At 49.5% G+C, this 57,671-nt stretch carries 48 protein-coding genes and 2 tRNA genes (2 of these 50 cut by a window edge); 21 read left to right on the top strand and 29 right to left on the bottom strand.

The features are described 5' to 3' along the window. Positions 1 to 2,470, bottom strand: the 5' portion of a protein-coding gene (locus tag HF894_RS08320; protein ID WP_204971615.1) for a 4-alpha-glucanotransferase. The gene continues 221 nt to the left of window position 1, outside the view; 2,470 of the gene's 2,691 nt are visible here — the first part of the coding sequence; it begins with the start codon at positions 2,468 to 2,470; its stop codon lies off the left edge, out of view. 131 nt (positions 2,471 to 2,601) lie between these two features. Continuing rightward, positions 2,602 to 5,139, bottom strand: coding sequence for an adenosylcobalamin-dependent ribonucleoside-diphosphate reductase (locus tag HF894_RS08315; RefSeq protein WP_075317859.1), 2,538 nt, complete (start codon positions 5,137 to 5,139; stop codon positions 2,602 to 2,604). 345 nt (positions 5,140 to 5,484) lie between these two features. Between HF894_RS08315 and HF894_RS08310 the strand changes: the two genes are divergently transcribed. Further along, positions 5,485 to 6,219: an NADPH-dependent oxidoreductase gene (locus tag HF894_RS08310; protein ID WP_021848343.1), complete on the top strand. Its 735-nt coding sequence runs from the start codon at positions 5,485 to 5,487 to the stop codon at positions 6,217 to 6,219. 35 nt (positions 6,220 to 6,254) lie between these two features. Here the strand turns inward: HF894_RS08310 and dnaA are convergent, their stop codons facing one another. From dnaA to HF894_RS08295, 3 genes are all read right to left on the bottom strand, one after another. Further along, positions 6,255 to 7,652, bottom strand: coding sequence for a chromosomal replication initiator protein DnaA (dnaA, locus tag HF894_RS08305; RefSeq protein ID WP_021848344.1), 1,398 nt, complete (start codon positions 7,650 to 7,652; stop codon positions 6,255 to 6,257). A 347-nt stretch (positions 7,653 to 7,999) separates the two neighbouring features. Next, positions 8,000 to 8,893, bottom strand: coding sequence for an MlaD family protein (locus tag HF894_RS08300; protein WP_204969818.1), 894 nt, complete (start codon positions 8,891 to 8,893; stop codon positions 8,000 to 8,002). A 23-nt stretch (positions 8,894 to 8,916) separates the two neighbouring features. Next, positions 8,917 to 10,125, bottom strand: a complete 1,209-nt coding sequence (locus tag HF894_RS08295) for an N-acetylmuramoyl-L-alanine amidase family protein (RefSeq protein WP_021848346.1) — start codon at positions 10,123 to 10,125, stop codon at positions 8,917 to 8,919. 192 nt (positions 10,126 to 10,317) lie between these two features. Here HF894_RS08295 and HF894_RS08290 point away from each other — a divergent pair, with 192 nt between their 5' ends. From HF894_RS08290 to HF894_RS08265, 6 genes are all read left to right on the top strand, one after another. After that, the gene (locus HF894_RS08290) at positions 10,318 to 11,292 is read left to right on the top strand and encodes a transporter (RefSeq protein ID WP_204971614.1); all 975 of its coding nucleotides are present in this window, start codon (positions 10,318 to 10,320) and stop codon (positions 11,290 to 11,292) included. A gap of 129 nt (positions 11,293 to 11,421) precedes the next feature. Then, complete coding sequence (locus HF894_RS08285; protein ID WP_204971613.1) at positions 11,422 to 11,958, top strand: HD domain-containing protein; 537 nt, start codon at positions 11,422 to 11,424, stop codon at positions 11,956 to 11,958. Between the two features lie 91 nt (positions 11,959 to 12,049). Then, a complete protein-coding gene (locus tag HF894_RS08280) occupies positions 12,050 to 14,779 on the top strand; it encodes a putative LPS assembly protein LptD (protein ID WP_204971612.1) in 2,730 nt (909 codons plus the stop codon). Positions 14,780 to 15,537: 758 nt separating this feature from the next. Further along, the gene (locus tag HF894_RS08275) at positions 15,538 to 16,059 is read left to right on the top strand and encodes a hypothetical protein (protein WP_246593175.1); all 522 of its coding nucleotides are present in this window, start codon (positions 15,538 to 15,540) and stop codon (positions 16,057 to 16,059) included. Between the two features lie 12 nt (positions 16,060 to 16,071). Further along, positions 16,072 to 16,356 carry a winged helix-turn-helix domain-containing protein gene (locus tag HF894_RS08270; RefSeq protein ID WP_021848352.1) on the top strand — a complete coding sequence of 95 codons (285 nt, stop codon included), beginning with the start codon at positions 16,072 to 16,074 and terminating at the stop codon, positions 16,354 to 16,356. Between the two features lie 14 nt (positions 16,357 to 16,370). After that, a complete protein-coding gene (locus tag HF894_RS08265) occupies positions 16,371 to 16,952 on the top strand; it encodes a 5'-methylthioadenosine/S-adenosylhomocysteine nucleosidase family protein (RefSeq protein WP_204971611.1) in 582 nt (193 codons plus the stop codon). Positions 16,953 to 16,954: 2 nt separating this feature from the next. Here the strand turns inward: HF894_RS08265 and HF894_RS08260 are convergent, their stop codons facing one another. Continuing rightward, entirely contained in the window at positions 16,955 to 17,314 is a 360-nt protein-coding gene (locus HF894_RS08260; protein ID WP_204971610.1) for a YbaN family protein, read from the bottom strand. Positions 17,315 to 17,427: 113 nt separating this feature from the next. On the opposite strand from HF894_RS08260, the gene queD reads away from it, so the two are divergent. The 5 genes from queD to HF894_RS08235 are packed head-to-tail and all read left to right on the top strand — an operon-like array spanning position 17,428 to position 21,031. After that, positions 17,428 to 17,760 carry a 6-carboxytetrahydropterin synthase QueD gene (queD, locus tag HF894_RS08255; RefSeq protein ID WP_204971609.1) on the top strand — a complete coding sequence of 111 codons (333 nt, stop codon included), beginning with the start codon at positions 17,428 to 17,430 and terminating at the stop codon, positions 17,758 to 17,760. Beyond that, positions 17,747 to 18,292 carry a 7-carboxy-7-deazaguanine synthase QueE gene (locus tag HF894_RS08250; protein WP_204969811.1) on the top strand — a complete coding sequence of 182 codons (546 nt, stop codon included), beginning with the start codon at positions 17,747 to 17,749 and terminating at the stop codon, positions 18,290 to 18,292. Before queD ends, HF894_RS08250 begins: the two co-directional genes overlap by 14 nt. A 38-nt stretch (positions 18,293 to 18,330) precedes the next feature. Further along, positions 18,331 to 19,071 carry a (Fe-S)-binding protein gene (locus HF894_RS08245; RefSeq protein WP_204971608.1) on the top strand — a complete coding sequence of 247 codons (741 nt, stop codon included), beginning with the start codon at positions 18,331 to 18,333 and terminating at the stop codon, positions 19,069 to 19,071. Then, the gene (locus HF894_RS08240) at positions 19,068 to 20,456 is read left to right on the top strand and encodes a lactate utilization protein B (protein WP_204971607.1); all 1,389 of its coding nucleotides are present in this window, start codon (positions 19,068 to 19,070) and stop codon (positions 20,454 to 20,456) included. Before HF894_RS08245 ends, HF894_RS08240 begins: the two co-directional genes overlap by 4 nt. After that, positions 20,453 to 21,031, top strand: coding sequence for a LutC/YkgG family protein (locus HF894_RS08235; protein ID WP_204971606.1), 579 nt, complete (start codon positions 20,453 to 20,455; stop codon positions 21,029 to 21,031). Before HF894_RS08240 ends, HF894_RS08235 begins: the two co-directional genes overlap by 4 nt. Before the next feature lie 58 nt (positions 21,032 to 21,089). Here the strand turns inward: HF894_RS08235 and HF894_RS08230 are convergent. The 5 genes from HF894_RS08230 to HF894_RS08210 all read right to left on the bottom strand — a co-directional run bounded on the left by HF894_RS08230 (position 21,090) and on the right by HF894_RS08210 (position 24,627). Next, positions 21,090 to 21,162, bottom strand: a tRNA-Trp gene (locus HF894_RS08230). A gap of 88 nt (positions 21,163 to 21,250) precedes the next feature. Beyond that, on the bottom strand, positions 21,251 to 21,826 hold the full coding sequence (locus tag HF894_RS08225) for a uracil-DNA glycosylase family protein (RefSeq protein ID WP_204971605.1): 576 nt from the start codon (positions 21,824 to 21,826) through the stop codon (positions 21,251 to 21,253). A gap of 15 nt (positions 21,827 to 21,841) precedes the next feature. Further along, positions 21,842 to 22,471, bottom strand: a complete 630-nt coding sequence (locus tag HF894_RS08220) for a hypothetical protein (RefSeq protein ID WP_021848559.1) — start codon at positions 22,469 to 22,471, stop codon at positions 21,842 to 21,844. Between the two features lie 82 nt (positions 22,472 to 22,553). Continuing rightward, positions 22,554 to 23,951 carry an alanine/glycine:cation symporter family protein gene (locus HF894_RS08215; RefSeq protein WP_204971604.1) on the bottom strand — a complete coding sequence of 466 codons (1,398 nt, stop codon included), beginning with the start codon at positions 23,949 to 23,951 and terminating at the stop codon, positions 22,554 to 22,556. A gap of 31 nt (positions 23,952 to 23,982) precedes the next feature. Continuing rightward, a complete protein-coding gene (locus HF894_RS08210) occupies positions 23,983 to 24,627 on the bottom strand; it encodes an AlbA family DNA-binding domain-containing protein (protein WP_021848557.1) in 645 nt (214 codons plus the stop codon). A 151-nt stretch (positions 24,628 to 24,778) separates the two neighbouring features. On the opposite strand from HF894_RS08210, the gene HF894_RS08205 reads away from it, so the two are divergent. Continuing rightward, entirely contained in the window at positions 24,779 to 24,952 is a 174-nt protein-coding gene (locus HF894_RS08205; RefSeq protein WP_021848556.1) for a hypothetical protein, read from the top strand. 58 nt (positions 24,953 to 25,010) lie between these two features. Here HF894_RS08205 and HF894_RS08200 read toward each other — a convergent pair whose 3' ends face one another. The 11 genes from HF894_RS08200 to HF894_RS08150 all read right to left on the bottom strand — a co-directional run bounded on the left by HF894_RS08200 (position 25,011) and on the right by HF894_RS08150 (position 36,640). After that, the gene (locus tag HF894_RS08200; RefSeq protein WP_204971603.1) at positions 25,011 to 25,757 is read right to left on the bottom strand and encodes an HAD-IA family hydrolase; all 747 of its coding nucleotides are present in this window, start codon (positions 25,755 to 25,757) and stop codon (positions 25,011 to 25,013) included. Between the two features lie 5 nt (positions 25,758 to 25,762). Then, positions 25,763 to 27,100: a glucose-6-phosphate isomerase gene (locus HF894_RS08195; RefSeq protein ID WP_021848554.1), complete on the bottom strand. Its 1,338-nt coding sequence runs from the start codon at positions 27,098 to 27,100 to the stop codon at positions 25,763 to 25,765. Positions 27,101 to 27,122: 22 nt separating this feature from the next. Continuing rightward, positions 27,123 to 28,118: an NAD(P)H-dependent glycerol-3-phosphate dehydrogenase gene (locus HF894_RS08190; protein ID WP_021848553.1), complete on the bottom strand. Its 996-nt coding sequence runs from the start codon at positions 28,116 to 28,118 to the stop codon at positions 27,123 to 27,125. Positions 28,119 to 28,128: 10 nt separating this feature from the next. Continuing rightward, positions 28,129 to 29,859: a lysine--tRNA ligase gene (lysS, locus tag HF894_RS08185; RefSeq protein WP_204971602.1), complete on the bottom strand. Its 1,731-nt coding sequence runs from the start codon at positions 29,857 to 29,859 to the stop codon at positions 28,129 to 28,131. 109 nt (positions 29,860 to 29,968) lie between these two features. Then, positions 29,969 to 30,883 (bottom strand): glutaminase, encoded by a 915-nt coding sequence (locus tag HF894_RS08180; RefSeq protein ID WP_075317841.1) that lies wholly within the window; start codon positions 30,881 to 30,883, stop codon positions 29,969 to 29,971. Positions 30,884 to 30,909: 26 nt separating this feature from the next. Next, a complete protein-coding gene (locus HF894_RS08175; protein WP_246593179.1) occupies positions 30,910 to 31,932 on the bottom strand; it encodes a porin in 1,023 nt (340 codons plus the stop codon). A 106-nt stretch (positions 31,933 to 32,038) separates the two neighbouring features. Next, the gene (locus tag HF894_RS08170; RefSeq protein WP_111936066.1) at positions 32,039 to 33,298 is read right to left on the bottom strand and encodes a phosphoglycerate kinase; all 1,260 of its coding nucleotides are present in this window, start codon (positions 33,296 to 33,298) and stop codon (positions 32,039 to 32,041) included. A 139-nt stretch (positions 33,299 to 33,437) separates the two neighbouring features. After that, positions 33,438 to 34,100: an endonuclease III gene (gene nth, locus HF894_RS08165; protein WP_204971600.1), complete on the bottom strand. Its 663-nt coding sequence runs from the start codon at positions 34,098 to 34,100 to the stop codon at positions 33,438 to 33,440. Beyond that, the gene (locus HF894_RS08160; protein WP_204971599.1) at positions 34,097 to 35,293 is read right to left on the bottom strand and encodes an MFS transporter; all 1,197 of its coding nucleotides are present in this window, start codon (positions 35,291 to 35,293) and stop codon (positions 34,097 to 34,099) included. The genes nth and HF894_RS08160 overlap by 4 nt, the downstream gene beginning before the upstream one ends. A gap of 103 nt (positions 35,294 to 35,396) precedes the next feature. Next, positions 35,397 to 36,431 (bottom strand): phenylalanine--tRNA ligase subunit alpha, encoded by a 1,035-nt coding sequence (gene pheS, locus HF894_RS08155; protein WP_204971598.1) that lies wholly within the window; start codon positions 36,429 to 36,431, stop codon positions 35,397 to 35,399. Between the two features lie 135 nt (positions 36,432 to 36,566). Further along, positions 36,567 to 36,640 (bottom strand) — tRNA-Ala (locus tag HF894_RS08150). Between the two features lie 102 nt (positions 36,641 to 36,742). Here HF894_RS08150 and HF894_RS08145 point away from each other — a divergent pair. The 6 genes from HF894_RS08145 to HF894_RS08120 all read left to right on the top strand — a co-directional run bounded on the left by HF894_RS08145 (position 36,743) and on the right by HF894_RS08120 (position 43,426). Then, a complete protein-coding gene (locus HF894_RS08145; RefSeq protein ID WP_204971597.1) occupies positions 36,743 to 37,048 on the top strand; it encodes a DUF4286 family protein in 306 nt (101 codons plus the stop codon). Further along, positions 37,045 to 37,617 (top strand): crossover junction endodeoxyribonuclease RuvC, encoded by a 573-nt coding sequence (gene ruvC / locus HF894_RS08140; protein ID WP_021848544.1) that lies wholly within the window; start codon positions 37,045 to 37,047, stop codon positions 37,615 to 37,617. Before HF894_RS08145 ends, ruvC begins: the two co-directional genes overlap by 4 nt. Positions 37,618 to 37,666: 49 nt before the next feature. Next, a complete protein-coding gene (pulA, locus tag HF894_RS08135; RefSeq protein WP_204971623.1) occupies positions 37,667 to 39,664 on the top strand; it encodes a type I pullulanase in 1,998 nt (665 codons plus the stop codon). Between the two features lie 37 nt (positions 39,665 to 39,701). After that, positions 39,702 to 40,961: a peptidoglycan DD-metalloendopeptidase family protein gene (locus HF894_RS08130; protein WP_234984025.1), complete on the top strand. Its 1,260-nt coding sequence runs from the start codon at positions 39,702 to 39,704 to the stop codon at positions 40,959 to 40,961. A 250-nt stretch (positions 40,962 to 41,211) separates the two neighbouring features. Then, the gene (locus HF894_RS08125; RefSeq protein ID WP_204971596.1) at positions 41,212 to 42,684 is read left to right on the top strand and encodes an ATP-binding cassette domain-containing protein; all 1,473 of its coding nucleotides are present in this window, start codon (positions 41,212 to 41,214) and stop codon (positions 42,682 to 42,684) included. An 82-nt stretch (positions 42,685 to 42,766) separates the two neighbouring features. Further along, positions 42,767 to 43,426 (top strand): phosphatase PAP2 family protein, encoded by a 660-nt coding sequence (locus tag HF894_RS08120; RefSeq protein WP_204971595.1) that lies wholly within the window; start codon positions 42,767 to 42,769, stop codon positions 43,424 to 43,426. Between the two features lie 11 nt (positions 43,427 to 43,437). Here HF894_RS08120 and HF894_RS08115 read toward each other — a convergent pair whose 3' ends face one another. Continuing rightward, complete coding sequence (locus HF894_RS08115; RefSeq protein ID WP_204971622.1) at positions 43,438 to 45,975, bottom strand: TonB-dependent receptor; 2,538 nt, start codon at positions 45,973 to 45,975, stop codon at positions 43,438 to 43,440. Between the two features lie 228 nt (positions 45,976 to 46,203). Beyond that, positions 46,204 to 47,067, bottom strand: a complete 864-nt coding sequence (locus HF894_RS08110; protein ID WP_204971594.1) for a GLPGLI family protein — start codon at positions 47,065 to 47,067, stop codon at positions 46,204 to 46,206. A 182-nt stretch (positions 47,068 to 47,249) separates the two neighbouring features. On the opposite strand from HF894_RS08110, the gene HF894_RS08105 reads away from it, so the two are divergent. Together HF894_RS08105 and HF894_RS08100 are read left to right on the top strand one after the other, a co-directional pair. Next, positions 47,250 to 48,752 (top strand): sensor histidine kinase, encoded by a 1,503-nt coding sequence (locus HF894_RS08105; RefSeq protein WP_204971593.1) that lies wholly within the window; start codon positions 47,250 to 47,252, stop codon positions 48,750 to 48,752. Positions 48,753 to 48,762: 10 nt separating this feature from the next. After that, positions 48,763 to 49,443 carry a response regulator transcription factor gene (locus HF894_RS08100; RefSeq protein WP_021847495.1) on the top strand — a complete coding sequence of 227 codons (681 nt, stop codon included), beginning with the start codon at positions 48,763 to 48,765 and terminating at the stop codon, positions 49,441 to 49,443. Between the two features lie 71 nt (positions 49,444 to 49,514). On the opposite strand, the gene HF894_RS08095 is transcribed toward HF894_RS08100, so the two are convergent. From HF894_RS08095 to HF894_RS08075, 5 genes are all read right to left on the bottom strand, one after another. Next, entirely contained in the window at positions 49,515 to 51,806 is a 2,292-nt protein-coding gene (locus HF894_RS08095) for a beta-galactosidase (RefSeq protein ID WP_394369834.1), read from the bottom strand. 85 nt (positions 51,807 to 51,891) lie between these two features. Beyond that, positions 51,892 to 53,811 carry a family 43 glycosylhydrolase gene (locus tag HF894_RS08090; RefSeq protein ID WP_204971591.1) on the bottom strand — a complete coding sequence of 640 codons (1,920 nt, stop codon included), beginning with the start codon at positions 53,809 to 53,811 and terminating at the stop codon, positions 51,892 to 51,894. Between the two features lie 174 nt (positions 53,812 to 53,985). Further along, entirely contained in the window at positions 53,986 to 55,128 is a 1,143-nt protein-coding gene (locus HF894_RS08085) for a glycoside hydrolase family 43 protein (protein WP_204971590.1), read from the bottom strand. A gap of 83 nt (positions 55,129 to 55,211) precedes the next feature. Further along, positions 55,212 to 57,236, bottom strand: coding sequence for a RagB/SusD family nutrient uptake outer membrane protein (locus tag HF894_RS08080; protein WP_204971589.1), 2,025 nt, complete (start codon positions 57,234 to 57,236; stop codon positions 55,212 to 55,214). 16 nt (positions 57,237 to 57,252) lie between these two features. Continuing rightward, positions 57,253 to 57,671: the end of a SusC/RagA family TonB-linked outer membrane protein gene (locus HF894_RS08075; RefSeq protein ID WP_204971621.1), read on the bottom strand. 2,890 nt of this gene lie beyond the right edge of the window; 419 of the gene's 3,309 nt are visible here — the last part of the coding sequence; its start codon lies off the right edge, out of view; it ends in the stop codon at positions 57,253 to 57,255.

Genomic DNA, 57,671 nt, shown 5'->3' with positions numbered 1-57,671 from the left:
GGGCGCGCACCACCTGCTCGCACAGTTCGGGCGTGGCCACGGCAGGGGCAGTGCCGTAGTGGCCTAGAGCGTGGTTGTAGTAGCGCTGCGTCTGCTGGGCGTCTTCCTCCCACCAGCCACGCAGGGTGGACATGTCGTGGGTGGAGATGGTGCAGACGGAACGGTAGGGATACCATTCGGGGTGTCCGAACTCCTGGCTGGGGTCCTTAGGCATGCGCTGTATCTCGAGCGAGAGGATGCGTAGCTCGTTCATCACCCACGCCACGCAGGCGGGAATCATGCCGAGGTCTTCGCCGCAGACGAGCATGCGGGTGGACTGCGTCAGCTGCGGGAGCTTCTTCATGGCCTGCTGTCCCCAGAAATCGTTGTGGCGGTGGTAGTAGTAGTGGTCGTACAGGCGGTTGAAGGCGGCTTTCTCCCAGTCGTTCAGCGAGCGATAGATGTAGTCGTGCTGCACGCCAATGCGTGGATGGTATTTCGAGGGATCGTTGCGGTCGGGCACGAACAGAACGTCGCTGATAAGGGCGTAAAGGCCGTCGCGTATCCAGACGCTGTCGTCGTCGGTCTTGCCGTCGAAGTAGGCTTCCACCTTGCGCTGTGTGTCGAACTCGGGACGCATACGGTAGACTTCCCACGTGTCGGTGGGCTCGATGAAGGTCTGCTTCACGTAGTCGGTGTGCGGGCCGAACATCTGTCCGAGGAAGTACTCGTGGATATAGGGTTTCAGGAACTCGGGACGGAAGCCGAGGCCGTAGCTCTCGATTTCTTCACGCGTCATGGGCAGGGCAGGGACGAACTGTCCCAGCAGGCCGTGGACGGCGTCCATCGGAATCTCCCAGATGCGGAAGAAGCCCAGGATGTGGTCGATGCGGTAGGCGTCGAAGTATTCGGACATTTTGCGGAAACGCTTCATCCACCAGGCATAGCCGTCTTGCTCCATCACGTCCCAGTTGTAGGTGGGGAGGCCCCAGTTCTGTCCGTTGGCAGAGAAGTCGTCGGGCGGGGCACCTGCCTGTCCGTTCAGGTTGAAGTAATGGGGCTCCTTCCAGGCCTCGACACTGTTGCGGCTGATGCCGATGGGGATGTCGCCCTTGAGCACCACTCCGTTGGCACGGGCATGGCGGGTAGCAGCTAGCAGCTGGCGGTGGAGCTGGTACTGGATGTAGTAGTAGATGGCGATATGTGGATAGTCGGCCGACTGGGGATTGCACAAGGTGTCGATGTCTTCCTGGCGGTAATCGTTGTAGCGCGGCCACTCGCGGAAGTTAGGTGTCCGGTGGGCGTCGCGCAGATAGCTGAAGACGGCATAGGGTTGGAGCCATTCCTTGTTGGTCTCGAAGAAGGCGCGGAAGTCTTCGGATGCCAGCACAGCTTCGCCTTCCTGGGCGAAGATCAGGCGAAAATATTCCCACTTGGCTTCGTTGACGGCTTCGTAGTCGATGGCGGGCAGGGCATTCAGTTCCTGGCGTCGCTGTTCGAACTGCTCCATTTTCTCGCGGTCGTCCAAGGTACCCAGTTGTCGCAGGTCGGTGTACATGGGGTGGAAGGCGTAGATGGAGATGCTGCTGTAGGGATAAGAGTCGGTCCATGAGTGAGTCATGGTCGTGTCGTTGATCGGGAGAATCTGCACGGCCTTCTGGTGGGTTTTGACGGCCCAGTCGATCATCTTCATCAGGTCACCGAAGTCGCCCACGCCGAAGCTGCCTTCGGAGCGGAGGGAGAAGACGGGGATGGCCGTGCCGGCACCCTTCCAGGCGGGCAGACTGAAGTAGACGTAGCGGTCGCCTACAACCAGTGTCTCGGCGTCGCCCAGTTTCGGATCGGCCAAATAGCGGTTGGGATTGTTTTCCCAAGCCACGACGCGGCTTTCTTCTTTCTTATAGAGGACGAATTTGTATTCCAGCGGGAAGGTCAGGTCGGAGGCGTCGATTTCCACCTGCCATTCGGGGAAGTTGGCGTCGCTCATCAGGATGGCTTTGTCGGGATTCCATCCGCCCAGGGCGTCCACACTTCCACACACAGCCAGTGCATGTCCGCTGTCAATGCAGGGCGCGTAGGCTTTGAGGACCAGGCTGCGTTGGCATCCCCGTGGGGCTGCTTCGCGGTCGTGATGGGCCAGGAGCGACTCAGTGAAGGCCGAGGTGTAGAAATACTGCTGTTCCGGCAGGTTCTTCCAGCTGTCTTCCAGACGGTAGGTCTTGGCGGGATCGTCGGAGACGTACAAGACACGCGGCAGGCTGTTCCATTCGTTGCGGACGGCTTGTCCGTCGCGGTAGACATGGTAACTGTAATGGATTTCTTTCGTTTCGGGTAGTCCGATTTCGACTTCCGCTGTCCAGTGTATACCGTCCACTGTATGCATGGGAACGGCTTGTCCGGGCATGTTACTTCCTAATTCGGGGACGGAACCCAGGACTTTGATTTCCTCTCCCCAACTGGTACGATATTCGATGTTGAATGAAAGTATCATATTATTAGATTTATATGAACGACAATAGCTGCATTGACTATGCAAGTATAGAAAATATTCTTCATAGTCATGCAGCTATCGTTGTCCAAGTATTTTAAAATCCTATGCAAACGTTTGTGTTTGCAGCCCGTTTATCCGCAGCGGGAAGCACCGCAAGTCTTGCAGATGAGGCAGCCTTCCTGGTAGACGAGACTCTCATTGCCGCAGTTGGGACATTTCTGACCCTTGGCCTCTGTGCCGTCGAGCACATATTTTTTCAAGGCACGTTCTACACCGTTTTTCCAGGTGTTGATGTTTTCGCTGTCAAGCTGTAGGGATCCTACCAGCTTGATGACCTGCTCGATAGGCATGCGGTAGCGTAGTACGCCTGAGATAAGCTTGGCGTAGTTCCAGTATTCCTTATTGAACTTCTCGGACAAGCCTTCAATCGTGACTTTGTAGCCGCGCTTGTTCTCGAACTGGAAGTCGTAACGCTTGATACCGTTTTCGTCAACATTCTTGATGATGTGGCCTGAAACGACATTCTTGGGGAGTACGATACCTTCGTCATCGTCAAGCACACCGGTGAAAATTTCGTAGGGGTGTCCGTTGAGCAGGCCCACGAAAGCCACCCATTTTTCTTTATTGTTCTGGAAGCGTACCACTTCGGCGTCGAGCACTTTGGGGCGTGTTTCGACAATCGTAGGCGGTTTGCAGGGGGGCAATTCGTCTTTCTTGTCGCTTTTGGTAGAGATGAGCACGCCCGAGCGTGAACCGTCGCGGTAGACGGTACATCCCTTGCAACCCGAACGCCAGGCTTCTACATAGAGACGGTTGACCAGTTCTTCGTCGACATTGTTGGGCAGGTTGATGGTGACGCTGATGGAGTGGTCCACCCACTTCTGCACGCGTCCTTGCATTTTGACTTTCATCAGCCAGTCTACGTCGTTGGACGTGGCTTTATAATAGGGTGAGCGTGTCACCATTTCGTCGATTTCTTCTTGGGTATAACGCTTGGCAGGGTTAAGGCCCTGAGCTTCCATCCAAGTGACGAACTTCGGGTGGAACACTACATATTCTTCGAATGCGTCACCGGTTTCGTCTACAAAGTCGATACGGACGTTGGTGTCGTTGGGGTTTACTTTGCGACGGCGTTTGTATACCGGCAGGAACACAGGCTCAATACCCGAGGTGGTTTGCGTCATCAGGCTGGTGGTTCCGGTAGGAGCGATGGTTAGGCAGGCGATATTGCGTCGACCGTATTGGGCCATTTCTTCGTAGAGCTCAGGATCGGCTTCACGCAGGCGGTTGATGAACGGATTGTTCTTTTCGCGTTCGGTGTCGTAGATTTCGAATGCTCCGCGTTCTTTTGCCATTTCGACCGACGAGCGGTAAGCGCTCAGGGCGATGGTCTTGTGTACTTGTTCAGAGAAAGCTGTTGCTTCTTCCGTACCATAGCGCAGGTTTAGAGCAGCCAGCATATCGCCTTCGGCCGTGATACCTACCCCGGTACGGCGTCCTTGGCCACTCTTTTTGTAGATCTTTTGCCATAGAGTACGTTCTGTTTCCTTGACAGCATCGCTTTCCGGATCGGAGTCTATCTTTTCCATGATCCGTTCGATTTTTTCCAACTCCAGGTCGATAATGTCGTCCATGATTCGCTGTGCCAAGGCTACATGTTTCTTGAACAGCTCGAAGTCGAAATAAGCGTCGGGTTTGAATGGATTGACCACGTAAGAATAGAGGTTGATAGCCAGTAGACGGCATGAATCGTACGGGCAAAGGGGAATTTCACCGCAAGGATTGGTAGATACAGTGCGGTAGCCCAAGTCTGCATAACAGTCAGGGACAGATTCGCGGATGATAGTGTCCCAGAATAGTACGCCGGGTTCAGCAGACTTCCATGCGTTGTGGACAATTTTCTTCCACAGAGTACTTGCGTCTATGGTTTTCTTTACAAGCGGATTGGGGCTGTCGATTGGGTATTGTTGTACATAAGGAGTACCGCTGACGGCGGCTTCCATGAATGCGTCATCCAGTTTCACCGAAACATTAGCGCCTGTCACCTTGCCTTCAGTCATTTTGGCGTCGATGAAAGCTTCAGAATCGGGATGTTTGATGGAAACGCTGAGCATTAGGGCACCACGGCGTCCGTCTTGTGCTACCTCGCGGGTGGAGTTCGAATAGCGTTCCATAAAAGGAACCAAACCGGTGGAAGTGAGGGCCGAGTTCTTTACCGGAGATCCTTTGGGACGAATGTGTGAAAGATCGTGGCCTACGCCGCCGCGTCTTTTCATCAGCTGTACTTGCTCTTCGTCGATTTTGAAGATGGCGCCGTAAGAGTCGGCTTCACCGTCTACTCCAATTACGAAGCAGTTGGACAGAGAAGCAACCTGGTAATTGTTTCCGATGCCTGTCATGGGGCTTCCTTGTGGAACGATGTATTTGAAGTGATCCAACAGCTTGAACAACTCTTCGGCGCTCAAGGAATTGGGATACTTGGCCTCAATACGAGCCACTTCGTTTGCGATACGCCAATGCATATCTTCTGGTGACTTTTCGTAAATATTGCCGAAGGAGTCCTTGACGGCATATTTGTTCACCCATACCCTGGCAGCCAGTTCATCGCCTTGGAAGTATTGTAAAGATGCTTCAAAGGCTTCCTGATAAGTAAAAGTTCTCTTTTCCACGATGGTCTATTCTTTTAGATTTTATTGATTCAATTAGCAATATTGTAGAAGTTTTGCCATTGGCTAACAAATGTGTTTGCAAATCTATGAATGTTTTTCCATCCGACAAAATAAATAATCATGTTTTTATCAACAGATTGCAAGTTTCTTGTTTATAACAGTTATCTGTCTGTATTTTAGATGTTTACTATTTTGGAATATATGGGGAAGTTTTCAAAAAAGAAAAGCAGTGAGCATATGAGAAGATTTTTGAATTGTTTTTTAGGTATGGAGTGGGGAAGGATTATGCCTAGAAAGAAGGTAATTACTTAAATCTTTTATATATTTGCAGAAAAAAGAAGAAGTATGGGAAGCTTGAAACAGAGAAAAACAATCCGTAAATATCAGCAGAAGGACATTCCTGTTGATTTGTTAAATGATTTACTTGAAACGGCGTTTCGTGCATCGACCGTTGGAAACATGCAGACCTATAGCGTGGTGGTGACCCGCGATGCCGACCGGAAGGGTAAACTGGCTCCGGCACATTTCAATCAGCCAATGGTGACAGCTGCGCCGGTTGTACTCACTTTCTGTATAGATTTGAACCGGTTTAGCAAATGGTGTCGGCAGCGTCAGGCCGAGCCGGGGTATAATAACTTTGAATGGTTTGTAACGGGAGCTGTTGATGCCTTGCTGGCTGCTCAGACATTTTGCGTGGCCGCCGAGGAAAAAGGATTGGGTATTTGCTATTTGGGTACTACTACATACAATCCTCATTTGATTATTGAAGCACTGGAGTTGCCGGAGTTGGTGTTCCCCATCACGACCGTTACAGTGGGATGGCCGGCTGAAGATCCTGCTCAAGTTGATCGTTTGCCATTGGAAGCGGTAGTTCATGAAGAAGTTTATCACGACTATACGCCTGAGGACATTGACCGTTTGTATGCTTATAAAGAATCATTGCCCGAGAATAGACAGTATGTGACAGAAAATAGTAAAGCGACTTTAGCCCAAGTCTTTACGGATGTTCGCTATACGAAAAAAGATGCAGAAGCCATGTCTGAATTGCTATGGAATATAATGAAAAAGCAGGGATTTTGATCCCTGCTTTTTCATCGTTATGAGTTTACTTTATCCTATTGTTGTTTCAAGGCCGTCTGTATTTCTTCTAATTCGGCTTGGAAACTTTTACTTACTTCTTTCAGCTCACTGATCGTTTTGCAGGCATGTAGAACGGTTGCATGGTCTTTGTTGCCTATTAAAGAACCAATTTTGGCCGTTGAAAAGTCTGTGTGATTTTTAGCCAGATACATGGCAATCTGTCGTGCCTGTACCACTTCTCGCTTTCTGGATTTTGTATGGATAGCACTTGTATCCAAATCAAAGTGCTTGCATACCGTATTGATGATATTGTCTATCGTTATGGCTTTACTTTCGTTTTGGGTAACTTTACGTACAATCCGTTGAGCCAGTTCCAAATCTACATCTTTATTATAGATGGTTGAATGGGCCATGATGGAAATAATGATACCTTCCAGATCGCGTACGCTGTCACTTACGTTTTCTGCGATATAATTAATAACTTCTGGAGGAAATTGCAAACCGTCACGACGTATTTTGTTGCGTAAGATATCTTTGCGCAGTTCGACGGTCGGCTTTTCGAGCTCGGCAACCATACCCCACTTAAAACGAGTGACGAGGCGTTCTTCCATACCTTGTAGGAGTACAGGGGCACGATCCGAAGTTAGGATAAGCTGTTTCCCGTTCTGATGTAGATGGTTGAAGATGTGAAAGAACGTGTTTTGAGTTTTGGTAACTCCAGCAAATTCCTGGATATCATCGATGATCAGCACGTCAATTGTCTGGTAGAAGTTGATGAAGTCGTTAGTCGTATTGTTGCGTACGGAGTCCGTGTATTGCACCTGAAATAAGTGGGCCGAGACATACAACACCCGTTTTTCAGGGTAAAGTTCCTTAATTTTGGTTCCGATGGCATTGGCGAGGTGAGTTTTCCCTACGCCAGATGCTCCATAGAAGAATAGCGGATTGAAAATGGTTTTGGCCGGATTGAGTGCAACAGCTTCTGCCACACTACGTGAAAGTTTGTTGCTTTCTCCCTCTATGAATGTTTCGAAATTGTAATCTCTATTCAGGTGAGGGTCGAGTTCGGTTATTTGTGGTGTCTGCGGAATGTCTTTGGTTGTAGTCTTGCGTACAGCAGATACCGGAGTGGACGAACCGGAATGAGTAGGCAGAGGAACAGCTGTAGGTGGGTTTTTAACCACCATTACACTGTACATCAATTTGGTTCTTTCGCCAAAAACCTTATGAATTGTTTGGCGTAGCAAATCCAGGAATTTCTCTTCCAGAAATTCATAAAAGAATTGGCTCGGCACCTGCAATACCAAGGTATCGTCCTCAAATTTTAATGGGACGATTGGACAAAACCAAGTTTTATATGTCTGTTCAGGAACGTTGTCGCGAATGATGTCAAGACACGCGTTCCATAGTCCGACATGATTGTTTTTACTCATAACGGCTATCTACATTTATCAATTTAGCGAAACTTCTACGTTTGCAAAATTGGGTATCTTATTTGAAAAAAACAAATGCTTTTTTTCTTGCTTTTTTCATTCAATGAATAAGGTCTTTACTTTCAGCTATTTATCGCATAACGTGCAAACAGCCCTTTGAGAAGGGCTGTTGCTTTTTTAAAAGGACTTGTATATTAGTATATTACGAATGTCTATGTAAATCTATAAGACTTTTATTCTTTGTGATGGAATAGTCCTTAATGCTTTGAATTACCCTATTTTCTTAGCTTCTTGCAGCTTTTGCTAAATTTGCCTTTATTTAGATGAATTCTATATAATAGATTTTTTTATTTGTCTTTTTTGCCGAAAAGCGAGAAATGAACATAGCGTTTGGGGTGGGCTTTCAAGTCTTCGAGTAAACTAGCAGCATTGGCCGTTGTTGCATTCAGGTTCTGGTAAAGCTGTGGGTCGTTTAGCAGTAAGCCTACGGTATTATCTTTGCTATTCAGCTTGTCTGTAAGTGTTCGTACGTTAGCCAGTGTAGAATCTATTTTTTGCATGGCTGCAGCATAATCGATTTGCTTGAGGTTATCGGACATGGCAATGAAATTGTCGCCGATGGTGTTCAACTTGCCTGTCAGTTGCGGGATATCATTGCTCATAAGTACCTTCAATTGTTTGCTGGTTGCATTCATGTTGGCCGTCAGTTCTTCGATATTCTTTAATGATGCAGGAATGGCTGGATTGGCCAGTACTGCGTTAAGAGAACTGAGAATGGAGTCGAGCTTAGGCATCATTTGCTCGATTTGAGGCATCATGTTAGCTACCTTTTCCATCATTCCGTTGTTTAAGTATCCGGGGATGGTATCACCGATTTGGTAGCGTTCACGCGGATTGTTGGCAAGTAGTAAGTTCATGCGAACTCCTCCCAGCATTTCAGCGGCCAGTTCTGCACTACTTCCTTTCGGTATACGCAGTTCAGGGTCTACGTCAATTTCGGCTACTACATTGCCAGGGGCATCATAGTCGTAATAGAGTTCGCGTACGAGTCCCACTTTATATCCATCGGCGTAGACCGGGCTTGATTTTGTGAGACCGTTGACGTTTTGGAATTTGACATAAAAGTAACTGGCTGGTTTGAACAGGTGGATACCTTTCAGATAGTTGATACCATATACTAATATGCATAGAGCTGCAATACCTGCAATACCTATCTTTACTTCTTTTGTGATATACTTCATGATGATTTGTCTTTATTGAATGGTTATTTCTTGTTTTCTTTAAATTCGCGGATAGCGGTAGCTGTATCCATTTTTTTCCCGTTCTTGAAGGCTATGATGAAAGCGTCTTTTATCCGTTTGGAAACGTCCTTCTTAATGCGGAGTATTTCGTTGTAGTTGGTGGACGAACCGTATGTGTACTTATACAGCCCGTTTTCTTTGTAAGAATCTATACCTTTGAGACCTTTGAACTGTTTGTCTTTGGGGGATAATGGTTTAGATGAAGTCAGAATTTGTACTTTAAATACCGGGACTTGTTGGGCGACTTTCTGTGTCTTGGCAGAAGTTGTTGCAACAGATGCCTTTTTCGGTGTAGTGGAAGCAGAGGTAGTACCTTCAGGTTGTGGAACCTCAGATTGTAGAGGCTCAGCTTCAGGCAATGTGTTCCCTTTACTTCCTTCCAATCTCATTTTCTGTTCTTCTTTGTATGTCAGGAAAGCTTGGAAAATGCTGTTTGCCAGTGCTCTCTTGCCAGACTCACTGTTCAGATAGCGTTCCTCTGTCGGGTTGGAGATGAATCCAAGTTCGACCAAAATACTAGGCATTGCACTGGCTTTCAGGACCAGAAAGCCGGCTTGATGTACGCCTCGATCTATGCGTTTCCCTGTTTGTTTGAATTCTTTCTGTACTAATGAAGCCAGGTGGACACTTTGCGACATGTATTTGTCCTGCATGAATTCGAAGATGATATACGATTCTGCAGAATTGGGATTAAACCCTGCATAGCGGGTTTTGTAGTCGTCTTCGTATAAGATTACGGAGTTCTCGCGTTTGGCTACTTCCAGATTAGCATCCGATTTGGCCAGACCTAATGTCCAGGTTGAAGCACCTTGCACGCTTTTATTTCCTCCGACAGAGTTGGTATGAATCGAGATAAACAAATCTGCTTTGGCTTCATTGGCAATCTCTGCTCGTCGGGCTAATGGTATAAATACATCTCTGCTGCGGGTATAGATAACACGCGTGTCAGCGCATTGCTCTTTAATCAGGTTACCCAATTGAAGAGCGACGCTAAGGTTGATGTTTTTTTCCTTGGATATTTTTCCGACAGCTCCCGGGTCATGTCCTCCATGACCGGCGTCGATGACTACGACGAACTTTTTGGATAGGTTGGCTGCCAAACTTGGGTGCATGGGCAAACAGACCATGCAAAAAGTAATATATAATATGTGATAAAGCCTGTTCAAACTCATCTATATATGAATTACTCCGCAAATGTAGTGTAATTTTGCTGAAAACTTGCCGTTTACACTAAGTTTTATTCTTTTTCCATTTATTTTGGTACAGTTTTTAGATGTTGGAGAGCATGTTTTTCATAAATAGAAGCTAATTTTGCACCGCCTAATCTGACAGAGATGGTTAGAGCAATAAAATTGGTGTAATTTATGTTGGCTAATGCTATTATTCGTTTTTTGAAAGACTGGACGCTCCCCGTGGCCATGATAGCCGGAACGTTAGCCTATTTTCTTTTTGCAAGAGTGCCGGTGCTTGCTCCAGTCAAACCTTTGGTCAATGCCTTGGTAGCAATTCTTACGCCGTTGCTGATTTTTGCCCAATTGCTACTCACGTTCTGCAAGGTAGATTTCGCAGATTTGAAGCCGAAAGCCTGGCATGGTTGGTTGCTTTTGTTTCAGACGGTTTCATGTCTTTTGCTTTCGGCATTGTTGGTCTATTGTCCGATGAACGAACTTTATCGGGAGGTGTTCGAAGGAGCTATGGTCTGTCTGATATGTCCTACGGCTACTGCAGCAGCTGTTATTACGGGCAAATTGGGTGGAAGTGCTGCTAGCTTGACTACCTATACTTTGATGTCCAATCTGTTGGCGGCCGTGGCCGTCCCGCTCGTTTTCCCGTTGGTAGAACCTCATGCGGATGTGACTTTCTGGCTGGCTTTTCTGAAAATCCTTAGCAAGGTTTTTCCGTTGCTGCTTTGTCCGTTCCTGTTGGCATGGCTCTTGCGGATTTGGTTGCCTGCTGTTCATCAATGGTTGCTGGAGCGGCATACGGCTGCTTTTTACCTGTGGGGTGTGGCCTTGGCGATTGTTTCTGGTCAGACTGTACGTTCATTAGTCAACAGTACAGCTCCAGGCTATGTGGAGGTGCTGATTGCTTTGGCCGGACTGGTGACATGTTGCGTTCAGTTCTATTTGGGCAAACGTATCGGTGGACATTATAAGGAACGTATCAGTGGTGGTCAGGCATTGGGTCAGAAGAATACCGTGTTGGCTATTTGGATGGCTTATACTTATTTGAATCCTCTTTCTTCAGTGGGTCCTGGCTCCTACGTGTTGTGGCAAAATATTATTAACAGCTATCAGTTATGGAAGAAAAGGAAAGCTGATTTATCCAAGGATGTGTAAGGTAGTTAGGGAATAATTTGTACTTTTGTCGTCGAAAAAGATTGTGCTTACCGTTTCTTCTGTCGTTGGAGTTATAGTCATGCAGGAGTAGGGGAAGGCATAGTCGGATAATTTTGTGAAAGTTAGATCATGAATCCAGTTGAAATTATCGATAAATATTATCAGGAGGGCAGTGAACTGCGCCATATCCTGCTGACCCATAGCCGTTCGGTTGCCGACAAGGCTTTGCAGATAGCCGACAGACATCCTGAACTGAAGGCAGACAGGGATTTCCTGTACGAAGCAGCCATGTTACACGATATTGGTATTTTTCTGACCGATGCTGACGGTATTTTCTGTAAGGGCGATAAACCTTACATTTGTCATGGCTATTTGGGTGCCGACCTGATGCGTAATGAAGGCTATCCACGCCATGCGTTGGTTTGCGAGCGGCATACTGGAGCCGGCTTGTCACTCGAACAGATCGTAGAACAGAAATTGCCTGTACCTCATCGTGAGATGCTTCCTGTCAGTATCGAGGAGCAGATTATCTGTTTCGCCGATAAATTTTATTCCAAAACCCGTCTCGACCGTGAAAAGACAGTAGAGAAGGCGAGGAATAGTCTGGAAAAATATGGAGCGGAAGGTTTGTCACGTTTCGACCGTTGGTGCGAACTCTTCTTGTAGCTATCTAATTTTCTTTAAAAAGAGCGGACAATCCATCTATTTTGTTTATTTTTGTCCCCTCCAAGCACATAACCGTATGTTTATTTGAGCATTGAAAGTAAAGACAACCATATCATTCTTATTATTGTTTCTCTTGCTGATCATTTCTGCTGAAGCCGAATCGCAGCGCAGGAACAGGAACGTTTCGCTTCCAAGGAATCAAAGAGATTCGTTGCAGACAGGCGACACGCTGCGCAATGACTCCATACCTGTCGACACATTGGCGGCTAAGAAGAAAGACGGGCTCGATGCGCCAGTAACTTATGAAGCGACGGACTCCATTGTGTTTACGCAAAACGGTTATGCCCATCTGTATGGAAACAGTAAAGTGAATTATCCGCAAGCCGAACTAACTGCAGCTGTCATTACCATGAATATGGACAGCAGTACGGTCTATGCCCATGGCGTGGAGGACTCATTGGGTGTGATGCAGGGTACACCTGTCTTTAAGGATGGCGAGACGCCTTACGAAACCAATACCATTCGCTACAACTTCAAGAGTAAGCGAGGTATCATCAGCAATGTGGTGAGCCAGCAGGGTGAGGGATATGTAACGGGTAACAATGCCAAGAAGGGAACGGGTAACGAGATGTATATGAAGGATGGTAAATATACAACCTGTGATAACCACGAACATCCTCACTTCTATATGCAGATGACTTATGCCAAAGTGCGTCCTAAGAAGAATGTAGTGACCGGACCTGCCTATCTAGTGGTCGAGGATGTACCTCTGCCCTTGGCGGTTCCGTTCTTTTTCTTCCCTTTCTCCAGCAGCTACTCGTCAGGTTTTCTGATGCCTACTTATATGGACGACTCCAGCCGCGGTTTTGGTCTGACGGACGGTGGCTATTACTTTGCCATCAGTGACCAGATGGATTTGAAACTTCGTGGCGATATCTTCACGAAGGGTTCGTGGGCGCTGAATGCCGAAAGCAACTATGTGAAGCGATACAAGTATTCGGGTCTTTTCCAAGCCAGCTATCAGGTGACGAAGACAGGTGACAAAGGTCTACCCGATTACTCTGTGTCCAAAGATTTTAAGATCGTATGGAGTCATCGTCAGGATGCAAAAGCTAATCCGAACTCCACTTTCTCGGCCAGTGTGAACTTTTCGACCAGTAGTTATGAGTTGTCCAATATTGGCAATCTTTACAACTCGCAGGCCATGACGCAGAATACCAAGACCTCGAGTATCAGTTATACTCGAAGCTTCCCCGACCAGAAGCTGACCATCTCGGCCACGTCGAACATTGCGCAAACGATGAAGGATTCATCAATTGCTGTTACTTTGCCCGATTTGACAATTTCGCTCAGTAATATTTATCCTTTTAAGCGGAAAAAGGCGGTGGGTGAAGAACGTTGGTATGAGAAAATTTCTGTTCGTTATACAGGACATTTGAAGAATAGTATCAAGACTAAAGATAATTTGCTTTTTAAGTCGAACTTGATAAAGGACTGGGAAAACGGTATGCAGCATGAAATTCCTATCAGTGCCACGTTTACCCTTTTCAAGTATTTCAACCTGACGCCTTCTGTCAATTATACCGAGCGTTGGTATACCCGTAAAATCACAAAAGGCTGGGACGAAACGGCTAACAAAGAAGTAGATACAGATACCATCTATGGGTTCCATCGTGTCTACAACTATAATGCCAGCCTCGGCTTGAATACCAAGATTTATGGTATGTACAAGCCCATCTTCCTGCCGAAGAAGGCCATTCAGATACGTCATGTCATCACTCCTTCTATCAGCCTTAGTGCTGCCCCCGACTTTACGACGTCGCGCTATGGGTATTATGATACCTATTATCGTCCGAACAGCAATGGTACGCAGGATACAGTGAAGTATTCTTATTATGCCAACCAGATGTTTGGTGTGCCCAGTGGCGGTAAGCAGGGAAACGTTACGTTCAGCATCTCCAACAACTTGGAAATGAAGTATAAGGACAAGAACGACTCCATCAAGAAAGTCAGCTTGATTGATGAATTGGGAGCAAGCCTTTCCTATAATATGGCCGCTACGACAAGGCCGTGGAGCGACCTGACATTGAACGCACGATTGAAACTGACAAAGAGTTATACATTTAGTATGAGCTCCACGTTCAAGACCTATGGTTATAAATTCGACGAACAAGGCAATGTCGTAGATAATGATCGTACCGAGTGGTCTTATGGCCGTTTTGGTATCTTTCAAGGTTATAGTTCTTCTTTCAGCTATACATTCAACAATGATACCTGGAAGAAAGTCAAGGCTTTCTTTACAGGTGAAAAGGAAGAGGGCGAAGGGAAAGAAGGTGGCGAAGGAACGGAGACCGATGAAACTACAGAAGGTGAAGATACTGCATCAGGAGGCTTGCCAAGCAAGAAGAAAACAGAGAAAGCTGCCGTGGACGAAGATGGATATATGGCTTTCAAGATGCCTTGGTCTATCAATGTGAACTACGGTTTTGGCATTACCGAAGACCGCAGTGCGGAAATCAACAAGAAGAAGATGCGCTATCCTTATAAGTATACGCAAAACTTGAGTATCAACGGCAATATCAAGATATCCAACAAGTGGGCCATCAGCTTCAATTCAGGCTACGACTTCGATGCGAAAGAGATTGTGCAGACAGCTTTCAATATTACGCGCGACCTTCACTGCTTCAGCATGTCAGCCAGCCTTTCACCTTTCGGCCGTTGGAAATACTACAACTTTACCATTCGTGCCAACGCCAGCATTCTTCAGGACTTGAAGTGGGAACAGCGCAGCCAGACACAGAGCAATATTCAGTGGTATTAAAATCTATCTGTATTTGTTTCGTGTAGGAAAGCATTGCTTTGCTATGTGGAAAACGGTGCTTTCTTCCGGTAAAAGTATTGTTATCTGTATAGGGCAACATACTACATTGTGAAGCTAAAGTGCCACTTGGTGATCGTAATGTAGATGTTTAGCGAGCTCAAGTAGGTGTTTAGTGCGTTCAGTGCGTTGCTCTTTTTCTGGCTGTATATTCTTTAAATATCCGTGTCTGAAAGCCTTATTCTCTAAACAGGTTTCAATCTTTCATTCTGTTTGTAAATTGTTGATAAAGATATGGTTATGGTGAAAGGTCGTGTTTCATGTGGGTGAAACGACTGTTTTTCCGATTTTGCTTTCACAAAAATCGATCTTTCACCGTAATTGTTTTATTTTCAGTAGTTTACAGTGAATTCATTTATAAAAGTAACTGTTTTTATCCCTATTATTTGTTCAAATACTTATGTGAAAGATTGATTTCGTGGGTGTGAAACACTGGTACTGATAGATGTCTTCTTTTCAGACTATAAAATAATCTATATAATAATTTGGTTTATAAAATAAACCTTATATCTTTGCAACAGAGTTCGAACCTGAAAACGGGATGACTGCATCCTGAAATGTAAAAACAGAATGTTGAAAACGTGAACAAGTAAGGAGGAAAACGTATGGAAGATCGTAAACTGAACGAAAAGGAGAGTTTGGAATTGATAACGCAGATGATTTAGAACACACGACGCAATCTGGATGCTGGTGGAGGAAACATGTTTCTGTTGTGGGGATATGTAGGTGTAGTGGTTACATTGGGTGTACTGGCCGCGTGGTCTCTGACGGAAAATACCGTTGCTTTGTGGGGCTTTTGGGCTTTGCCGGTAGTGGGATGGTCGTTGTCCTGGTGGTTCGGGCGCAAGTGGCGGAAGGAACAGAGAGCGAAGGACTATACCGACCGCATAGTGAGACAGGTGTGGCAGATTATCGGCATTGCCTCTTGCGGAGTGGCTGGGTTCGCTACACTCTATCACAGTTATGAAATGATTTTGCCCTTGTGTGGCTTGCTGGTTTCGCTCGGTAGCCTGCTAACGGGCATTATTATCCGTTATACGCTGTTTTCGGGTTTGCCTTCGTGTGGGTTTGCCTGGAGTCTGGAGCAAGTTTTTGAGGTGGCAACCGACGGAGCTTCCATGGACACATTGATTATTTTTGTCCTTATTCTACTGTTTTCATTGGTTATTCCCGGTCATGTGTTGAACCGTCGTGTACGTAAGGATGTTTCAATTGGAAAGTGAGAAGGAACCGATATGTTTAGAGAACTGAACCCATTACTTCATAGCGAGCTCCGCTTGGCCGTGATGTCGCTGCTCATCAGCGTAGAAGAAGCGGATTTTGTCTACATCCGTCAGCAGACGGGAGCCACGGCGGGCAACTTGAGCGTGCAGATAGACAAGCTCAGCAAAGCGGGCTATGTGGAGGTGACGAAAACATTCAAGGGAAAGATGCCCTGCACGCTCTGCAAGATTACGCCACAGGGGGTGGATGCCTTCGAGGAATATGTGGAAGCGCTGAAGACATATATTGTGAAATAAAAGATTAAATCGTAATGAAAATACTGGTTACTTACGCCGTTCAAGGCGAATTTGTGGAGTTGAAGTTTCCTGGTATGCGAGGAAACGACGAAGTGCAGGTGGGCTACCTGCGTACAGGCATCGGCAAGGTGAAGTCTGCCTATTACCTGACCGATGCGCTTAATCGTCTGCAGCCCGACCTGGTGATCAATATCGGTACGGCCGGTACGGTCGGCCATCGTGTGGGCGATATCTTTGTCTGTCGTCGTTTTGTCGACCGCGACTTGCAGAAAGTACGGGGATTGGGCATGGATTGCCGTCTCGATGTGTCCGGCCTGTTGGAAGAGAAAGGTTACTGCCTTCATTGGCAGGGGATGGACGGGGTGTGCAATACAGGCGACTCCTTCCTGACCGAGCTGACCGACGTGGAAGGCGACGTGGTCGATATGGAAGCCTATGCTCAGGCCTGGGTGTGCCGTGCGAAGGGGGTACCCTTTGTGGCGGTGAAGTATGTGACCGACGTCATCGGGCTAAATTCCGTCCAGCATTGGGAGGACAAGCTCTCCGATGCCCGGCGGGCTTTGGAGGCTTTCTTTGAGCGGACGGGTGGTGTCTGAAGCTATTTCAAGGTTTTGTACGACAAGATGTGCCAGCTGATGCCTGCAGCCAATAGGAGCAGCAGGACTCGAAGCCAGATTGCTGCAATCAGGAAAGTCACGCAGTAAAGAATGGTAATCCACGTCAGGCTGACGGAAGTAATTTTGGCATGAAGCGGTATGGCCTTGTGTTCGCGGAAGTTGCGGATATAGGGGCCCAGCCGCTTCTGTCGTAACAGCCAGTCGTACAGGCGGGGTGAGCCGCGGAAGTAGAGGGCTGCTGTCAGGAGCAGGAAGGGTGTGGTGGGGAGCAAGGGCAGGAAAATGCCGGCAATGCCTAGCCCCAGCGACAGGCTTCCTAAAATGATGCAGATTACTTTCATGGCGCAAATGTAGAAAAAATAACGAAGAAATTCGTATTTTTGCCGCAGCATCGAGGTGACATTAGATGCAGAATTTATGTAGGAACATTTATTTTAGTAAGCGTATTAAACCTATGTACACAGTAGTCAAACGCATGGAGGTGTCGGCTGCCCATAGCCTGCGCCTTTCTTATCCCAGTAAGTGTGAGAATCTGCATGGTCACAACTGGATTATTACCGTCTGGTGCCGTTCGCGCGAATTGAACGAGGACGGCATGGTCGTGGACTTTACCCACATCAAGCAGACGGTGATGGACCGTCTCGACCACAAGAATCTGAACGAAGTCATCCCCTGTAATCCCACGGCCGAGAACATAGCCCGTTGGGTGTGCGACCAGATACCTACTTGTTTCAAGGTAGAGGTACAGGAGTCCGAAGGAAATATGGCCGTCTATGAGAAAGATTAACGAAATATTCTACAGTCTGCAAGGCGAGGGGTTCCATACGGGCACTCCTGCCGTATTCGTGCGCTTTTCGGGGTGCAACCTGAAATGTCCTTTCTGCGACACGCGTCACGAGGAAGGCACGCAGATGACCGATGAAGCTATCCTGGCCGAGGTACAGAAATATCCGGCCCGCATGGTGATATTGACCGGGGGAGAGCCGTCACTTTGGATTGACGGAACGTTGGTAGACCTGCTGCATCGGGCTGGGAAGTACATCTGCATCGAAACAAACGGCACTCGTCCCCTGCCGGAAGGTATCGACTGGGTGACCTGTTCGCCCAAAGAGGGGGGCGTACTGAAGTTGGTCCGCATGGACGAAGTGAAGGTGGTGTACGAGGGGCAGGACCTGACGCCCTACGAACAGCTGCCTGCCGCACACTTCTTCCTGCAGCCCTGCTCGTGCCAGAATACAGCCGAGACGGTGGCTTGTGTGCTGGCGCATCCACGTTGGCGGCTCAGTCTGCAGACGCATAAGCTGATAGACATACAATAAGAAAACTAACCATATCATTCAATAAATCTGATGAACCCATGAAAGTAGGTCTGTTTATTCCATGTTATATCAACGCCATCTATCCCAAGGTGGGGGTGGCATCCTATAAATTGCTGAAGAGCCTGGGTGTAGACGTGGACTATCCGCTGGATCAGACGTGTTGCGGACAGCCTATGGCCAATGCCGGTTTCGAGGGCGAGGCTTCCAAGCTGGCCCTCCGTTTCGACGATTTGTTCAAGGATTATGACTACGTGGTCGGTCCTTCGGCCAGCTGCGTGGCTTTTGTAAAGTTGAATCATCCTGATATCCTGAAGCACGAAGGACACGTGTGTCGGAGTGCGGGAAAGATTTATGACCTCTGTGAATTCATTCACGACGTGGTGAAGCCTGACAGCCTGAGTGCATGCTTTCCCCATAAGGTGAGCATACACAACAGTTGCCATGGCGTACGTGAGCTCAATCTCTCTTCGCCCAGTGAGCGTAACATTCCTTACTATAACAAGTTACGCGATCTTTTGGGGCTGGTGAAGGATATCGAAGTATTTGAGCCGGCCCATCCGGACGAGTGTTGCGGCTTCGGTGGTATGTTTGCCGTAGAAGAACAGGCCGTCTCGGTCTGCATGGCCCAGGATAAGATCAGGCATCACATGGAAACAGGTGCCGAATACATCACCGGGGCCGACAGCTCCTGCCTGATGCACATGCAGGGTGTCATTGACCGCGAACATTTGCCCATTAAAACCATTCATATTGTAGAAATATTGGCTTCACAACTATGAGTACCAAGCATTCGAAAGCCGCCGAGAAGTTCCTTCAAGACAAGGAACAGGTGGCATGGCACAACGAGACCCTTTGGATGGTCCGTGCCAAACGCGACAAGATGAGCCGGGAACTGTCCGAGTGGGAGGACCTGCGCGAGAAGGCTTGTCAGCTGAAATTGTATTCCAACAGCCACTTGGAAGAGCTGTTGGTCGATTTTGAGGAGAACGCCACCGCCAATGGTGCCATTGTACACTGGGCCAAGGATGCGGAGGAGTATCGCAACATCATTTACGACCTGCTGCGCAGCCATGGTGTCAAGCGCTTTGTCAAGAGCAAATCCATGCTTTCCGAGGAATGCGAACTGGATCCTTTCCTGATATCCAAGGGCATCGATACGGTGGAAACCGATTTGGGCGAACGTATCCTGCAACTGATGCACCTGCCGCCCAGCCATGTGGTGCTGCCGGCCATACACATCAAGCGTCAGCAAGTGGGCGAACTGTTCGAGAAGGAGATGGGTTCCGAAAAGGGCAACTACGATCCTACTTATCTGACCCATGTGGCCCGCAAGAACCTGCGCGACATTTTTCTGAATGCCGATGCGGCCATGACTGGCGCCAACTTTGCCGTTGCCTCGACGGGCGATGTCGTGGTATGTACTAACGAAGGCAACGCCGATATGGGTATGTCCTGCCCCAAGTTGAACATTTCGGCTTTCGGGTTGGAGAAGATTGTACCCGACATGGAGGCGTTAGGTGTCTTTACCCGTCTGTTGGCCCGCTCGGGCACAGGACAACCCAGTACCACCTATACGTCCCATTTCCGCTCTCCGCGTGAGGGAGGTGAGTATCACATCATTATAGTAGACAACGGGCGCAGCGACATGCTGGCCGATACCGACCACATCCGTCTGCTGAACTGTATCCGTTGCGGAGCGTGCATGAACACCTGTCCGGTCTATCGGCGGAGCGGTGGCTATTCGTATACCTATTTCATTCCAGGGCCAATTGGCATCAATCTGGGGATGGCACACGATCCGCAGAAGTATTACGACAATCTTTCGGCCTGTTCGCTTTGCCTTTCCTGCTCCAATGTTTGTCCGGCCAAGGTCGACTTGGGCGAACAGATCTATAAGTGGCGTCAGGGGTTGAAGGCTATTGGCAAGGCCAGCAGCGAGAAGCAGTATATGTCCGGCGGCATGAAATTCCTGATGGAGCGTCCGACCCTGTTCAATGCGGCACTTTGGGCGGCTCCGATGGTGAACGGGTTGCCCCGTTTCATGAAATACAATGGACTGAATGATTGGGGCAAGGGACGTGAGCTGCCCAAGTTTGCTTCGGAATCGTTCAACGAGATGTGGAAGAAAAACAAAGTACAGGGAAAGGAGGAATCTGAGAAATGAGCAATCGTGACGAAATATTGGACAAAATACGTCGGAACACCAAGCTGCGTTTCGACTATCCCCGCTGGGAGATAAAGGCTACGGCCTATGCCGACAAGGTGAAACAGTTTTGTGAAGTCAGCCGTCAGGTGGGAGGTGATGCGGTAGTGTGGCAGGAGGGTGATACGCTGGATGCCATCATCCGTTCGCGTTTCCCTGAGGCACGTAGCATCGCTTCGACTTTGACAGAGGTAACTTGCGCTACGCTGAATCCCGACGAGGTGGAGCGTGCGCAGGATTTGAACGGAGTAGACCTGGCTGTGGTGTCGGGTGAAATGGGAGTGGCCGAGAATGGGGCAGTCTGGATTCCGCAGACCGTTCGTCATAAGTTGCTGTATTTCATTGCGGAGGCATTGCTGATAGTTGTGGACCGCAACCGTCTGGTCAACAATATGCACGAGGCTTATGCTGCTTTAAAGACGGCTTCCTATCCTTATGGCGTATTCCTCTCGGGGCCTTCGAAGACGGCCGACATCGAGCAGGCGCTAGTTATGGGAGCCCATGGCGCGCGTAAGGTGCTGGTCGTTTTGAAGTAATTTTTATCCTTACAACAAAAAATCCGATATCCTTTGAGGAATACCGGATTTTTTGTTGCACGGGAAGAGAGGCTCGAACTCCCGACACTCGGTTTTGGAGACCGATGCTCTACCAACTGAGCTATTCCCGTGTTTGCGGCTGCAAAGGTAGTGGAAAGTTTTGATTTTGCAAGACCTTTGCCGCTTTATTTTTCTTCTTGTCCCCGATTATGCTGTCTTTTATAACATTTGCAAGTCCTGATACATGACTCGATAGGCAGTCGCTTTCTTGTCCAGGGCCAACGGATAGGCCCGCGAGGAAGAGGGCATGCGATAGAGACGCAGGGGACGTTCTCCGAAAAGAAATTCGGTGAAGTCGCCTACCTTAGGAGCTGTAAGGGAGAACGTGCGGCACAATGTATCGGTAGCCTTTTCGCCGGTGGTGACGATGGCGCGGCATTGGGGAAGTCTTTCGAGCAGGTTGCGGACATCCGTGGGTTGTACCACTTCCAGAAACTTGTCTGATGCATTGTCCTGCAGGCGTCGGACAGCCGTTGCTGTGTCGTAGAGGGCAATGCCTTTTTCCTGCAGGAAAGCAATGAGTTCTTCCTTGGAAAAGGCCCTTTTCCCCTTGACAACAAAGTGCTCTTTGTCGCCGAAGAAGATGAGGCCCACGATGCGCCACATATCGTTGTTCCAGTTGGGGTAATAGAACTCCATACTCCACCGCTTGCGTTGAGGCGGAAAGCTGCCTAACATCAGCAGTTTGGCATTGGTTGGCAGGAAAGGCTCCAATGGGTGTTGTTCTATTTCCATAAATGGGTGAACCTGTTATTTCTTGTCTTCGTTCTTTTTATGCTTGGCTTCTTTTTTGGCCAGTACCACTACGTTGTAGACGTATTCTGTCATCCATTGTTCGGAGTAGCCCAAACGTTCCTTGTATTGGCGTACGGCGGCAGCAGTCTTGTGTACGTCGTCTTTCTTCCATACTGTTTTGGTGCAGACTTCATGGACTGTTTTTTCCGTCATCGCTCTAAGGGCACCTTTAAAGATTGACGGCATGCGGAATTTCCATTGCATTAAGTTACCCATCAGCATCATCAAGTCGTTGGCGAAACCTTGATACATGAAGAGGTAGGCTTGCACGTCGTTGGGAGTGCGACAATGTTTTTTGATGGAAGCGTCAATTTCTTTGAAGAAGTTTTCACTTAAAGCATAGTCTTGCATCAACATTTTCTTGGAGGCAGCTTTTTCTGCTTGTCCCAGTCTTCCACCTTGTGTGGGGATTTTGAATAGCCGTTTGAAAGTGGCTACATCGGGCACAAAGCGAATGTTGGTGATACCCAGATTGGCTGCTATTACTGACTGGAAATAAACACGCGTCAGCAAGACAAAGTCTTCTACGTTCTTTGAAGAGACTTCTTCTGTATTCTTTTTAAATAAGTTGGTAAATATTCCCATGTTTTTTATGAATGTTTTTTTAGTCGTGGCGCAAAATTACGAAATAAGTTGATTTACACCAATATTGTTTGGCGCTTATTTCTTAACTTTCTTTTTGCCAACAATCTAAATCATCTTCCAATTCTTTCAATCTGTCGGAGGTAAATACAGGATCTTTAATTCCACTTTGTTTTTGCATACGATAGTCTTCCAAAAGTTTAAATGCGTATTTGCCAAGAAGGCTGATGGCAATCAGGTTGCAGAGAGTCATTAATCCCATAGTGATGTCTGCCAGCCCCCATACCATATCCAATGTTGCCAATGCCCCAAACAGTACCATTCCGCTTACTAATAAGCGATAAATGTTCAGTATCCATTTTCGATGGGTGAGGTAACGTATATTGGCCTCTCCGTAATAGTAGTTTCCCAAGATGCTGCTGAATGCAAAGAAAAATAATGCCACTGCTACGAATATACTGCCAGAGGAACCTACTTCGTTTGTCAAAGCATGTTGGGTGAGTTGCACTCCGTTGGCTGAACCATCTAGTGGAGCACCACTGAAAAGGATAATGAAAGCTGTGCAGGTACAAATGATCAGAGTGTCTGTAAAGACACCTAAGGTCTGAATCAGTCCTTGCTTTACAGGATGACTGACGTGAGCCGTAGCTGCCACATTGGGCGCTGAACCCATGCCGGCCTCATTGCTGAAAAGTCCCCGTTTAATGCCTTGCATCAGAGCTGCGCCTATACCTCCTCCTAATGCCTGATTCCACCCGAAGGCATGGCTTACAATCTGGCTGATTACGGTTGGCAGTTCAGTTATGTTCAGCAAGACAATGGTTACTGCCAGTGCAATATATCCTAGAGCCATGATAGGTACGATGATACTGCTAACTTTGGCAATGCGTTGTACGCCTCCAAAGATGATGAGAACAGTTAATGCAGTAAGTATAACTCCTACAATGGTATGACTTAAACCAAATGCGTTTTCGAAAGCGGCGCATAGTGTATTGCTCTGTACAGAATTGAATGCAAAACCAAAAGTGACGGTGATGAGGAGTGCAAACAAAGTTCCCATCCATGGCAGTTTTAGTCCTTTTCTCATGTAATAGGCTGGTCCACCAATATATGAGTCCTTCCCTCTTTCTTTATAAAGTTGTGCCAAGGTCGATTCTACAAACGAACTGGATGCTCCGAATAGGGCAATAATCCACATCCAGAATACGGCTCCTGGACCGCCGACGGCGATAGCGGTAGCTACTCCTGCCAGATTTCCTGTACCTACACGGCTGGCTATCGAGATAGCAAATGCCTGAAAGGACGAGATGTGTTTGACGTTCTTGTTTGTTCCTGCAGAATCTCCTAACAGGCGCATCATTTCTGAAATCATGCGGAACTGGACAAAACGAGTTCTGAAAGTGAACCATATGGCACATCCTAGCAAAAATGCTATAAGGATATATGTCCAAAGTATGTCATTGATTGAATTGATTATTCCCATGTGTGTTGTATTGTTGTGGAGTAGGGTGTTATTATTCTTTCAAACGAAAATGAAATTTGTGGCCTTCGAACACAGCTTCTACAATTTCATAGCGGATAAACTTGGCCAGTAGATGTTCTGCCGCACGGCGTGAAATATGCGCTAAGCGGCAATATCGGTTTAAAGATAACTGGTCGTTTTCTTTGAGCAGATCAAGTAATAAATGTTCACGTTCAGTATATTCTATCAATTCTCCAAGCGGATTTCCACTCTGTTGCCAGACACGTAAATGGACGGGAGTTGCCAAGATGTTTTCATCCTTGATGCGCAGATAGGCTAAGTATTTTCCCGATTCATCTTTTGCATAGATTGGTTTTTGATCACTTTCTTCAATTTGTACAATCAGGATAGTGCGTCCTTCAACTTGATGAGTCTGCATGCTATAGTTGACTGTTGGGCTGCAATATAGTTCTGCTGCGGCTTCGATCATGTATTTTTCTTCCTCTGAACGCACTCCTGCAATTCGGCCATTATCTTTTACGCCAATCAACAGGCGTCCCCCTTCTGTATTTGCAAAGGCGGAAAGAGTTTTAGCAATTTTACATGCGTCAGATATTTCAAACTTAAAGTCTTGTTGTTGATGCTCACCTTCAGCAATCAAAGTGTATATATAGTCGGTATCTGTAAGACGTTTCATGGCTGCAAAAGTAGAGAAAAAACGCCGATTATTCTTTTTTTAGCTTAAAATTGCTGCTGTAGTAAAAAAAAATATTCTTTTTATGTGTTTATTTCGCAAAAGAGTGTATTTTTGCCGTACATTATTAACAAAGTAAATACTTAAAGGGATTATGAAAGAATTAGTAGAAAAGATTGCTGAATTATATGCAGCGTTTGAAAAAGATGCAAAGGCACAGGTAGAAAATGGAAACAAGGCTGCTGGTACCCGTGCACGTAAGGCTTCATTGGAAATTGAGAAAGCTATGAAGGCTTTCCGCAAAGCATCTTTGGAAGCTGCCAAATAAGAATTGCATAGTAAAAAATGAGAGGGTATATCTGTTGATGATATACCCTCTTTTTTTATTATATGGACACTTGTTGTAAAGTTTGGTATACTTTCTCCCATGAATCATTGAAGGCCAGCATGGAAGGAAATAGTAAATTGGCTCCAGCATTAAGTAGAACTTGCTCGTCCAGTGGACCTGTATTGACGGCTATAGTAAAAATACCTGCTGCAACGCCTGCTTGTACGCCGATGGGGGCATTTTCAACAACGATTGCTTCATTGGGGGCTACCTGCGCTTTTTCCAGTCCCATCAGGTAGGGTTCAGGATTCGGTTTACCATATTTGACATCGAAGGCTGTAACCATATGGTTCCGATCGAACGTGTCGGGATAGTTGTGGTTCAGTCTGTCGAGTAGGGATGTTTGTCCTGAACCTGTGACCAATACAGGAATGAGCCCGCAGGATTTTACTTTTTGTATCAGTTCCCAAGCACCTTTCATGCGTTCGGGTTCAGGATGCTTGTTGAACTCTCGGCTTTTTTCGGCATAGATTTCTTCAATCATTTCGGGAGTGGCATCTTTGCCGAACTGCCTTTGGTATACAATGTTTATTGTCGATGCTCCTGTACGTCCTTCGTGCAGAAAAGCTTCCTCACGGCTTAAATGGAGGCCACGACGCTCCATTACCGTATGCCAGGCGTCGGCATGATAGGGCATGGAGTCGAATAGTACTCCGTCCATGTCGAACAGTACTGCTTTGAGATGGATATAAGAATGCCCGCTACCTTGAAGATAGCGGGCTATGGATTGTTGAATGGAATTCATAGAGCTTACAGTCTTGCGCGGATAGCTTTGGATTCTTCTTCGTATCCAGGTTTGTTGAGCAGGGCAAACATATTCTTCTTGTAGGCCTCTACACCCGGTTGGTTGAACGTGTTGACGCCCAGCAGATAACCGCTGATGCCGCAGGCTTTTTCGAAGAAGTAGAGCAGGCCGCCGATACATTTTTCGTTCAGGGTCGGAACGGAGATACGCATGTTGGGTACACCTCCATCTACGTGAGCCAGCTGTGTGCCTAGTTCGGCCATTTTGTTGACTTCGTCTACACGCTTGCCAGCCAGGAAATTCAGGCCGTCCAGGTTTTCTGCGTCACTGGGCACTTCCAGTTTGTGAGTCGGTTGTTCAACTGATATAACGGTTTCGTAGATGGTACGTTCGCCTTCTTGGATCCATTGTCCCATGGAGTGAAGGTCGGTCGAGAAATCTACGGCAGCAGGGAAGATACCTTTGCCTTCCTTACCTTCTGACTCACCGTATAATTGCTTCCACCATTCGTTGACATAATGGAGTTTCGGGTTGAAGTTGACAAGGATTTCAATCTTCTTGCCATTCTTGTACAATTCGTTGCGGGTAGCGGCATACAAGGCAGCGGGATTCTGTTCGAAAGGAACGTCCGCGCCGCAGGCCTTTTCCATCTCAACGGCACCAGCTACCAGTTTGTCGATATCGAAGCCGGCTACGGCGATAGGGAGCAAACCAACCGGAGTCAGTACAGAGAAACGTCCGCCTACATTGTCGGGGATGATGAACGACTTGTATCCTTCCTTGTCGGCAGTAGTGCGTGCAGCACCTTTCTTGGCATCTGTAACAGCTACGATGACTTTCTTGGCCATTTCTTTACCACGCTGGTCTTCGCATTGTTTTTTCAGCAGGCGGAAAGCGAGAGCTGTCTCGGTAGTTGTCCCTGACTTGGAGATATTGATGACACCGAATTTCTTGTCTTTCAGATATTCAGTGAGTTCGTATAAGTAGTCTTCACCAATATTGTGACCGGCAAAAAGAATGGTAGGAGCGTTCTTCTTTTCCTGCAACCAGATAAAGCTGTTTGAAAGTGCTTCGATGACCGCACGTGCACCCAGATAGCTTCCGCCAATGCCTGCAACGATTACAACTTCACAATTTTCACGCAATATCTGTGCTGTAGCTTTCAAGTCTTCCAGGTGCTCTTTGGTGATGGATGACGGCAGGTGCAACCAGCCCAAAAAGTCATTACCTTTGCAGGTGCCGTTTTCCAAAGCGTCTTGTGCTTCTTTTACTTTTGCTTCGTAAGCGGCAACGTTTTCTTTGGAAATAAATCCAAAAGTCTTTTCAATGTTTAAACTAATCATACTATCTTAATTTAAAAAAGTTTTATCTGAAAGAATCAGTCAGCAATTTGATTTCTATCATGGGGGATATCCTTTCATACAGAATGTTATAGACCGCATCCACGATAGGCATGTTGACATGATAGTGTTTGTTGATTTCCTTGATACACTTGGTTCCATAGTAACCTTCGGCAATCATTTCCATTTCTATCTGGGCGCTTTTCACCGAATAACCTTTTCCTATCATGGTGCCAAACGTGCGGTTACGGCTAAAGTTGGAGTAGCCTGTTACAAGTAAATCTCCTAGGTAGGCCGAGTCGCTGACATTACGGTCAAGTGGATGCACCGTTTGCAGGAAACGGTTCATCTCTTGTATTGCATTCGATATGAGTACAGCCTGGAAGTTGTCACCATATTTCAATCCGTTGCAAATGCCGGCTGCGATGGCGTAAACGTTTTTCAGTACCGAACCATATTCGATGCCTGCCACGTCGTTGCTCACCGAAGTCTTGATGTAAGAACAGCTGAGATGGCGGGCAAAAATCGATGCTTTTTCGATGTCGGGACAAGCGATGGTGAGGTAGGACAGGCGCTCCAGTGCCACTTCTTCGGCATGGCAGGGACCTGCTACTACAGCAATGTTCTCGGCTGGTACACCATATTCCTTGGTGAAGTATTCGGATACAATCAGATTGTCATCAGGGACAATACCCTTGATGGCTGTAATGATAAATTTATCCTTTATTTTTGTCTTCAGCTTCTTCAAATGAGATTTGAGGTAAGGCGAAGGCGTAACAAATATCAGTGTATCGGATGCCTTGACTACATCGTTGATGTTCGAACTGAAATTGATCCGCTTGGTATCAAACTTGACGCCTGTCAGATAGGCGGGGTTATGGCCCAGCCGCTTGAAGTCGGCAATACGGTCGTCGCGCCGCATGTACCAATTAATCGACTCTGCCTGATTGAGCACCATTTTGGCAATGGCTGTTGCCCAACTTCCTCCGCCCATGATGGCTATCTTTCCAGGAACTTTCATCTCTATTTCGTTAGTTCTTCAATCTTTCTATCCAGCCGACGACGTCGTTTACGCTCGGATTGGCCAATTCCAATTTGTATTTCTTGTTGATACCGCAAATGTCCATGTGCAGTTTTTGAGGATTGACTTCTGCCATGTCTGCAACTTGATTGTATCCTGCTTTTTGAATAACAGGTACCCATTCTTCAGGAATACCCAGTTCTATGAATTTGGCTGGTGTGTCTTTCGGCGTTACCTTTTCGGGACGCATTTGTGGGAAGAATAATACTTCTTGAATGAAGGCCTTTCCTGTCATCAGCATGGTCAGACGGTCAATACCGATACCGATACCCGATGTGGGAGGCATGCCATATTGCAAAGCTTTCAGGAAGTCCTGATCGATGAACATGGCTTCATCATCACCCTTCTCGCTCAGGCGCAACTGCTCCTTGAAGCGTTCTTCCTGATCGATAGGGTCGTTCAGTTCGCTATAGGCATTGGCCAGTTCTTTGCCGTTTACCATTAATTCGAAACGTTCGGTAAGGCCCGGCTTACTACGATGCATCTTGGTGAGCGGACTCATTTCAACAGGATAGTCGGTGATGAAAGTCGGCTGGATGAAGGTTCCTTCGCAGAATTCGCCGAAGATTTCATCAATCAGCTTGCCCTTGCCCATGGTATCATCAATATCCATCTTCAGTTCTTTGCAGATCTGGCGGATTTCATCTTCGCTCTTGCCGTTGAGGTCATAGCCGGTCTTTTCCTTGATGGCATCGAGAATGGGTAGACGGCGGTAAGGAGCTTTGAAACTGATGGTCTTGCCGTCTATTTCAGTTTCTGTACAACCGTTTACGGCAATACAAATACGTTCAAGCAGCTTTTCAGTGAAGCTCATCATCCAGTTATAGTCTTTGTACTGTACATAGAGCTCCATGCAGGTGAATTCGGGGTTATGGTTCTTATCCATACCCTCGTTGCGGAAGTTCTTGCCGATTTCGTATACACCTTCAAATCCGCCTACGATAAGTCTTTTCAGGTAAAGTTCTGTAGCAATACGCAGATAAAGGTCGATGTCCAGCGAATTATGGTGGGTAATGAATGGACGGGCACTTGCACCGCCGGGGATAGACTGAAGGATAGGAGTTTCCACTTCAGTATAGCCGGCTTCGTCCAGCACGGCACGCATGGTAGAAATAACTTTGGAGCGCTTCAGGAAAGTTTCTTTTACACCGTCGTTCACGATGAGGTCTACGTAGCGTTGGCGATAGCGTAGTTCAGGGTCTTCGAACGAGTCGTATGCCACGCCATCCTTGTATTTCACGATAGGCAGAGGTTTGAGGCTCTTGGCGAGTACGGTCAGCTTTTTGGCGTGTACGCTGATTTCGCCCATCTGGGTACGGAAAACAAAACCTTCAATACCGATGAAGTCGCCTAGGTCGAGCAAACGTTTGAACACGGTGTTGTACATGTCCTTGTTTTCGTCAGGACAGATGTCATCACGGGTGATGTACACCTGGATACGTCCTTTGGAGTCCTGAAGTTCGATGAAGGAAGCTTTTCCCATGACACGACGGCTCATCATACGTCCGGCAATGGACACCTGGCGAGGCTCGTCTTCGTCTTTGAATTCAGCTTTTATGTCTGTAGAGAAAGCGTTGGTTACATACTCTGCTGCGGGATAGGGTTCGATACCCATCGCGCGAAGTTCATTCATGCTGTTGCGGCGAATGATTTCCTGTTCACTTAGTTCTAAAACGTTCATATCGTTAATTTTCACTCAATTTGGGTACAAAAATACGAAACATTTTTCACATTCGCATGCTTTTTCGCCAAAATGAAGGATGGGAGAAGCCTATGCCGGTGAAAAATTGTCAGAAAATGCTGACAGCTGTCTTCGTGGTGAGTAGTTCGAGTGCTTTCAATCCCATTACTGAATTGCCTTTTTTATTGAGTCGGGGACTCCAGACGGCTACGGAGTATTGGCGTGGACAGATGGCAGCTATACCTCCTCCTACACCACTTTTGCCTGGCAATCCTACCAGGTAGGAAAATTCGCCGGCTTCGTCATAGAAACCACATGTCTGCATGATGGCATTGATGCGTTTCACCTGTGAGGTAGTGAGTTCGGTTCCGTCGAAACTGAAAGCTCGTGTGTGGTCGGCGAAAGGTAGGAAAGCGCGCGACAATTCGCGGCAGTTCATCTTGACCGAACACTGGCGAAAATAGAAGCGGAGTACGCGCTCCACGTCGTTTTCGATATTGCCATAATACTTCAGCATGTTCACGATAGCTGCATTCAGATAGCCGTTGTCGCGCTCCGAGGCGGCCATGCTCTCGTCGTATTGGATGGAGTCGCATCCGCAAAGGCTACGCACAAAGGCCAGATATTCACGTTCGGGGTATTCCAATACAGAGAGAAGAATATCGGTCATGACAAGCGCCCCTGCGTTGATGAGCGGATTGCGGGGAATACCATGTTCCAGTTCCAGCTGAAAGATAGAATTGAAGGCATTACCCGAAGGCTCCACGCCGATGCGTTGCCAAAGACGGTCGTTCAGCCGGGCAAATCCCATGGCCAGTGCAAAGACTTTCGAGATACTCTGGATGGCAAACCGTTCGTCGCAATCGCCCATCGCAAAGTCTTGTCCGTCGAGGGTATGCAGGCAGATACCGTAGCGGTCGGGATTTACTTTCAACAAGTCGGGAATGTAGGCGGCAGGTTCTCCCTGTCCGGCATAAGGCTGTATCTCCTGATAAATTTCTTGAAGGATTTGATCGTAGTTCATGAACTGGTTGAGTTGAAAAATGGTTCTTAGAAACGTACTTGTACTTGAGCTTGTACCAGGTTGTAACTTTTATTTTGGTAAGGAACGCAGTGGGTATATTGTACTTGAAGGCGGCATTTCGGATAAAACCACCATTGTATACCTGCAACGTAGTTACTTTGTTTATTGTCTACAGCTTTATTTTTGTTTAGGTAGTCGTAAGATGCTATTAAGTCTAGCTTTTGCTTGGAGAGGATGTGTATGTTGGCTGTTGCATAATATCCGTTGCTTTTTACCAAACCGTCTTTGCCTGCCAGATATTCTGATCTAAGGTCTATCGGTTTCAGTTTCATTACTATACCGGCTGCCCATCGATTGCGTGTGTAGTTGTCTCCAATCTGTATGTTGGGATTGATATTGGATGTGGCTATGGCGCATCCTTTTCCTTTAATGAAAGAACCGGTAAGGGTCAGCCATTGCAGTGGATTGATGTTGAACGTACCTACGATATCTTTTTGATTGTTGCCATCTTTTTTATTAATGCCTTGTCCGTTCATGATGGCTAGTTTGTAATTTATGAGATTCTTGAACAGGTTGCCGTATATCATTAAACCTAAATCACGTCCACTGTTAGAACCGTAAAGTAAATCACTGCCATTAATACCTGCTAGATAGTTAACGGCTTGTGAGTAACAACTTATTAGCTCAACGACTGTAGGTGACAAGGGATTCTCATACGTATAAGGAGTCTTGAATTCGCCAATGCGTACACTCAATTCAGGGAAAAAGTGATATTCGGTGTAGGCTTCCAGAATTTTGGGTGTTCCTGCCAGACTATACATAAAATAACATGACCAATGATCTGTAATTCGTCCACGAGCCATGAGGATGGCACGGGTCATTTCAAAGGTATTTGTTTTGCTTTCAGACTGATCATTATATGTGTATCCTAATTGCATATATCCTTCCAGTGTGATACGCTCTTTCAGTGTGTTCACAATGTTGTTCAGTGTATTGTTCTGTGATTTTTTCTTTTCTTCTTGCTTTTCTTGTGCGGCTGCTGAAGCCATGAAAGCGCAGACAAACCATAGTATCAGTAGTTTTTTCATAAGGCATTTAAAAAGAAAGAGGGCGTATCTTCTCTGGACACACCCTCTTTCGGTTGGTGATTATGTTTTATTCGTTGATAGCTGCAATACCCGGAAGAACTTTTCCTTCGATGGCTTCGAGCAATGCACCACCACCAGTCGATACGTAAGATACGCCGCTGGCCAGACCGAACTTGTTGACACAAGCTACAGAGTCACCGCCACCTACCAGTGAGAAAGCACCGTTCTTCGTTGCTTCTACGATAGCTTCGCCTACGGCACGTGAACCGTGTGTGAAGTTGTCGAATTCGAATACACCTGTCGGGCCGTTCCACAGGATAGTCTTGGAACTCTTGATAACATCGGCGAAGAGTTTCTCACTCTCAGGACCTATGTCAAGGCCTTCCCATCCGTCAGGAATTTCATTTACCTTGCAGAACTGGGTGTTGGCGTCGTTCGAGAAGGAGTCTGCAATCTTGGCATCGGTAGCCAATACCAGATTAACGCCTTTTTCCTTGGCTTCCTTCATCAGGTCGAGAGCCAAGTCAAGCTTGTCGTCCTCGCAAATGGAGATACCGATCTTGCCGCCCATAGCCTTGGTGAATGTATAAGTCATACCGCCGGCGATGATGAGGTTATCTACTTTGTTCAGCAGGTTTTCGATGATTTCGATCTTAGAAGAAACCTTCGAACCACCCATGATGGCGGTGAACGGACGATGAATGTCGTTCAGCACTTTGTCAACGGCCTTCACTTCCTTCTCCATCAGGTAACCGAACATCTTGTGGTCCTTGTCAAAATATTGTGCGATGAGTGCCGTAGAAGCGTGTGCACGGTGAGCGGTACCGAAAGCATCGTTCACGTAGCAGTCGGCATATGAAGCCAGCTTCTTGGTGAATTCCTTCTGGCTTTCTTTTACCTTGGCTTTAGCGGCTTTCTTTTCTTCGTCGGTAGCATCTTCGGCCAAGCCACGAGGCTTGCCTTCTTCTTCTGCATAGAAACGCAGGTTTTCCAGCAGGAGAGCTTCACCCGGTTGCAGAGCGGCAGCCTTTACGGCAGCTTCTTCACCCATACAATCATTGGCAAACTGAACTTCAATGCCAAGCAGCTCGTTCAAGTGGTTCAGGATGTGTTTCAGAGAGAATTTTTCGGCTACGCCTTTCGGACGACCCAAGTGTGAGCCGATTATCAAACTACCGCCGTCGGCCAGAATCTTCTTCAGTGTAGGAAGAGCGGCACGCATACGGGTGTCATCAGTGATGTTGAAATTCTCGTCCAGGGGCACATTGAAGTCCACACGGACGAATGCCTTCTTACCGGCAAAGTTGAATTGATCAATTGTCATAATGCTCTATTTTATTTAAAAGTGTTACGAATATTCTCGTTTTACTTGCCCGCAAAGTTAGTATTATTTTCTGTAATATGTTCGCAACGGGCACTTTTTTAAATCTTGAATGTTAAAAAAATGTTGGATATCCCCCTGTGAATTAACTATTCACCTCTTTTATTCCCGTCCTTTTTTCGTAATCTTTGCAGAGCATCTTTAGGCCGCAGGCATCGCATTGGGGTGTACGTGCTTGGCACACGTAGCGCCCGTGCAGGATGAGCCAGTGGTGGGCGATGGGAATGTCGGCCTCGGGGATGTGCTTGGTCAGCTCCTTTTCCACGCTCAGCGGGGTGGTACAGTTTGGACCTACCAGTCCAAGCCGGTGGCTGACGCGGAAGACATGCGTATCTACTGCCATGGCGGCCTTGTTGAACACGACCGACTGGATGACGTTGGCCGTCTTGCGTCCCACGCCGGGCAGCTTGATGAGTTCCTCCAGCGTGTCGGGCACCTGGCTTCCGAAGTCCTTGACGAGCATCTGCGCCATGCCCACCAGGTGGCGTGCCTTGTTGTTGGGGTAGGACACGCTACGGATGTACTCGAACACTACCTCGGGCGTAGTGGCGGCCAGTGCTTCGGGAGTGGGGAAGTCGTGGAAAAGCGGGGGAGTGATCATGTTCACTCGCTTGTCCGTGCATTGGGCCGACAGGATGACGGCAATGAGTAGCTCGAAGGGGGTGTTGTAGTGCAGCTCCGTTTCGGCCACGGGGCGGTTCTCCCTGAACCAGGACAGTATCTTTTCGTATCGTTCTTTCTTTCTCATCTCAGTTTGTTTTGGTGGTAATGGGGCGCCACTTTCAGGTTGAAGTACAGCATGGACACCACCGTCAGGCAGGCGCCGAAGAGGTAAGCCTTGTCGAAGGTGCTGATTTCGGCAATGTATCCGCCGGTCAGCATGCCGATGCCGATACCCACGTCCCACGACGTGAGGTAGGTTGAGGTAGCCGTGCCGCGCTGGCTGTTGGGCGCCAGGTTAACGAACAGGGTATTGTAGGCGGGAAACATGGTGCCGAAGCCGATGCCCAGCAGCAGGGCGATGGTGAAGAACACCACCGTGCAGGCATGGCTGTCCCATTGGATGATGTATACGCATGCGGCCAGCAGGAAGAAACTGAACACCACCAGCACCAGTCCTGCGGATATCACTTGCGTAATTTTTCCCCTGTCCACCAGCCGGCCGGAGAAGAGTCGCGACACGGCCATGCCCAGCGCCATGAAGGTGAAGAAGAAGCCTGTAGAGGCGTCTATCTCAATCTGGCGAGCATACATGGCCACGTAGTTGGTCGTCATGCCATAGGGGATGGACAGAAGCAGGAGGCTGGCTCCGGCAGGAAGTCCCTTGAGCAGGATGAAGCGGTCGAGTGAGATGGGGTCGCGCTTCACAGGTGGCTTGTAGGGTGTCTTGACCAGTGTAGCACAACAGAAACCGGCCAGACACGAACCCAGTGAGGCACAGAATATCCACGTGTAGCCGATGCCCGCGTCGTGCAGGAAGAGGCCCGTCATGGGGCCGATGGACATGGCAATGTTATTGGCCAGTCCGTAGTAGCCCAATCCTTCGCCGCGGCGCGACGAGGGCATGATGTCGATGACCACCGTATTGCCACCTACCGTCACCATGCCGAACGACACGCCGTGGACGATGCGCAGGGCGATGAAGAGGGTCAGGGTGCCGGCCAGCAGATAGCCGCCGAAGATAGACGTGAAGATGAAGTAGGCCAGCAGATAGAGAGGTTTGCGGGCGAACGTGTCGAGCAGGTAGCCCGAGAAGGGGCGGATGCATAGGGCCGCAATGGTGTAGCACGACAAGACGAGCCCCATGGTGAACTTGTCCGCTCCGAACACTTCCGTCAGGTAGAAGGGGAGTACGGGCATCATCAGCCAGAAGCCGAAGTAAAGCAGGAAGTTGGCTGCCAGGATGAAGCAGTAACTCGGAGTGATGAGCTTGTCTTTCATTAGCAGTTTAGTGATAAGCGGTTAGTGGTAAGTAGTTAGTAGTTAGTGGTTGATGCTTGTATAAGGCACTTACGGCTAACTACTTACCACTGACCGTTGAACTTTATCGTGCCGCTTCGAATTCCTTCAGGAAGCGGGTATCGTTTTCAGAGAACATGCGCAGGTCCTTCACCTGATACTTCAGGTTGGTGATGCGCTCGATGCCCATACCCAGGGCGTAGCCGGAATAAACCTTGCTGTCTATGCCGCAAGCCTCGAGTACGTTGGGGTCCACCATGCCGCAACCTAGGATTTCCACCCAGCCGGTGCCTTTGCAGAAGGGGCATCCCTTGCCTCCGCAGATGTTACAGCTGATGTCCATCTCGGCACTGGGTTCCGTGAAGGGGAAGTACGACGGACGCAGACGTATCTTCGTTTCGCTGCCGAACATCTCCTGGGCGAAGAGCAGCAATACCTGCTTCAGGTCGGTGAACGACACGTTCTTGTCGATATACAAAGCCTCTACCTGGTGGAAGAAACAGTGTGCACGGTAGCTGATGGCCTCGTTGCGGTACACGCGTCCCGGGCAGATGATGCGGATGGGCGGTTCGGCATGCTCCATGGTACGTACCTGTACGGAGCTGGTGTGCGAGCGCAGGATGATGTTCTTGGTCACGTCGCCGGGGTTCACATTGACGAAGAAGGTGTCCTGCATGTCGCGTGCCGGATGGTCGGCGGCAAAGTTCAGTTTGGTATATACGTGCAGGTCGTCCTCCACCTCGGGCCCGTCGGCGATGCTGAAGCCCATGCGGGCAAAGATGTCGATGATTTCGTTCTTGACGATGGACAAGGGGTGGCGTGTGCCCAACCCGATGGGGTAGGCGGTACGTGTCAGGTCGAGGTCGTCGCAACCCGTGTCCAGGCTTTCGAACTGCTCCTTCAGGGTGTTGATTTTCTCCTGTGCCTTGTTCTTGAGTTCGTTCAGCTTCATGCCCACTTCCTTTTTCTGTTCGGCGGGCACGCTGCGGAAGTCGGCCATCAGTTCGTTGATGGCACCCTTCTTGCTGAGGTATTTAATGCGGAGCGCCTCCAGTTCTTCGGCATTGGAGGCCGTCAGTGCTTCCACTTCCTGCAGAAGCTCGTTAATTTTAGCTATCATATCGTTGTTGTCTTTTTGAATTTCGTCTTGGTTTGAAAATGTTGCAAAGATACAACTTTCTTGTCACATCGTTCCGTTATGTGCCAGAAAGATACGAAAAAAGTCCTTGAAACTTCCGTTTTCAAGGACTTTGTGTGGAGCATAGCGGACTCGAACCGCTCACCTCGACACTGCCAGTGTCGCGCTCTAGCCAGATGAGCTAATACCCCAAAATGTAAACGTTTGCAACGTTACTTTCGTTTTGATGGCGCAAAGATAATGCATATTTCTGAAATAATTGTTATGTTTGCAGAAAAAATAGCGAAAAAATTATGTTGGTCTATAATACGACGTATCATGTAGAGGATGGACAGGAGAAATATTTCCTTATTTGGATGAGGGAATTCTATCTGCCCGAAGTGGAAAAAGAAGGCACGCTGCGTTCACCGCGTATCCTGCGTATCCTTAGTCATCGTGAGGAAGGAAGTACCTGCTATTCTGTTCAATTCGAGGTGGAGAGCTCAGCCTTACTTCATCACTGGCATCGCGAACAGGGAGTGAAACTTAATGAAGAGATGCTTCGCATATTCAAGGACAAAGTAGTAGGATTCCCGACGTTGATGGAGGAGGTAGAGTGATAGTACCAGTCAAGGAAAAGGTTATTTTGGGTATCGATCCGGGTACTAATATTATGGGCTACGGAGTGTTGCGTGTTATGGGCACCAAACCTGAAATGGTAGCTATGGGGGTTATCGATTTGCGACGTGTAGGCGATACTTATCTTAAACTAAAGCACATTCATCAACGGGTATTGGGAATAATTGAAAGTTATCTGCCTGATGAATTAGCTATTGAGGCGCCCTTTTTCGGCAAAAACGTCCAGTCCATGCTTAAATTGGGGCGTGCACAGGGAGTTGCTATGGCTGCTGCCCTGAGTCGTGACATTCCTATTACCGAATATGCTCCTCTTAAGATTAAGATGGCTATTACGGGCAATGGGCAGGCCTCGAAAGAACAGGTAGCCGACATGTTGCAGCGTATGCTTCGTTTCGACAAAAGTCAGATGCCTGCTTTTATGGATGCTACGGATGCTATGGCAGCTGCCTACTGTCATTACTTGCAGATGGGGCGTCCTATGGTAGATAAAGCCTATCATGGGTGGAAGGACTTCATCGCCAAGAATCCTGATAAGGTAAAGGGTGGATAGTAGATTTTAATTTTAAAAACAGTATATATAAATATAGAAGATGGAAGCCATGAAAATGAACGATTTAGTCATTGTCGGTGTAGCGGTGGCGACGGCTGCCGGTTGCACATCCGTGAAGAACGAATATGCCTCCTATGAACTTTATCCCGTACGTTCGGGCAGCTTGACAGAGATGGAGTACACTTCTGAAGCTACACATTTTTCCGTATGGGCACCTACAGCAGACGAAGTACGTCTCATGCTGTATGAGGCTGGTGAAGGTGGCCATGCCTACACAACTGTCAGTATGGAAGCGGGCGAAGAAGGTGTTTGGCACGCTACGGTAAAAGAGGACCTGATGGGTAAGTTCTATACCTTTAATATAAAAATCGATGATCAATGGTTGGGAGATACGCCGGGTATTAATGCTAAGGCTGTTGGTGTGAATGGTAAGCGTGCTGCCATCATTGACATGAAGGCTACCGATCCGGAGGGCTGGGCTGAGGACCGCCGTCCGCCACTTCAGTCTTTTGCCGATATTGTAATTTATGAGATGCATCATCGTGATTTTTCCGTTTCGCCAGCATCGGGTATTGAGCATAAGGGAAAGTTTTTGGCTATGACTGAAGAAGGGACCCGTTCTCCCGAAGGACTGGCTACGGGTATCGATCACTTGAAGGAATTGGGAGTGACTCATGTTCATTTGCTGCCTTCCTATGACTATGCTTCTGTGGACGAAACAAAACTGAGCGAGAATCAATACAACTGGGGGTATGACCCTCAAAATTATAATGTTCCTGATGGTTCTTACTCTACCGATCCTTATGACCCTGCTACGCGTATTCGTGAGTTCAAGCAGATGGTGCAGGCACTCCACAAGGCTGGTATCCGTGTCATTCTCGATGTTGTGTATAACCATACTTTCAATATTGCCGGCAGTAATTTCGAACGTACGGCTCCCGGATACTTCTATCGTCAGAAGCCCGACGGTACGTATGCAGATGCTTCTGCCTGTGGAAACGAGACGGCCAGTGATCGCCCCATGATGCGTAAATATATGATTGAATCTGTGCTACACTGGGTGAACGAATACCACATAGACGGTTTCCGATTTGATCTTATGGGTATTCACGACATAAAGACCATGAACGAAATACGTGCTGCATTGACAGCTGTTGATCCTTCCATCGTTGTCTACGGAGAGGGATGGGCTGCCCAGGCTCCCCAGCTTCCTCAAGACTCGTTGGCTATGAAGGCTAATACGCATCGTATGCCGGGCATTGCTGCCTTCAGTGACGAGATGCGTGACGCTCTTCGTGGTCCCTTCAATGATAACAAGCAGGGAGCTTTTCTGGCAGGTCTGCCGGGCGGTGAGGAGAGTATTAAGTTCGGCATTGTAGGTGCTGTGCAGCATCCACAGGTATGTAACGACTCTGTTAACTACAGTCAGGCTCCTTGGGCGGCCGAGCCTACGCAGATGATCAGTTATGTGTCCTGTCATGATGACATGTGCCTCGTCGACCGCCTGCGTGCCAGCATTTCTGGCATTAAGGACGATGAACTGGCACGCCTCGATAAGTTGGCCCAGACAGCAGTCTTCACTTCGCAGGGTATTCCTTTCATTTATGCCGGCGAGGAGGTGATGCGCGATAAGAAGGGGGTGCATAACAGCTACCAGAGCCCTGATTCTATCAACGCTATCGACTGGAGCCGCAAGGCTCTGCATGCCGACGTCTTTGCTTACTACAAGGGGCTGATACAGTTGCGCAAGAACCATCCGGCTTTCCGTTTGGGAGATGCCGATCTCGTGCGCCGTCATTTGGAGTTCTTGCCTGTTGAGGGCACGAATGTAGTGGCATGGCGCCTGAAGGAACATGCAGGAGGTGACAAGTGGGAAGATATTGTTGTTGTGCTCAATTCGCGTCGCGAGCCAGCACGTGTGACTGTGCCTCAGGGTAATTATACTGTAGTGTGCAAGGATGGATTTATTAATGAAGGCGGTTTGGCCAAAGTGTCGGGTACCGAACTGACAGTGCCTGCCCAATCGGCCCTTATCGCCTGGAAATGATATTCAATTATTCACGCTCAATTTTCAATTAAAAGAAGTGTTCAAGTTCAGTAACAAGAAACTTTGGCTGGTCGCCCTGCCCGTGTTTGTGGCAGTGGCGACAGCTTTGCTTTTCCTTCCTACCTATCGCGAGGGAGAAGGAGACCTTGACGAAGTGGCCGTTACCGACTCGGCTGAAGTGCAGGAAATGGTCTACGAATATGGCATTCCGGCCGACCGCTATCGGGTGCAGTATGGCATTGTGCAGCCACGCCAGAACCTCGGTTCCATCTTAGGTGAGCATGGCGTATCTACGGGTACGGTACATCATCTGGGCGAGAAGGCTCGTGGAGTGTTCGACGTTCGTCGTATTCGTAGTGGGCAAGCCTATGCCTTGTTCTTCAGCAAGCATGACAGTCTGGCTCCTCCTCGTTTTTTCGTTTATGAAGAAGATCCTAAATCGTACATCGTTTTCGATTTGCGTGGTGACTTGGCTGTCAGTCGTGGGCAAAATCCCGCCGAGTGGCGCACACAGACGGTTAAGGGACAGGTCGAGTCGTCGCTATGGGTGGCCATGCAGCGTTGCGAGGCGTCTCCCCAGCTGGCCATTGTCTTGTCTCACATTTTTGGGTGGACCATCGACTTCTTCGGCTTGCAGAAGCAGGACGAGTTCCGTGTCATCTACGAGCAGGAATTTGTGGACGGCAAAGCGCTTGATAACTTCCACATTTTGGCTGCTTCTTTCCGGGCTTCAGACAGTACGTATTATGCCATTCCTTTCGTTCAGGATGGTGAAGAGCTTTATTACAACGAGCGCGGTAACAGCCTCGAGGGGGCTTTTCTGAAAGCTCCGCTCGATTTTTACCGCATTTCTTCGCGTTTTACCAACAGCCGCTATCATCCGGTGCTGAAACGTTATCGTGCCCATCATGGTGTGGATTATGCTGCTCCAGCGGGTACGCCTGTTTATGCCATCGGAAGCGGTAAGGTCATCGCCAAAGCCTATCAGGCGAATGGTGGTGGAAATTATGTGAAAATCAAGCATAATGGTACATATACTACGACTTACATGCACTTGTCTCGTTTTGCCAAAGGTTTGAAGGTGGGATCTACGGTAAAACAGAAGGAGATCATTGGCTACGTCGGCTCTACGGGACTTTCCACAGGTCCTCATCTTGATTTCCGTGTCTATGAAAACGGCCGTCCTATCAATCCGCTAACCATCAAGTCCCAACCCAAGAAGCCTATCAGTGAAGCCAACCGTGCTGCTTTCAGTCAGGTATGCGACTCATTGGTGCTGAAGTTAAAGGGCTTATAACGTTTTGAGGCGGGTCTGTGGTCGTAAGGCGTGGAAATGTCATCGTCCGTCGGCAGGCATCCTGACACGGTGCTTTCTGGCGGTCTGACACGGTGCTTCATGAGGTGGTGACGAAGCACTTCCTGAGCCCCTAACGAAGCACTTCGTCAGAGGGTGAGAAAGCACTTCGTTGGAAACTCATGCTGATTTAGTGGGGGTATATGAAAAATGTTGTATCTTCGCCGTTGAAATGAAACAAGGTGACACAGAAATGAGTGAACAACAAACAATCTGTCTGATGAAGGGGGTGGTACGTAACCCGCTGGTAAGGCTGGATGCGCCTGCCGATGTGGCCTTCGGAGCAGGCGAACATATCGCCATTGTGGGACCCAATGGGGCAGGTAAGACTCTGCTGGTGGATACGCTGATCGGGAAATATCCGTTGCGAGAGGGCTCTTTGACCTATGACTTTCGTCCTTCTTCTTCACTTTCAGCATACGAAAATATTCGCTACATCGCATTTCGCGATACCTATGGCAGTGCCGATGCCAATTACTATTATCAGCAACGATGGAACGCCCACGACCAGGACGAAGCTCCTACCGTGCGCCAACAGTTGGGCGAGGTAAAGAACGAAGAATACCGTCGCCGGTTGTTCGAGTTGTTTGGCATCGAACCTTTACTTGACAAGAAGATCATTTTGCTTAGTAGCGGTGAGCTACGTAAGTTCCAGTTGGCCAAAGCCCTGCTGACTGCTCCCCGCATCTTGGTGATGGACAATCCCTTCATCGGTCTTGATGCAGCTACGCGCGATTTATTGAACGACCTTCTGATGCGCATTGCCGATATGCGTTCGCTCCAGTTGGTGCTGGTGCTTTCGATGCTCGACGACATACCTCCTTTTATCACCCATGTGATACCAGTGAATGGTATGCGGGTTGGTGAGAAGATGAGGCGTGTCGACTATTTGGATGCCTATCGCAAGCTCGATGAAGCACAGAGTGCTGATGAGCGCCAACGGCTTGAAGCTTTGCAGCAGCGCATTTTAGCTCTTCCTTATACACATACGAACTTTACTTCTTCCGAAGTGGTACGGCTCAACCATGTTAGTATCCGCTATGGTGATCGCACCATTCTGAAGGAGCTCGATTGGATCGTGAAGCGCGGTGAGAAGTGGGCTTTGAGCGGCGAGAACGGAGCGGGCAAGTCCACTTTGCTGAGTCTTATTTGTGCCGACAATCCACAGTCTTACGCTTGCGATATCAGTTTGTTTGGCCGTAAACGGGGTACAGGTGAGAGTATCTGGGAGATAAAGAAGCACATTGGCTACGTCAGTCCCGAGATGCATCGTGCCTACCTGAAGAACCTGCCGGCCGTAGAGATTGTGGCCAGCGGTCTGCACGACAGTATTGGTCTTTACAAGCGTCCACATGAAGAGGAGATGGCGGTGTGTGAGTGGTGGATGGATATCTTTGGCATCGGCGCCCTACGCGATAAACCCTTCCTGCAGCTGAGCAGTGGCGAGCAACGTCTGGCGTTGTTGGCGCGCGCTTTTGTCAAGGATCCTGAGCTATTGATATTGGATGAGCCCCTGCATGGACTCGATACGTATAACCGTCGTCGGGTAAAAGCCGTAATCGAAGCCTTTTGTCGTCGCAATGACAAAACTTTGATTATGGTGACTCACTATGCAGGTGAGCTGCCAATCACTATTACAGACCATCTTTACCTGAAACGTAACTGACTCGTTTTCAGGATAGAGGAAAAAGATCGCAATTCTTACATCGAGCCGGCACGAAGCGGCTCATCGCAAATAGAATGAAACTATGTTGACAGACTTTTTATCACAGTTGATTGAGGCGGACAATGCCTGCCTTCTCGCCATCAACGGATGGCATGCCCCTTGGGCGGACACGTTTATGTATGCCTTTAGTGGCAAGGTAGTGTGGATACCACTTTATGCTTCGTTGCTTTACGTCATTGTACGCAACCTGCGCTGGCAGGTAGCTTTGGGTTGTGCCGTAGCCATCGCATTCACTATTGTTTTGGCTGATCAGATAGGCGCCTCGCTTATCCGTCCCATAGCAGAACGACTGCGTCCATCCAATTTGGATAATCCAATTTCGGAGATGGTACACATCGTTAATGGTTACCGCAGCGGACGTTATGGTTTCCCTTCGTGTCATGCTGCCAACACCTTTGGTCTTGCCTTTTTTGTCTTTTATCTTTTCCGTAATCGGCTGCTCTCAACGTTTATTTTCGGATGGGCAGTGGTGACGTGTTACTCGCGGGCTTACCTTGGCGTTCACTATCCGGGTGATTTGTTGGCAGGGGCTTTACTTGGCTTTGCGAGCGCCAGTCTTTGTTATTGGCTTTTCCAGAAATATGGTAAGTACGAGCGTCTCGAACGTCCGATGCATCTGTGGGTGCCGGTGGCTGTGGGTGGTCTCACGGTTGTAGGCATGTTGGTGTATGCTTTCGTATAGATTTCTTCTTTTCAGAACTGATATCCCACTTTGACGGACAGTTCGCGGGGCCGGATGCGAAGCCAGTCGGTGCGGCTCTGTGTGGCCGTGTACGTGGTGTAGGCATAAGTCTTTTTGTTGAACAGGTTGTTGAGGTGGGCCTCTACCCGCCAGCGGTCGTGCTTCCACGTGAGCGAGGCATCGGCCAGGAGGGTGTTCAGGTGAGTGCCGTCGGCCAGGGCGTTGCGGTAGTGCTCGCCGCTCAGTTGTACGTCTATCCGCCCGATGGTCAGGATGAGCCGCAGGCGTTGTGTCAGGTTCAGCAGGGGAGGGAGGTGTGTGTCGCTCCCGATGCGGGTGGCGTTGTACGACAGGGTGGCGTGATAGTCGGCCTCCAGCCACGTCAGGGGCGACCAGTTGAGCTTGGGCTCGGCCGTGAGGAGGTCGTAGCGATAGTCCTGTAGCAGGGCGGGCGACGCGTCGGTGCGCGTTAGCTGGTGGCCATAGTGGCGCGTCAGTTGCAGGTCGAGCGAGGCCTTGAGCCGCCAGTCAAAGATGCCTTTGGAGAGGGAGGTTTTCAGTGTCCAGGTGTCCGTTTGGTTCTTCAGGGCGCGTCGCGTCAGGGATAGGGTGTCTTCCGAGAGGTATTGCTCGTCCATCGTGGCATGTCGGCCGTGGCTGTAGGTCAGGGTCAGCGTAGCGAAAAATTCGGTTACCGTGTTTTTATATTCGGCGTAGAGCTGCCCCGTGACGGTGGTGCTGAGGGGCATCAGGCCGGCGGTAGAGGTCAGCGTGCGGTAGTCGGTGCGGCGCAGGTAGGGGCAGAGGTCGAGTGCCTGCCCCGCCTGCCGGTCGAGGCCGCCATAAAGAGAGAATTTCCAGTGATAGTCGTGCTGGTAGCGCAGGTAGAGGGTCGGATGGTAGAGCAGGTACGATTGTTGTGCCCCGAGGTAGTGCGTCCATTCGACAGGCACCTCCACCGAGGCGAACAACCGTCCGCCTTCCCATTGGAGCTGGGGCGTCAGGTCGGCGCCGAGGTGCGAGGCGTCGTAGGTGCGGACGGTGGCGGGCGACTCCAGCCGGTAGCGGGCCCACTCGGCCGTGAGGCCTGCCTCCAGGCGGCGGCTGAAGCCGTTGCGCTTGCGCAGGTAGCTGGCCGTATGGCGGGTGTGGAGACTCCGCTGGGCGTAGTCGTCGCGCTCCGTGGGCAGGGTCAGGGCGGAAGGTAGCAGGGAGAACTGGATATCCGAGGTAGCCTCCCACGTCCGCTCGCCGCAGTTCCTCAGGTAGTTCAGGTAGTTGCGGGCCTGTAGGGTGGAGGTCTCTATGTTCTGTCCCAGCTGGGAGGCGTGGCTGTGGTTGCAGGCGGCGTCGAGCTCTAGGCGTTCGGTCAGGTAGTGCGTCGGGCTGTTGTCCTCGTAGGCCAGGGCCGCGTGCAGGGCGTCGGTTCGGAGGCGGTAGTCGGCCTCTTCCGAGAGGTTGACGGTATCGGTTGCCTGGTAGTAAGTCTGCGTGTTGCCCCGCTCCTGGTGGACGAAGTCGTGGGTATAGTCGGCCTGTATGCGCAGGGTGCGTTCGTCGTTGCGGCGGTACATGCGGTTAGCGTTGGCCGTCCAAGTCTCGTTGAACAACGTGCGGCGGGTGTCCAGCGGAGCGCTGAAGGCCGGCAGGTCGAGCAGGGAGGGGAGTGTGGCAGCTTCGGGTACATTAGTGGCCAGGAGGGTTTGTTCGTTGCTCAGGTCACGCCCCGTGTTGTTGGTCTTCAGGGCGAAGATGCTCTGCCGTCCGCGTCCCAGTTGCAGGGCGCTCAGGGTACCTTCCCACAGGGGTGCGGGGTGTCCGTCGGTGTCTTCGGTCAGTCCGCCGCCTGCTTCGAGGTAGGGGAACCACTGGTCGCGCGCCTTCTCGTCCAGCCGCAGGTTCAGGGCCACCTGTTCGGAGTCAATCTTCCCCTTCAGGGCACGGACGGACTGGTAGTTCTCCATCAGCTCGGCCGACTTCACCGCCCGTGCGTCCAGGTTGTTGTTCACTTGGTTGTAGCGTCCGCCCGTCACGTCCATGCCCTCTACGAGGAAGTGGTCGATGGGCTTGCCTTTGTAGGTCACGGTGCCGTTCTCCTTGACGTCGATGCCCGGCAGGCGCTTCAGCACATCACGGACGTGGGTGTCCTTCTCCGTGATGAAGTCGGCCAGGTTGTAGCGCACGGTGTCGCGCCGGCTGCTGATGCGTCCTGGCCGTATCTCTACCTCGCGGAGCACGATGCTCTCGGTGCGCAGGGCGAAGTCCAGCCGGCCGCCTTTGCCGACGTCGTGCGTCTGCCGTCCGTAGCCCAGCATTGAGGCGCTGACCTGCAGGGTGCCTTTATGGCGCCAGGGCAGGGAGTAGCGCCCGTCGGCGTCGGTCAGGGTGTAGTCGATGGTCATGCTGTCGCGCAGCACGCTCACCATCACCGCCTCGAGCGGGCGGGAGGTTTCGGCGTCGGTCACGCGGCCTTGGAGCACGTTTTGTGCATGAAGTGAGGGCAGGAGAAAGCCTTCCAGGCAGAGAAGAAGGAGATATCGGGTCGGCATAGGCAGAAAGTGGAAAGAATAGGAAAATACGATGATGGGAGTATTGTACAAGGAGAGTGTCCGTTCAAACGGAGTTTATAATCGGTTTAAAGCTTTTAAACTGTCAGTTTATCGCTTTTAAACTGGTAGTTTACTGCTTTTAAACCATTAGTTTACCGCCTTTAAACTGGTAGTTCAAAGCCTTTGAACGGATGCTTCCCTGTACGTGGGGCGGAAAGATGTCCGCCTTTACCGTTCGATGGGATTGTAGGGCGTGTCCTTGGGGTTCTTGGTCTTGTTGCCGTGATTGTCCCGGACGGTAATCTTTACGTTGGGCATGATGCCGGTGATGAAGCCCACGGGGTCGGCGGCAAAGCGTTTCTGCATCTTGTCGTACTGCTTGCGGTCGACGGGCTGGTAGTCCTTGCCGCCGAAGAGGATGGGCTCCGTGCCGTGGCTCTGCTCCAGGCCGTCCGCCGTAAAGCGGTAGTGGCCCTCGTCGTCTTCGGCCTTCAGGATCAGGCCCGGCAGGCCGCAGATCTTCCACGGGCCTTCGCTCACGGGGATGTCCGTCGTGTACCAGGCCGACCATTGCCGCCCCTTGAACTGGGTCGTGGCACGTGTACAGCGGTAGCCCAGCAGGGTCAGCGTGTCCTGCGTTAGCGTCCATCGGGGCTTCTCCGCAGGTTCCTCGCAACGCAGGCGGCAGATGTCGCCCGCCAGCTCGTCCAGCGTCGTCACCCGCCCGGCGGGATAGTTCTTGAAGGTCTGTTCGCTCCACTGGCTCTGATATTGGTTGGCGTGCTGGGCTATCAGCTCGGAGGAAGCGCCGTTGGCCATGTCGGCGGCCAGTACGGAGTCGGCCACGAAGGCCGTGTAACTGTAGAAGCGTGATGCCTGCCGTCCGATGTCCAGCCGCAGGGTCTCCTGCATCCGTGCGTCGGGCTTGCTGAGGTCGGTCAGGGCATTCAGCCCGTATTGTACGGTCAGCACCTTGTGGTCGATGGTGTCTTTCCGAAAGGTTTGTCCCGTGGAAATCTTGATGTTCATCTGTGCCTGGGCAGCCGTGGCGGCGAGGCTCAGGGCGAGGAGAAGAATGTGTCTGGTTTTCATGTCTGTAATGGTTTGGTGGTGAAACATTCGGTTCGTTTTCCTGCCACGAAGATAGGCGGAAGGGGCGGAAGCGGGCGCAGGAAGTTATTACGGAAATATTACGGCGGCGGAAATATCGGCCTCGCGCGAACCTCGTATACGGGCGAAAGGCTTATCTTTGCCTGCGGAAAAACAAGTGAACGATGGAACGACGCATCAAGATTATCTGGCTGCTCTCCCTGACCTCCATGCTCCTCATCGGGGCGGGGCAGGGCTACTGGTTGTGGAGCCACTATCAATATACCAACGAGGCCTACGGACGCGAAGTGCTGCGGCAGGTGTCCGAAGCCGTGGTGAGCTACAACACCCTGCGCTGGCAGGAGCCCCGCCCCCTGGGCGAACAGAAGGCCGTGCAGTGGTACAACACCAACGTCAACTGGGACAACCGTACCGACTCGCTGACGGGGCAGGAGAGCACGCGCATCTACTTGGTGCAGCGCCTGGGAGCGGAGACGCAGGACACGCTGACGGACTTCACCCCGGCACAGACAGGGGCGGCAGGCGTGAATGTCTCCCGCCTGCTGGCCGACAGTACTGTGCTCTGTATCGATTCGGTCGTTCTGATGGGCGACAAGCGGCAGTTCGAACGCCTCAACATGATGTATCTGGCCGACCTGATGCGTCTGGAGTTGTCCCATCCGTTCGACCTCCATCCGTTCGACTCCATCGTAGCCGCCACCCTGCCGGACGTCACCTTCAGCACCCGCCTGACTACCACCGCCGCCGACAGCCTCTACCAGTGGGAAGCCACCCTGCACTCTGGTGGTTCCCTCTTCCGGCCACTGGCGCAGGTGGTCTATCCCTACAACCCCTTGAAGCGCCAGTTGGTCGAAGTCGATGTCCGAATTCCCTGCCACATGCTGCTGCTTCGCATGGGCGGCCAGTTGGCGGGCAGCCTGCTGATGATAGCCTTGCTGGCCGTCTGCCTGTTCTTCCAGATCAAGACCATCCTGAAGCAGCGGCGGGTGGACGAGATGCGCCGTAGCTTCGTGAGTACCATGATACACGAACTGAAGCGCCCCGTCCAGATGTTGAAGATGTGCTTGGCCTACCTGTCCGACCCCTCCCTCCGTGCCGATACGAAGGCCACCGACGCGGTGGTGGACGATTCCATTGTCGAGGTGGACAACCTCTCGGCCTACCTCCAGAAGCTGCGCGACATGACGCGGGCCGACGACGAACGCACGCCGCTCAGCCTCCGCACCTTCGACTTCCGCCCGATGGCCGAGAAGACCCTCCGCCAGCTGCACATCCCCGACCACAAGCTCGTGACGTTCGAGACCCACTTCCCGCCCTCGCTTCCCGTGACGGCCGACCCCATGCACCTCTGCAACATCCTGAGCAACCTGCTGGAGAATGCCGTGAAGTATTCGGGCGACTCCGTCCACATCACCGTCACCTGTACGCTGGACGGGCATCGCTTCACCCTCGCGGTGGCCGACAACGGCATCGGCATCCCGCCTGCCGAGCAGGCTCGTGTGTTCGACAAGTTCTACCGCAGCGTCAGCCTGCCCGACCGCTCCGTACCCGGCATCGGCCTGGGCCTGAGCTACGTGAAGCTGCTCGTGGAAGTGCATGGCGGTACCGTCGGCCTCCGCAGCCAACCGGGACAGGGGACAACGGTGACCGTCACTATACCTCAATGAATGGATGATTATGAAACCCTTGAAGATTCTTTTTGCCGACGACGACCTGAAATACTCCCTGCTCCTGAAACGTTTCTTGGAGCAGGAAGGTTATGAGGTGACCTACGTAGGAAACGGTCGCATGGCCGTGGAGCAGTTCCCCCTGGTCAGGCCTGACCTGGTGCTGCTCGACATCAACATGCCCGGGCTGAACGGCTTCGAAGTGGCGGCCCGCATCCGCGAGGCAGACAAGCACGTCCTCATCTTCTTCCTCTCCGACCGCAGCGACAAGGCCGATCGCCTGCAGGGCTTCAGCCTCCGCGCCAACGACTACCTGGCCAAGCCCTTCTACCCCGAAGAGCTCATTGCTCGCATCCGCGAGCGCTTCGCCCTCCAGCTGGAGGAGACGGTGGAGGAGGAGACTTACCGCTTCGGCAACACCGTATTCAGCTACAATACCAACGAGCTCCGCACGGCCAGCAGCAAGGTGCTCATCACTTCGCGGCAGGCTGACATCCTCCGCCTGCTGGCCCTGAATGTCAATCAGGCTGTCTCTCGCGACCGCCTGCTCGAAGCCGTGTGGGGAGCGGCTTCCTATGCCAACTCCCTGGCCCTGAACGTGCAGATTACCTACCTGCGCAAGGCGTTGAAGAACGACCCGTTGGTAAAGATTGAGTCGCTCATGAAGAAGGGGTATGTGCTGCGGGGATAAAAAAGAGGATGCGTCACGCATTGCATGGCACATCCTCTTACCCTTCCAGTTTATAGTTGTAGTTAAGTCAATTAGTATTTGAAATCGTTGGTCTTTACATATATTGCATAGTCTTTGATGAGGCCCGGTGCACCCTTCTCGGCGCGGGGCAGCATGCGGAAACCACTTACGTTGTACTCCTTACCTAAATCAATAACTACCTGATGGGGGAATGCGGTGTTGTCTACCGTCTGCCAGAAGGTGCTCTCCTGCAGGTCGAATATCTTGTCGGCCGTGCGGTTGCCGCTACGTGTCTCCTCGCTATCGGCATAGACAATCTTCCAGTTTTCGCGCGATACGGGCTTGCCGTTGGCATCCAGCACGTCGAATTCGGCGATGGAGGCGATGTTGTTTCCATCGTAGTTGGACGTGGCATTCAGGCAGAAGTAGCGTCCCTGCACGGGGGCGGCAAACTTCACTTCCTGCCAGCCGTTGCCTGGCTTGAAGGTACCCTTGTGGGCCGGTTTCTCGGCGTTGAGCTTCAGGGCCTGTCCGTCCTTGCGATGCGTTTCGGGAGCCTGTGTGCGGAGCATGTCGAGGATAGGCTTTTCGAGGCCGACTACTTTTGTTTCGGCAGGGCCTTTCAGGTCGAGAACGATGATTTCGTTTTCACCTTCTTTCAGCCAGCATCCGGGCATGTAGAGTGTCTGTTGGGGACCGATTTCCCAGAAGCGGCCCATAGCATGTCCGTTCACCCAAACCATACCCTTGCCCCATGTCTGCATGTCAAGGAAGGTGTCGCCCGTCTTATCCAGGTGGAAAGTGGCACGGTAGTAGGCGGGACCATTTACAGCCTGTCCCTTCTGATAGTTTTTGTTGCTGACGAATTCGTAGAAGGGAGGCAGATTATATACTGACCAGTCTTTCAATTCGGTAGCCTGTCCGTCGGAAATGATTTCCACCTTCTCGGTGATACCTTTGCGGTCGTGGATGGATTTATCGAAATTTACACGCCCCATGGCTTCCACGAGAATGTCCAGTTTGGTACCCTTTTTCAGAGGCGACTTCAGTGGAAGGGTGAATTCGCCTTGACGGCGGTCGAGGCGTCCCAGCAGCTGGCCGTCGGCAAAGACCTGTGCCCAGTCGTGCATCTCGTCCAGGTGGAGAGTACCTTCGATGTCTTCCTTCAATGTCGTGCGGTAGAGGATGCTTCCCCAGCCTTGGTCGAACTGCTCCATGGGCTTCACACTTCCCGTCTGCTTGGGTTCGGGCAGGTTGTCGAACAGGGGGGCTACTTCCCATTCTGTAATGGCCGGTACCTCGATGACTGGGAAGGCTTCGGGAGGCTCGGGCAGGGTTTGTCCTGCGGGCAGGTATTGTTGCAACAGGTCGCGCAGCTGATAGTATTTCGGCGTGAGCCAGCCGGCTTCGCTGATGGGTGCGTCGTAGTCGTAGGAGCTGCACATGGCCGAGTAGGCCGGATTGTTGGCGCCGCCCCACCAGCCAAAGGTCGTACCTCCGTGGGTCATGTACAGGCTGAAGGAAATGTTGCGGTCGAGCATGTCTTTGATACCGCTTACCATAGTGGCGGCGTCGCGTGTCTCATGCTTGCGTCCCCAGTGGTCGAACCATCCGCTCCAGAACTCACTGCACATCAACGGTGTTTCGGGGCGGAGTTCCTTCAGTTTCTTGAATTGCTGTTCGATATTGGCGCCGGTACCGAAGTTTACTGTCCAGAGCAGGTCGTCCAGGGCGTTGTTGGTGAAGTTTGAGCTCCAGTCGCATTGGAAGAGAGGCACGTCCGTAAAGCCAGCTTCACGCACCAAGTCGCGGATAGCCGATACGTACGGTTTGTCGGTACCATAGGAGCCGAATTCGTTCTCCACTTGCACCATGATGATGTTTCCGCCGCGGGTAATCTGCAGGTCGGCCAGCTGCTTACCTACTTCCTTCATGAAGATGCCTACACGTTCCATGTAGTAGGGATCGAGCGAACGGAGTTGTACATCCTGTTTCTTCAGGAGCCACCAGGGCAGACCGCCCATTTCCCATTCGGCGCATACATAGGGACCCGGTCGTACGATGACGTACATGCCGTGCTTTTGTGCCAGGCGACAGAACTTGGCGATGTCCTTATTGCCTGTAAAGTCGAACTTGCCTTCTTCTTGTTCGTGCAGGTTCCAGAAAACGTAGAGGCAGATTGTGTTCATGCCCAGTGCTTTGCACGATTCGATACGCTGCTCCCAGTAGGGTTCGGGAATACGCGGATAGTGGATTTCGGCGGCTTTCACCACCATGGAATCTCCGTTCAGGAGAAACGTGCCCTTTCCTGCCTCGAATGTGCCTGTCGTTTTCTGCGAACAAGACGACAGACTGCCTACCATGCTTATGGCTAAAAAGAAGGAGAGGGCAATGCTTGCTACTCTTTTCATGATATCTTTATGCTATTTAAATGTTGATTGTTTAGACTTATTTTGTCAGTTCCACCCGCTTGATGGTACCGTCAGCATTGAACTCCAGGCGGTCAATGCATACTTCTCTATGTGTGCCAGGTGAAAGGCTTTTGTCAAGGTAGTGCTTGTTGATGCGGTGATAGACAATGTACCACTCGTCCGTGCCGGGCTTACAGATGACAGAATTGTGTGCCGGACCGTATATCTCCTTTTCTGGATTTTGGATAGTGACGATAGGGTCGGTAGCTACTTTAATGGGGCCTAGTGGAGATGTAGAAGTTCCATAGGCCACGTGATAGTTGGGAGAACCGGTATCATCTACTGACCACATGAAATAGTACAGACCGTTCCGGTAGAATACGTAGGGAGCTTCACGGTAGGCATAATCTTGCAATGTGCCGCCTTCGGGTGTCAATACTGTCAGCGTTTTCTTTTTGATGGAAACCATATCCTTGTTCAGTTCGGCACCGGCCATGTATCCGTTACCCCAGTAGAGATAGGACTTGCCTGATACAGGGTCGGTGAATACGTCCACGTCAATCTGCTGGCCTCTGCCTACAGGCGATTCGGTAATCATTGGATATCCCAAGTCTGTGAAAGGACCGGTAGGTGAGTCGGCTGTAGCGACACCAATCTGTTTACCACCTCCGTTTTTGGGGTTACCGCTGAAATACAGGTAGTAGCGGTAACCGTCTTTGGTCTTCTTTTCTTCAATGGCAGGTGCCCATGCGTTGCCGTCGGCCCAGGAAACCTGATCGGATTTCAGGTCGAGAACAATGCCCTCATAGGTCCAGTCCTTCAGGTTATTGGAAGAATAGGCGGTATAATACCATCCTCCCCATCCGGGATGTCCGTCGGTTGTCGAGTAAATATAATATTTGCCAGTCAGATTGGAATAGACAATTTCAGGGTCGGCATGGAAGCCGGGGAGAACCGGATTATTGGGCAATTCACCCAGTTCGGCAGGCTTGCCCCATTTGTCTGTGATACGCTTCAATTCGCTTCGGGTGATGGGGATGATGGTGCCGTGGCGTGGGTGGAAATTCATTTTTACCTCATGGTCGATGACTTTGAAATGTTCCAAGTCTGTTGTTTCTGTAAACTGATAGGCCCCTTTCATATAAACGTCATACATCAGGATGTATTTATCCTGTCCGATTAGTTTGAAAGTACCTGCACCTTCCACTGCTTCTTTGGTTTGTTGCTTATATTCCATATTTTCTTTCCATTGTCCAGAAGTCAGTGATTTGGATGTGGCTACGCGGATGCCGTTACCATACCCTTCTGTCTTGTAGAACAGGTGATAGATGCCGTCTTTATATACGATGTCACCGTCGATACATGATTTCTTATCGGCGGGAACGAACAGAGGTTTCGGTTCACCTTCCAGGTCGGTAAAGTCTTTGTTGGCGTAGGCGTAATAGATAACGTCAGGACCATCACCATATTTCATGGACCAATAAACCATATATTTCCCTGCTTCGGGATCAAAAATAGTTTGGGGAGCCCATACACGTTTCAGCTTTTCTTGGCCTTTATAACGCTTTTGCATATTGATAACCGAGTGTGACCAGTTTACCAAGTCTGTCGATTTCAGTAATACCATGGCACGATTGGAGTCCCATCCGTTGTCTGACACCATGTCTGTTACTACCATATAAAAAGTCTTTCCGTCTTCACAACGCAGGATGTGTGGATCGCGTACACCACCAGTTGAACTGATGACCTTGGAGTCAATAACCGGTTTGTTGTTGTTCAGGGCCCAATAAGAATATCCGTCCATGCTGACGGCGTAGCACACAGCTTCCTGGCTGATGTGATTGCCGGTGAAATAGACAAAGAGGTAGGCCGTTAAATCTTTTTCTTCAAATTTCTCAGCAAAGGCCGGAGTCAAAGCTGACAGCAGCAAGATGAGAGCAATAATCTTGTTTTTCATGTTTATGTCCGTTATTTTTTATTTTGCGCAAATTTACAAATAAACGATGATTGCGTGGTAGGTAAATCATTCAAAAAGGGATAAATAATCTTGCAATGAATGGTTATGGTAGTGATAAAAAGAAAAATCCGCCGAAGGTTGTTTGCAACTGGGCGGATTTTTATAATAGTAGATTTATTCGTTGAAGAAATCCAATGTCCAGCTATCCATCCATTCGATATAGGGAATGCCGTCCTTGAACTGTATAGGTAACCAGATATAGCGTGCATCACTTGGTTTTTTCGGTCTCCATATATCAGCCATGAACATATAGGCGTTTTTCTTACTGGGTATATTCAGTACAAATGTACTTTGTCCGCCGAAAGTCAGTTCAGAATTCGGTCCGATGCAGGGATTGGGGTGTTTGGTCCATGGTCCCCAGATACTGGGTGCTGAGAACATGCGTGCTTCGTTGGGATCCCAGCCTGTGCATCCCGAAGTAATCATCCAATAAATGCCGTCTTTCTTGAAGATGGCAGGAGCTTCGTTGTGTCCGGCAGGTGCCAGGCGTACGTATTTGCCTGTATGGCTCAGGTAGTCTTCACTTAGTTCGGCTATGTGTAGGGTCAGGTTGTCTTCCGAAGAATAAATATGGTAAGCTTTACCATCGTCGTCTACAAAAAGTTGCATGTCGCGTGCCATCTGGCCGCCTTCCAGGTCGCGTTTCAGGAAGAGGCCTTTGTCGATGGCTTCATACCAGGCTGGTGTCCACCATTCCTTGAAATGTTCCAACTGAAGCGTGTCAAGGATATTGCGTTGGTCGGCTGTTATGTCAAAAGGAAGAATCCCGGGGTTGATACGTCCTGAACGAAGATATTGGAATGGCCCGGTCGGCAAGTCACTTACGGCTACGGCCGAACGAGCGGCTGCATATCCTTTGTCTTTTAGCTCCAAGTGGAACCACATGACGAATTTTTTCGTCTTTTCGTTGTAGATCACTTTCGGTCGCTCCATTATGCAACCTTGTATGATGTCACTGGTTGTATCATTCAGTTCCACAGGCAGCACGGCACCTTCGTTTTTCCAGTCGGTGAGGTTTTTTGACGAATAACACATAATGCCCACCATCGCCTTACTGGTCGAGTCCGATTTGTTTTCTCCATACCAGTAATAAGTTCCTTCGTGGTAGAGCATGCCGCCTCCGTGTGCATTGATATGCACGCCTTGATTGTCGGGCCAAATTTCACCGGAGCGGATTGGTTTGGCCGGTTCTTTCTGAGTACAAGAAACAGAAAGAAGAAACAGGCATATACTTAATAAACCGTAGAATCGTGTCATGATGAATATTGCTTTAAAGAAAGAGGGGTGAGGTAATACGACCTCACCCCTCTCATTATCAATTTTACAAATTAGGCCCCATTTTATTCAGCTGTTTCTTCATCAGCTACAGCTTCTTCCCAGTTTGTAAACATGAATACGCTGTCATCATAGCCATCGTATCCGTAGTTCTGACGAAGCTGGGCACCAGTGTTGGCTGTAATGGCTGAGTTGGGTACCGGCCAGAACAAGTTACGTTTGTCAACCTGATAGTTCAATTCTTTGTTTGAAACAATAGGACCGTGGTTGAAGATATTATAGCGTGTCGTACGTTTGAACCAATAGCTACCACCATTCAGGTCAGTTCCACTCTGTTTGTCCCAATTGTCGATACTATAAGTTTCACCCCATTCGTCGGGTTGTCCACTCTTGGCCAGACACCAGGAAATACGGGTCAACTCAGGTTGGCGCCATTCTTCCAAGTAAAGTTCACGGGCACGTTCGTCGGCAATGTCGCCGATGGTGACGGTCGTAAACATTTTCTTGGCGTTGGCACGACGACGGATTACATTTACGTCTTCAGCAGCACCGGCTGCATTACCTTGGTAGAATTTAGCTTCGGCACGGAGCAAGTAAGTTTCTGCCAAACGGAACAGATACATATTACCATTGGATGTTGCATTACCCTTTGTCGCTCCGTTGAACTGGTTAGCACCCATGTTCTCTTCTGCACTTTGGTCAAGGATATATACCTTATACAGAGGAGTCGGATACCAGCTACGGATAGTATCAGTACAGAGCAGGTCACCTTTCTTTACCAGCAATTCACCTGTATCAGGATCGCGATAGTCTTCCGGAGCATACAACATCATGTTCTTGCCATAGTAAGCAGATGACGGGTTGTTATATTTCAGGTCGGTCATTTCTACCCAGTTACCAATTTTATTGTTGTGGCGGAGATCTTGCCAGTCTGTTTCGCCGTCATAGTTCCAAATAGTCTGGTTGTAGTGATAGGAAGTACGGAAGCAGCCAATACCACGTCCCAAGGCACGTACCCAGTCGAGTTCAGGATCATAGTTACCGTCATTGCGTGAGTAGTTGTAAGTAGGTGAGCCCAAGTTGTGCGGGTCGCGGATGATACCGTTACTCCAGTGAACACACATAGCACGCATCTGGAGGTATTGAATAAAGCCTTCTGCATAATAGTTCAAGATAGGCATAATCATCTCCTTGTTGGAAGCATCCGTAATGTTGACACCTCTGTGCAGATCCCAAATAACGTTGCGCTCTACCGGCCAAGTTTCAGGATTGCCCGAAGGAACATTGGTTCCGAAGGGTGCCTCCATCAAAGCTAGGCCGTGGTTGTTAATCAGGTCAGTAGCCATTTGTTCGGCCTTCTGATATTCGCCAACCACCAAGTAACATTTGATGAGTAATTGCATACAGGCCTCTTGATTGACGGTGCCGATGTAGTTGATATCTCTTTGAGAAGGAACATGTTCTACTGCAAACTCCAGATCGTGTACCAGCATCTGGAAGATGGCTTCCTTGCTGGTTGACTTATAGTTCTGCTTGGGTACCTCAATCAGTTTTGTAATCAAAGGAATATCTCCGAACAACAATACACCGTGATAGTAGGCATAAGCACGGTGGAAGTAGGCACGGCCAAGATACTCGTCATGCAAAGTCTGATCCAACCCTTCCACCTTGTCCACGTTGGAAATAATCGTGTTGGCAAAAGTTACACTGTTCCAAGTACGATTCCAAAAACGTTGCATGGCATTTTCATCACCACCGCCTTTCATACCGGAAGTAGGGGTGATTTTATTCGCAAAGTCATCTTGCATATCTCCTGCATCGGTTTTTCCATATAAACCTATATCAGTCATGAAGTAGAGGGAGGCCATTGGTAATACGTTACCGTTTCCATCCATCAACATCTCCTTTAATCCGTAGTCACACATGGCTATTGCGGCTTGTAGACCGGATTCTGTAGTATATGTATTTTCAGGATTGTAGAATGACAACGGGTCTTGCTTCAGGAAGTCGTCCGTGCAACCGGTAGTCAGTAGGGCAGCCGAAGCCAGCACCATACATCCTTTTGCAAATAATGTATTTCTTGTTTTCATAATGTTTTTTCAGTATTTAGAGTGTTACGTTGATACCAAAGTTGAATGTGCGTGTAGCCAGTCCGCCGGTTTCGGGATCACCATACTCCCAGCTGTCGAAGGTACATACATTCTTGCAGCTTGCAGTGAGGCGGATGCGATCTACCATAAATTTCTTGGTCCATTTCTGGGGCAGGTTGTAACCGATAGTGATGTCGTCCAGACGAACGAAACTGCGGTTGTAAACCTTATCTACGCCACCGGCTAAGCCTGTGTTAGGACCTGCTGCGTTCAGACGGCAGTAATCATTAGTCGGATTATCGGGAGTCCAATATTCACGGGCTGCTACGTTGAAACCGTTTGTTACCTGTGAACCTCCGTTTTCCTGATTCAGCCAATAGCCGGCTTGGCTCTTGTGTCCCATGTATGAGTAGAACGAGATAGAGAGGGTCAGGT

This window comes from Caecibacteroides pullorum, assembly GCF_019239235.1.
GTDB lineage: Bacteria > Bacteroidota > Bacteroidia > Bacteroidales > Bacteroidaceae > Bacteroides > Bacteroides pullorum.
This window is presented reverse-complemented; position numbering and strand designations above follow the sequence as displayed.

What these genes read in the sequence shown, in the direction of transcription:
- HF894_RS08310 (WP_021848343.1), top strand. Translation starts at nt 5,485, where the DNA reads ATGGGAAGCTTGAAACAGAGAAAAACAATCCGTAAATATCAGCAGAAG.
- dnaA (WP_021848344.1), bottom strand. Translation starts at nt 7,652, where the DNA reads ATGAGTAAAAACAATCATGTCGGACTATGGAACGCGTGTCTTGACATC.
- HF894_RS08300 (WP_204969818.1), bottom strand. Translation starts at nt 8,893, where the DNA reads ATGAAGTATATCACAAAAGAAGTAAAGATAGGTATTGCAGGTATTGCA.
- HF894_RS08295 (WP_021848346.1), bottom strand. Translation starts at nt 10,125, where the DNA reads ATGAGTTTGAACAGGCTTTATCACATATTATATATTACTTTTTGCATG.
- HF894_RS08290 (WP_204971614.1), top strand. Translation starts at nt 10,318, where the DNA reads ATGTTGGCTAATGCTATTATTCGTTTTTTGAAAGACTGGACGCTCCCC.
- HF894_RS08285 (WP_204971613.1), top strand. Translation starts at nt 11,422, where the DNA reads ATGAATCCAGTTGAAATTATCGATAAATATTATCAGGAGGGCAGTGAA.
- HF894_RS08275 (WP_246593175.1), top strand. Translation starts at nt 15,538, where the DNA reads ATGTTTCTGTTGTGGGGATATGTAGGTGTAGTGGTTACATTGGGTGTA.
- HF894_RS08270 (WP_021848352.1), top strand. Translation starts at nt 16,072, where the DNA reads ATGTTTAGAGAACTGAACCCATTACTTCATAGCGAGCTCCGCTTGGCC.
- HF894_RS08265 (WP_204971611.1), top strand. Translation starts at nt 16,371, where the DNA reads ATGAAAATACTGGTTACTTACGCCGTTCAAGGCGAATTTGTGGAGTTG.
- HF894_RS08260 (WP_204971610.1), bottom strand. Translation starts at nt 17,314, where the DNA reads ATGAAAGTAATCTGCATCATTTTAGGAAGCCTGTCGCTGGGGCTAGGC.
- queD (WP_204971609.1), top strand. Translation starts at nt 17,428, where the DNA reads ATGTACACAGTAGTCAAACGCATGGAGGTGTCGGCTGCCCATAGCCTG.
- HF894_RS08250 (WP_204969811.1), top strand. Translation starts at nt 17,747, where the DNA reads ATGAGAAAGATTAACGAAATATTCTACAGTCTGCAAGGCGAGGGGTTC.
- HF894_RS08245 (WP_204971608.1), top strand. Translation starts at nt 18,331, where the DNA reads ATGAAAGTAGGTCTGTTTATTCCATGTTATATCAACGCCATCTATCCC.
- HF894_RS08240 (WP_204971607.1), top strand. Translation starts at nt 19,068, where the DNA reads ATGAGTACCAAGCATTCGAAAGCCGCCGAGAAGTTCCTTCAAGACAAG.
- HF894_RS08235 (WP_204971606.1), top strand. Translation starts at nt 20,453, where the DNA reads ATGAGCAATCGTGACGAAATATTGGACAAAATACGTCGGAACACCAAG.
- HF894_RS08225 (WP_204971605.1), bottom strand. Translation starts at nt 21,826, where the DNA reads ATGGAAATAGAACAACACCCATTGGAGCCTTTCCTGCCAACCAATGCC.
- HF894_RS08220 (WP_021848559.1), bottom strand. Translation starts at nt 22,471, where the DNA reads ATGGGAATATTTACCAACTTATTTAAAAAGAATACAGAAGAAGTCTCT.
- HF894_RS08215 (WP_204971604.1), bottom strand. Translation starts at nt 23,951, where the DNA reads ATGGGAATAATCAATTCAATCAATGACATACTTTGGACATATATCCTT.
- HF894_RS08210 (WP_021848557.1), bottom strand. Translation starts at nt 24,627, where the DNA reads ATGAAACGTCTTACAGATACCGACTATATATACACTTTGATTGCTGAA.
- HF894_RS08205 (WP_021848556.1), top strand. Translation starts at nt 24,779, where the DNA reads ATGAAAGAATTAGTAGAAAAGATTGCTGAATTATATGCAGCGTTTGAA.
- HF894_RS08200 (WP_204971603.1), bottom strand. Translation starts at nt 25,757, where the DNA reads ATGAATTCCATTCAACAATCCATAGCCCGCTATCTTCAAGGTAGCGGG.
- HF894_RS08195 (WP_021848554.1), bottom strand. Translation starts at nt 27,100, where the DNA reads ATGATTAGTTTAAACATTGAAAAGACTTTTGGATTTATTTCCAAAGAA.
- HF894_RS08190 (WP_021848553.1), bottom strand. Translation starts at nt 28,118, where the DNA reads ATGAAAGTTCCTGGAAAGATAGCCATCATGGGCGGAGGAAGTTGGGCA.
- lysS (WP_204971602.1), bottom strand. Translation starts at nt 29,859, where the DNA reads ATGAACGTTTTAGAACTAAGTGAACAGGAAATCATTCGCCGCAACAGC.
- HF894_RS08180 (WP_075317841.1), bottom strand. Translation starts at nt 30,883, where the DNA reads ATGAACTACGATCAAATCCTTCAAGAAATTTATCAGGAGATACAGCCT.
- HF894_RS08175 (WP_246593179.1), bottom strand. Translation starts at nt 31,932, where the DNA reads ATGGCTTCAGCAGCCGCACAAGAAAAGCAAGAAGAAAAGAAAAAATCA.
- nth (WP_204971600.1), bottom strand. Translation starts at nt 34,100, where the DNA reads ATGAGAAAGAAAGAACGATACGAAAAGATACTGTCCTGGTTCAGGGAG.
- HF894_RS08160 (WP_204971599.1), bottom strand. Translation starts at nt 35,293, where the DNA reads ATGAAAGACAAGCTCATCACTCCGAGTTACTGCTTCATCCTGGCAGCC.
- pheS (WP_204971598.1), bottom strand. Translation starts at nt 36,431, where the DNA reads ATGATAGCTAAAATTAACGAGCTTCTGCAGGAAGTGGAAGCACTGACG.
- HF894_RS08145 (WP_204971597.1), top strand. Translation starts at nt 36,743, where the DNA reads ATGTTGGTCTATAATACGACGTATCATGTAGAGGATGGACAGGAGAAA.
- pulA (WP_204971623.1), top strand. Translation starts at nt 37,667, where the DNA reads ATGAAAATGAACGATTTAGTCATTGTCGGTGTAGCGGTGGCGACGGCT.
- HF894_RS08125 (WP_204971596.1), top strand. Translation starts at nt 41,212, where the DNA reads ATGAGTGAACAACAAACAATCTGTCTGATGAAGGGGGTGGTACGTAAC.
- HF894_RS08120 (WP_204971595.1), top strand. Translation starts at nt 42,767, where the DNA reads ATGTTGACAGACTTTTTATCACAGTTGATTGAGGCGGACAATGCCTGC.
- HF894_RS08115 (WP_204971622.1), bottom strand. Translation starts at nt 45,975, where the DNA reads ATGCCGACCCGATATCTCCTTCTTCTCTGCCTGGAAGGCTTTCTCCTG.
- HF894_RS08110 (WP_204971594.1), bottom strand. Translation starts at nt 47,067, where the DNA reads ATGAAAACCAGACACATTCTTCTCCTCGCCCTGAGCCTCGCCGCCACG.
- HF894_RS08105 (WP_204971593.1), top strand. Translation starts at nt 47,250, where the DNA reads ATGGAACGACGCATCAAGATTATCTGGCTGCTCTCCCTGACCTCCATG.
- HF894_RS08100 (WP_021847495.1), top strand. Translation starts at nt 48,763, where the DNA reads ATGAAACCCTTGAAGATTCTTTTTGCCGACGACGACCTGAAATACTCC.
- HF894_RS08095 (WP_394369834.1), bottom strand. Translation starts at nt 51,806, where the DNA reads ATGGTAGGCAGTCTGTCGTCTTGTTCGCAGAAAACGACAGGCACATTC.
- HF894_RS08090 (WP_204971591.1), bottom strand. Translation starts at nt 53,811, where the DNA reads ATGAAAAACAAGATTATTGCTCTCATCTTGCTGCTGTCAGCTTTGACT.
- HF894_RS08085 (WP_204971590.1), bottom strand. Translation starts at nt 55,128, where the DNA reads ATGACACGATTCTACGGTTTATTAAGTATATGCCTGTTTCTTCTTTCT.
- HF894_RS08080 (WP_204971589.1), bottom strand. Translation starts at nt 57,236, where the DNA reads ATGAAAACAAGAAATACATTATTTGCAAAAGGATGTATGGTGCTGGCT.